Origin of the sequence: Sorangium sp. So ce124, assembly GCF_051525235.1 — a bacterium.
Taxonomy (GTDB): domain Bacteria; phylum Myxococcota_A; class Polyangia; order Polyangiales; family Polyangiaceae; genus Sorangium; species Sorangium atrum.
This window is the reverse complement of record NZ_CP150312.1, coordinates 3,645,687-3,702,151: the sequence shown is the minus strand read 5'-3', so window position 1 is coordinate 3,702,151 and position 56,465 is coordinate 3,645,687. Positions and strand designations below refer to the sequence as shown.

At 71.7% G+C, this 56,465-nt stretch carries 50 protein-coding genes (2 of these 50 cut by a window edge); 29 read left to right on the top strand and 21 right to left on the bottom strand.

What is annotated here, in order from left to right; translation table 11 throughout:
• The 6 genes from WMF19_RS14130 to WMF19_RS14105 form a co-directional block, all read left to right on the top strand.
• Window positions 1-1,423: the 3' portion of an amino acid adenylation domain-containing protein gene (locus WMF19_RS14130; protein ID WP_437899601.1), read on the top strand. 11,123 nt of this gene lie to the left of the window's left edge; the window shows 1,423 of its 12,546 coding nt (coding positions 11,124-12,546); its start codon lies off the left edge, out of view; its stop codon occupies window positions 1,421-1,423.
• A gap of 106 nt (window positions 1,424-1,529) precedes the next feature.
• Window positions 1,530-2,120, top strand: a complete 591-nt coding sequence (locus WMF19_RS14125; RefSeq protein WP_437329113.1) for a cysteine hydrolase family protein — start codon at window positions 1,530-1,532, stop codon at window positions 2,118-2,120.
• An 88-nt stretch (window positions 2,121-2,208) separates the two neighbouring features.
• Window positions 2,209-3,237 carry a hydrogenase expression/formation protein HypE gene (gene hypE, locus WMF19_RS14120; RefSeq protein ID WP_437899600.1) on the top strand — a complete coding sequence of 343 codons (1,029 nt, stop codon included), beginning with the start codon at window positions 2,209-2,211 and terminating at the stop codon, window positions 3,235-3,237.
• Window positions 3,209-5,590 carry a carbamoyltransferase HypF gene (gene hypF / locus WMF19_RS14115; protein WP_437899599.1) on the top strand — a complete coding sequence of 794 codons (2,382 nt, stop codon included), beginning with the start codon at window positions 3,209-3,211 and terminating at the stop codon, window positions 5,588-5,590. Before hypE ends, hypF begins: the two co-directional genes overlap by 29 nt.
• On the top strand, window positions 5,587-7,230 hold the full coding sequence (locus WMF19_RS14110; protein WP_437899598.1) for a cyclic peptide export ABC transporter: 1,644 nt from the start codon (window positions 5,587-5,589) through the stop codon (window positions 7,228-7,230). Before hypF ends, WMF19_RS14110 begins: the two co-directional genes overlap by 4 nt.
• Window positions 7,231-7,280: 50 nt before the next feature.
• Window positions 7,281-7,919 carry a glutathione S-transferase family protein gene (locus WMF19_RS14105; protein WP_437899596.1) on the top strand — a complete coding sequence of 213 codons (639 nt, stop codon included), beginning with the start codon at window positions 7,281-7,283 and terminating at the stop codon, window positions 7,917-7,919.
• Between the two features lie 65 nt (window positions 7,920-7,984).
• On the opposite strand, the gene WMF19_RS14100 is transcribed toward WMF19_RS14105, so the two are convergent.
• Window positions 7,985-8,545 (bottom strand): dihydrofolate reductase family protein, encoded by a 561-nt coding sequence (locus WMF19_RS14100; protein ID WP_437899595.1) that lies wholly within the window; start codon window positions 8,543-8,545, stop codon window positions 7,985-7,987.
• A 98-nt stretch (window positions 8,546-8,643) separates the two neighbouring features.
• Here WMF19_RS14100 and WMF19_RS14095 point away from each other — a divergent pair, with 98 nt between their 5' ends.
• On the top strand, window positions 8,644-9,294 hold the full coding sequence (locus WMF19_RS14095; RefSeq protein ID WP_437899593.1) for a winged helix-turn-helix transcriptional regulator: 651 nt from the start codon (window positions 8,644-8,646) through the stop codon (window positions 9,292-9,294).
• Between the two features lie 84 nt (window positions 9,295-9,378).
• Here WMF19_RS14095 and WMF19_RS14090 read toward each other — a convergent pair whose 3' ends face one another.
• Together WMF19_RS14090 and glgX are read right to left on the bottom strand one after the other, a co-directional pair.
• A complete protein-coding gene (locus WMF19_RS14090) occupies window positions 9,379-10,944 on the bottom strand; it encodes a protein kinase domain-containing protein (RefSeq protein WP_437899592.1) in 1,566 nt (521 codons plus the stop codon).
• 252 nt (window positions 10,945-11,196) lie between these two features.
• Window positions 11,197-13,530, bottom strand: a complete 2,334-nt coding sequence (gene glgX / locus WMF19_RS14085; protein ID WP_437899591.1) for a glycogen debranching protein GlgX — start codon at window positions 13,528-13,530, stop codon at window positions 11,197-11,199.
• A 289-nt stretch (window positions 13,531-13,819) separates the two neighbouring features.
• Here glgX and WMF19_RS14080 point away from each other — a divergent pair, with 289 nt between their 5' ends.
• Complete coding sequence (locus WMF19_RS14080; protein ID WP_437899590.1) at window positions 13,820-15,472, top strand: 4-alpha-glucanotransferase; 1,653 nt, start codon at window positions 13,820-13,822, stop codon at window positions 15,470-15,472.
• 230 nt (window positions 15,473-15,702) lie between these two features.
• A complete protein-coding gene (locus WMF19_RS14075; protein ID WP_437901628.1) occupies window positions 15,703-17,010 on the top strand; it encodes an ammonium transporter in 1,308 nt (435 codons plus the stop codon).
• Window positions 17,011-17,112: 102 nt separating this feature from the next.
• Here WMF19_RS14075 and WMF19_RS14070 read toward each other — a convergent pair whose 3' ends face one another.
• From WMF19_RS14070 to WMF19_RS14060, 3 genes are all read right to left on the bottom strand, one after another.
• Window positions 17,113-17,817: a hypothetical protein gene (locus WMF19_RS14070; RefSeq protein ID WP_437899589.1), complete on the bottom strand. Its 705-nt coding sequence runs from the start codon at window positions 17,815-17,817 to the stop codon at window positions 17,113-17,115.
• 122 nt (window positions 17,818-17,939) lie between these two features.
• Complete coding sequence (locus tag WMF19_RS14065) at window positions 17,940-21,842, bottom strand: protein kinase domain-containing protein (protein ID WP_437899587.1); 3,903 nt, start codon at window positions 21,840-21,842, stop codon at window positions 17,940-17,942.
• A 265-nt stretch (window positions 21,843-22,107) separates the two neighbouring features.
• Entirely contained in the window at window positions 22,108-24,288 is a 2,181-nt protein-coding gene (locus WMF19_RS14060; protein WP_437899586.1) for a substrate-binding domain-containing protein, read from the bottom strand.
• 229 nt (window positions 24,289-24,517) lie between these two features.
• On the opposite strand from WMF19_RS14060, the gene WMF19_RS14055 reads away from it, so the two are divergent.
• The 7 genes from WMF19_RS14055 (at window position 24,518) to WMF19_RS14025 (ending at window position 32,201) form a co-directional block, all read left to right on the top strand.
• The gene (locus WMF19_RS14055; RefSeq protein WP_437899585.1) at window positions 24,518-25,600 is read left to right on the top strand and encodes a hypothetical protein; all 1,083 of its coding nucleotides are present in this window, start codon (window positions 24,518-24,520) and stop codon (window positions 25,598-25,600) included.
• 35 nt (window positions 25,601-25,635) lie between these two features.
• On the top strand, window positions 25,636-26,205 hold the full coding sequence (locus WMF19_RS14050; RefSeq protein WP_437899584.1) for an RNA polymerase sigma factor: 570 nt from the start codon (window positions 25,636-25,638) through the stop codon (window positions 26,203-26,205).
• A complete protein-coding gene (locus WMF19_RS14045; RefSeq protein ID WP_437899582.1) occupies window positions 26,202-26,963 on the top strand; it encodes a hypothetical protein in 762 nt (253 codons plus the stop codon). The genes WMF19_RS14050 and WMF19_RS14045 overlap by 4 nt, the downstream gene beginning before the upstream one ends.
• A gap of 496 nt (window positions 26,964-27,459) precedes the next feature.
• Window positions 27,460-29,487, top strand: a complete 2,028-nt coding sequence (locus WMF19_RS14040) for a hypothetical protein (RefSeq protein ID WP_437899580.1) — start codon at window positions 27,460-27,462, stop codon at window positions 29,485-29,487.
• Between the two features lie 225 nt (window positions 29,488-29,712).
• A complete protein-coding gene (ssuE, locus tag WMF19_RS14035) occupies window positions 29,713-30,279 on the top strand; it encodes an NADPH-dependent FMN reductase (protein ID WP_437899578.1) in 567 nt (188 codons plus the stop codon).
• An 11-nt stretch (window positions 30,280-30,290) separates the two neighbouring features.
• On the top strand, window positions 30,291-31,421 hold the full coding sequence (locus WMF19_RS14030; RefSeq protein WP_437899577.1) for a sigma 54-interacting transcriptional regulator: 1,131 nt from the start codon (window positions 30,291-30,293) through the stop codon (window positions 31,419-31,421).
• A 300-nt stretch (window positions 31,422-31,721) separates the two neighbouring features.
• Window positions 31,722-32,201: a hypothetical protein gene (locus tag WMF19_RS14025; RefSeq protein ID WP_437899576.1), complete on the top strand. Its 480-nt coding sequence runs from the start codon at window positions 31,722-31,724 to the stop codon at window positions 32,199-32,201.
• Window positions 32,202-32,250: 49 nt separating this feature from the next.
• Here the strand turns inward: WMF19_RS14025 and WMF19_RS14020 are convergent, their stop codons facing one another.
• On the bottom strand, window positions 32,251-32,760 hold the full coding sequence (locus tag WMF19_RS14020; protein WP_437329095.1) for a hypothetical protein: 510 nt from the start codon (window positions 32,758-32,760) through the stop codon (window positions 32,251-32,253).
• 260 nt (window positions 32,761-33,020) lie between these two features.
• Between WMF19_RS14020 and trxA the strand changes: the two genes are divergently transcribed.
• Complete coding sequence (gene trxA / locus WMF19_RS14015; RefSeq protein WP_272103178.1) at window positions 33,021-33,413, top strand: thioredoxin; 393 nt, start codon at window positions 33,021-33,023, stop codon at window positions 33,411-33,413.
• Here the strand turns inward: trxA and WMF19_RS14010 are convergent.
• The 5 genes from WMF19_RS14010 to WMF19_RS13990 form a co-directional block, all read right to left on the bottom strand.
• A complete protein-coding gene (locus tag WMF19_RS14010; RefSeq protein ID WP_437899575.1) occupies window positions 33,410-33,826 on the bottom strand; it encodes a GFA family protein in 417 nt (138 codons plus the stop codon). The two genes, trxA and WMF19_RS14010, sit on opposite strands and share 4 nt — an antisense overlap.
• Before the next feature lie 96 nt (window positions 33,827-33,922).
• A complete protein-coding gene (locus WMF19_RS14005; protein WP_437899574.1) occupies window positions 33,923-34,315 on the bottom strand; it encodes a DUF2809 domain-containing protein in 393 nt (130 codons plus the stop codon).
• Window positions 34,316-34,607: 292 nt separating this feature from the next.
• Window positions 34,608-35,153, bottom strand: a complete 546-nt coding sequence (locus WMF19_RS14000) for a hypothetical protein (protein WP_437899573.1) — start codon at window positions 35,151-35,153, stop codon at window positions 34,608-34,610.
• A complete protein-coding gene (locus tag WMF19_RS13995; protein ID WP_437329091.1) occupies window positions 35,143-35,685 on the bottom strand; it encodes an RNA polymerase sigma factor in 543 nt (180 codons plus the stop codon). The genes WMF19_RS14000 and WMF19_RS13995 overlap by 11 nt, the downstream gene beginning before the upstream one ends.
• A gap of 13 nt (window positions 35,686-35,698) precedes the next feature.
• Window positions 35,699-35,830, bottom strand: coding sequence for a hypothetical protein (locus tag WMF19_RS13990; RefSeq protein WP_272103173.1), 132 nt, complete (start codon window positions 35,828-35,830; stop codon window positions 35,699-35,701).
• A 235-nt stretch (window positions 35,831-36,065) separates the two neighbouring features.
• Here WMF19_RS13990 and WMF19_RS13985 point away from each other — a divergent pair, with 235 nt between their 5' ends.
• Entirely contained in the window at window positions 36,066-37,556 is a 1,491-nt protein-coding gene (locus WMF19_RS13985; protein WP_437899572.1) for a L,D-transpeptidase, read from the top strand.
• Between the two features lie 49 nt (window positions 37,557-37,605).
• Here WMF19_RS13985 and WMF19_RS13980 read toward each other — a convergent pair whose 3' ends face one another.
• Window positions 37,606-38,481: an STAS domain-containing protein gene (locus tag WMF19_RS13980; protein WP_437899571.1), complete on the bottom strand. Its 876-nt coding sequence runs from the start codon at window positions 38,479-38,481 to the stop codon at window positions 37,606-37,608.
• Between the two features lie 154 nt (window positions 38,482-38,635).
• On the opposite strand from WMF19_RS13980, the gene WMF19_RS13975 reads away from it, so the two are divergent.
• The 5 genes from WMF19_RS13975 to WMF19_RS13955 all read left to right on the top strand — a co-directional run bounded on the left by WMF19_RS13975 (window position 38,636) and on the right by WMF19_RS13955 (window position 44,487).
• A complete protein-coding gene (locus WMF19_RS13975) occupies window positions 38,636-39,325 on the top strand; it encodes an NUDIX hydrolase (protein ID WP_272103170.1) in 690 nt (229 codons plus the stop codon).
• Window positions 39,326-39,600: 275 nt separating this feature from the next.
• Window positions 39,601-40,461 (top strand): protein phosphatase 2C domain-containing protein, encoded by an 861-nt coding sequence (locus WMF19_RS13970; RefSeq protein WP_437899570.1) that lies wholly within the window; start codon window positions 39,601-39,603, stop codon window positions 40,459-40,461.
• 143 nt (window positions 40,462-40,604) lie between these two features.
• Entirely contained in the window at window positions 40,605-42,545 is a 1,941-nt protein-coding gene (locus WMF19_RS13965; RefSeq protein WP_437899569.1) for a hypothetical protein, read from the top strand.
• A 56-nt stretch (window positions 42,546-42,601) separates the two neighbouring features.
• Window positions 42,602-43,648, top strand: coding sequence for a nicotinamidase (locus WMF19_RS13960; protein ID WP_272103169.1), 1,047 nt, complete (start codon window positions 42,602-42,604; stop codon window positions 43,646-43,648).
• A 14-nt stretch (window positions 43,649-43,662) separates the two neighbouring features.
• Window positions 43,663-44,487 carry a hypothetical protein gene (locus tag WMF19_RS13955; RefSeq protein WP_437899568.1) on the top strand — a complete coding sequence of 275 codons (825 nt, stop codon included), beginning with the start codon at window positions 43,663-43,665 and terminating at the stop codon, window positions 44,485-44,487.
• 84 nt (window positions 44,488-44,571) lie between these two features.
• Here the strand turns inward: WMF19_RS13955 and WMF19_RS13950 are convergent, their stop codons facing one another.
• A complete protein-coding gene (locus WMF19_RS13950; protein ID WP_437899567.1) occupies window positions 44,572-45,540 on the bottom strand; it encodes a hypothetical protein in 969 nt (322 codons plus the stop codon).
• A gap of 137 nt (window positions 45,541-45,677) precedes the next feature.
• Here WMF19_RS13950 and WMF19_RS13945 point away from each other — a divergent pair, with 137 nt between their 5' ends.
• The 3 genes from WMF19_RS13945 (at window position 45,678) to WMF19_RS13935 (ending at window position 49,047) form a co-directional block, all read left to right on the top strand.
• Window positions 45,678-47,297 carry a D-arabinono-1,4-lactone oxidase gene (locus WMF19_RS13945; protein ID WP_437901627.1) on the top strand — a complete coding sequence of 540 codons (1,620 nt, stop codon included), beginning with the start codon at window positions 45,678-45,680 and terminating at the stop codon, window positions 47,295-47,297.
• Window positions 47,298-47,465: 168 nt separating this feature from the next.
• Entirely contained in the window at window positions 47,466-48,011 is a 546-nt protein-coding gene (locus WMF19_RS13940) for an NUDIX hydrolase (protein WP_437899566.1), read from the top strand.
• 82 nt (window positions 48,012-48,093) lie between these two features.
• Entirely contained in the window at window positions 48,094-49,047 is a 954-nt protein-coding gene (locus WMF19_RS13935; RefSeq protein ID WP_437899565.1) for a Uma2 family endonuclease, read from the top strand.
• 54 nt (window positions 49,048-49,101) lie between these two features.
• Here the strand turns inward: WMF19_RS13935 and arfB are convergent, their stop codons facing one another.
• Window positions 49,102-49,533, bottom strand: coding sequence for an alternative ribosome rescue aminoacyl-tRNA hydrolase ArfB (gene arfB, locus WMF19_RS13930; RefSeq protein WP_272103163.1), 432 nt, complete (start codon window positions 49,531-49,533; stop codon window positions 49,102-49,104).
• Window positions 49,534-49,668: 135 nt separating this feature from the next.
• On the opposite strand from arfB, the gene WMF19_RS13925 reads away from it, so the two are divergent.
• A complete protein-coding gene (locus WMF19_RS13925) occupies window positions 49,669-51,228 on the top strand; it encodes an SLC13 family permease (RefSeq protein WP_437899564.1) in 1,560 nt (519 codons plus the stop codon).
• A gap of 84 nt (window positions 51,229-51,312) precedes the next feature.
• Here the strand turns inward: WMF19_RS13925 and WMF19_RS13920 are convergent, their stop codons facing one another.
• The 5 genes from WMF19_RS13920 to WMF19_RS13900 form a co-directional block, all read right to left on the bottom strand.
• Entirely contained in the window at window positions 51,313-51,717 is a 405-nt protein-coding gene (locus WMF19_RS13920; RefSeq protein WP_272103161.1) for a hypothetical protein, read from the bottom strand.
• A gap of 225 nt (window positions 51,718-51,942) precedes the next feature.
• Window positions 51,943-52,761, bottom strand: coding sequence for an SRPBCC family protein (locus WMF19_RS13915; RefSeq protein WP_437899563.1), 819 nt, complete (start codon window positions 52,759-52,761; stop codon window positions 51,943-51,945).
• Window positions 52,752-53,366: an ArsR/SmtB family transcription factor gene (locus WMF19_RS13910; RefSeq protein ID WP_437899561.1), complete on the bottom strand. Its 615-nt coding sequence runs from the start codon at window positions 53,364-53,366 to the stop codon at window positions 52,752-52,754. The genes WMF19_RS13915 and WMF19_RS13910 overlap by 10 nt, the downstream gene beginning before the upstream one ends.
• Window positions 53,367-53,478: 112 nt before the next feature.
• Window positions 53,479-54,303: an N-formylglutamate amidohydrolase gene (locus WMF19_RS13905; RefSeq protein ID WP_437899560.1), complete on the bottom strand. Its 825-nt coding sequence runs from the start codon at window positions 54,301-54,303 to the stop codon at window positions 53,479-53,481.
• 90 nt (window positions 54,304-54,393) lie between these two features.
• Window positions 54,394-54,930, bottom strand: coding sequence for an RNA polymerase sigma factor (locus WMF19_RS13900; protein ID WP_437899559.1), 537 nt, complete (start codon window positions 54,928-54,930; stop codon window positions 54,394-54,396).
• A 100-nt stretch (window positions 54,931-55,030) separates the two neighbouring features.
• On the opposite strand from WMF19_RS13900, the gene WMF19_RS13895 reads away from it, so the two are divergent.
• Entirely contained in the window at window positions 55,031-55,402 is a 372-nt protein-coding gene (locus WMF19_RS13895) for a thioredoxin family protein (RefSeq protein WP_437899558.1), read from the top strand.
• 89 nt (window positions 55,403-55,491) lie between these two features.
• Here WMF19_RS13895 and WMF19_RS13890 read toward each other — a convergent pair whose 3' ends face one another.
• A complete protein-coding gene (locus WMF19_RS13890) occupies window positions 55,492-55,902 on the bottom strand; it encodes a hypothetical protein (protein ID WP_437899557.1) in 411 nt (136 codons plus the stop codon).
• 271 nt (window positions 55,903-56,173) lie between these two features.
• Here WMF19_RS13890 and rarD point away from each other — a divergent pair, with 271 nt between their 5' ends.
• On the top strand, window positions 56,174-56,465 hold the 5' end (the start) of the coding sequence (gene rarD, locus WMF19_RS13885; RefSeq protein ID WP_437899556.1) for an EamA family transporter RarD. Its footprint extends 719 nt past the window's final position; the window shows 292 of its 1,011 coding nt (coding positions 1-292); the start codon lies at window positions 56,174-56,176; its stop codon lies beyond the right edge, outside the window.

Here is a 56,465-nt window from a genome sequence, read left to right as displayed (position 1 = left end):
CGACGAGCAGGTCAAGATCCGGGGCTTCCGCATCGAGCTCGGCGAGATCGAGGCGGTGCTCGCGTCGCACCCCGACGTGACCGAGGCGGCGGTGGTCACCCGGGAGCACGCCCCGGGCGACGTGCGGCTCGCGGCCTTCTTCATCCCGCGCGGCGGGCGCGCCGCGGCGAGCGACGCGCTGCGCGGGTACCTGTCCGATCGGCTGCCCGACTACATGGTCCCGCCGGTCATCGCGCCTGTCGAGCGGTGGCCGCAGACCCCGAGCGGCAAGATCGATCGCCGGGCGCTCGCCGCCTCCGTGCCCGCGGCGCTCGCCGCGCTCGCGGGCGGAGCGCGCGTCCCGCCGAGGACCGGGCTCGAGCTCGAGCTCTGCGCGCTGTTCGAGGAGCTCCTCGGCGAGGTCGGCGTCGGCGTGACCGACGACTTCTTCTCGCTCGGCGGGCACTCGCTGCTCGCGGTGCGGCTCATGGCCGAGATCCGCGGGCGCTTCGGCCGCGATCTGCCGCTCACCAGCCTGTTCCGCGCGCCGACCGTGGAGGGCCTCGCGGCGCTCCTGCGCGAGGATCGGGGAGCGCCGCGGGGCCGCGCCTCCGTCGTGGTCCCGCTCCACGAAGGGGGCGCCCGCGCGCCGCTCTTCTTCGTTCACCCCATCGGCGGCAACGTCCTCTGCTACGCGGATCTCGCGCGCGAGCTCGGGCGGGATCGTCCCTTCTACGGCATCCAGGCGTTCGGGCTGGAGACCCCCCCGCGTCCGCTCGCCAGCGTCGGTGAGATGGCCGAGGCGTACTGCGAGGAGCTCCGCCGCGTCCAGCCCGAGGGGCCGTACCTGCTCGGCGGCTGGTCGATGGGCGGCGTGGTGGCGTTCGAGATGGCGCGCGTCCTCGAGCGCGGCGGGCGCAGCGTGGCCGCCGTCGTCCTCGTGGACGCGTACCTCCCCCCGTTCGACGAGCCCGGCGACGACCTCCCGCCGATCGCTCAGTTCGCCGCGGATCTCGCGCGGATCGCGGGCGCGCCGGCCGCCGCGGCGCTCGCCGGGCCGGACGGCGGCGCGGCCGACGCCGCGTGGCTGCTAGCGCGCGCGCAGGAGCTCGGCGCGCTGCCCCGCGGGACGACGCTCGGCGAGCTGGATGCCCTGCTCGACGCGTTCCAGCGGAACGCGGCGCTGCTCGCGCGCTACGCCCCCGGCGAGGTCTCGGCCCGGGTCGAGCTCTTCCGCGCCGAGGCCTCGCCGCGCAGGGATCCGCGCCCCGCGTGGGCGAAGTGGGCCCCCGGCCTGCGGAGCCACGTCGCGGCCGGCGACCACTACACGCTGCTCCGAAAGCCGCACGTCGGCGCGCTCGCCGAGCGCATCCGGGCCGCGCTGCTCGAGGCGGACCCCGGCGCCCCGCGCGAAGGCGCCGGAGCCGCCCGGCCGCCGGGGTGATCGGCGCCCGCGCCGCCGCGCTTCGCCGCCCTGCCGCGCTCGTTGCCAGGCAAGGGCCTTTGACTGACTCGTCTCGAATCCATCAACCGAATCCAAGAGGATCATCATGCCCAACATCGCAGTGCTCACCAACGACCTTCAGTACGAGTTCATCGACAAGATGCCGGGAGGTCGCGAGCTCCTCTCCAGGGTGGCGCCGCAGTTCAACATGTTCCTCGGCGCCATCCGCGCCCTGGGGCACGTCGTCGTCCACCTCCAGCTCATCAACGATCCGGCCGATCCCCAGATCCAGCGCCGCTTCCGCGGGAAGGAGATCCCGGCGATCAAGGGCACTCCCAACGCCGAGCTGATCAAGGACTTCGTCCATCCGTCCGACATCGTGATGGTCAAGCACCGCGACAGCGGGTTCTACGAGACGCCGCTCGACGACAAGCTGAAGGAGCTCGGCGTCAAGACGATCCTCGTCACGGGCATCCAGACCCAGATCTGCGTGCAGACCACGGCGGCGGACGGCTTCTTCCGCGGGTACAAGGTGTGGGTCCCCGAGGATGGCGTGTTCTCCCTCAAGGAGGAGGACAAGAAGCGCTCCCTCGAGTGGATGGCGTCGTACTGCGCGGCGATCGCCCCCGGCGCGGAGATCATCAAGCGCCTGCGCCAGAGCGACGACCTGCCGAGCCGGGAAGAGCTGCTCGGCTGACACGGCACGACGAGGCCGCGGAGCCGGGCGGCCTCGTCTCTTTCTCGACCCTCACCGCAGCTCTGCGGTGCCAACGCTGGAGCCTCACATGACGAAAGAACACGCGAAAGAGAACGAAGAGGTCGTCCTCGACCACGGGACGGGCGCCCGCCTGAGCCGGGAGCTCGTCGAGCGGATCGCCGCGACGCTCGGCGACACGTACATCGGCGCGATGGAGGACAGCGCGATCCTGGAGGTGCCCACCAACCGGATCGCCGTCACCACGGACTCGTTCGTGGTCACGCCGCTGTTCTTCGGCAACGGCGATATCGGCAAGGTCGCCGTCTGCGGCACCGTCAACGATCTCGCGGTCAGCGGCGCGAGGCCCCTCTACCTGACCCTGGGCCTCATCATCGAGACGGGCTTCCCGATCCCCCTGCTCGTCCGAGCCCTCGAGTCGGCGCGCGACGCGGCCAGGGAGGCCGGCGTGAAGATCGTCGCCGGCGACACCAAGGTCGTCGGCAAGGGCGAGGCAGACCGGCTCTTCATGAACACGACCGGCGTGGGCGTCTTCGAGCGCCCGCCGCTCGTGAGCCGCGCCGTGCGGCCGGGGCACAAGATCATCGTGAGCGGGTATCTCGGCAACCACTCGATCCACCTGCTCTCCGTGCGCGAGGGGCTCGGCTTCGAGAAGCGGGTGCAGAGCGACTGCGCGCCGCTCAACGGGCTCATCGACGCGGTCCTCAAGGGCGTGCCCCAGGGCGCCGTGGCGGCCATCCGCGACGTGACGCGCGGCGGCCTGTGCGCCGTCCTCCACGAGTTCGCCCGCGCGTCGGGCGCCGAGCTCTCCTTCGCGCGCGCGGCGCTGCCCGTGCTGCCGGAGGCCGTCATGGCGGCCGACATGCTCGGCATCAACCTCATCCACCTCGCCAACGAGGGGTGCCTCTGCCTGTTCGTCGAGGCGGACAAGGCGGGTGACGTGCTCGGGATCCTCCGCGCGCACCCCTACGGCCGCAACGCGGCGGTCATCGGGGAGGTCAAGGCCGCGACGGAGCCCGTCGTGTCCATGACCGAGCCCGATGGGACTCAAACCCTGCTCGAGGAGCTTTATGGAGCCGAACTCCCCCGACTCTGCTGACGCGCGGCCGGTGATCGTGACCCGCCGATTCCGGGTCTCGGGCATCGTCCAGGGCGTCGGCTTCCGGCCCTTCGTGCACCGGCTCGCCCGCGCCGTCGGGGCGCGCGGCTGGGTCCTCAACGACTCCCGCGGCGTGCTGCTCGAGCTGCAGGCCGGCGACGAGGCGATCCAGGCGTTCCTGCGCGCGCTCGTCGAGTCGCCGCCGCCGCTCGCCCGGATCACGGGCGTCCGCGAGGAGGCGCTCGCCGAGCCCGCCCCTCGATACGACGACTTCCAGATCCGCGGCAGCGTGGATCTGCGCAGCACCGACACGCTCATCCCGCCCGACTCGGACGTCTGCGCCGAGTGCCTGCGTGAGCTCAGGGACCCTTCGAACCGCCGTCACCGCTACCCGTTCATCAACTGCACGCATTGCGGGCCGCGCTACTCGATCATCTGCGACATGCCGTACGACCGGCCGCAGACCACGATGAAGAGCTTCCCGATGTGCCCCGCCTGCGCGCACGAGTACGAGGACATCGAGGATCGGCGCTACCACGCGCAGCCGAACGCGTGCCCCGTATGCGGCCCCCGGCTCACGCTCACCGATCGGCTCGGCGCGCCGATCGAGGCGGACGATCCGGTGCGCTTCGCCATCGAGCGGCTCCGCGAGGGCGCGCTCTTCGCTGTGAAGAGCCTCGGCGGCTTCCACCTCGTCGCGGACGCGCGCAACGAGGCGGCGGTGCGGGAGCTCCGCCGGCGCAAGCGCCGCGACGCCAAGCCGTTCGCGATCATGGTGGCCGACGCCGAGGCGGCGAGCCGCCATGTCTCGCTCAGCGACCCGGAGCGGGCGCTGCTCGAGAGCCGGCAGCGCCCCATCGTGCTCCTGCGCAGGCGGCCAGGCGCCCTGTCCGAGGCGATCGCGCCGAGGAACCCGAGCTTCGGCGTCATGCTGCCCTCGACGCCGCTGCACTACCTCCTGCTCGAGGACCCGGCGCTCGACGTCCTCGTCATGACGAGCGGGAACCTCTCCGGACACCCCATCGCGTTCGACAACGACACGGCGCTCTCGCAGCTGCGCGACATCGCGGATTACTTCGTCCTGCACGACCGCGATATCCGCACCCGGGTCGACGACTCCGTCGTCCGGCTCACGGAGGCGGAGGGGCTCGACGCGCCGCTCGTCTCGTTCATCCGCCGCTCGCGCGGCTATGCGCCGTATCCGATCCACCTCCCGCAGGACGTCGGCGCGGTCGTCGCCCTCGGCGGCGAGCTGAAGACCACCGTCGCCGTCGGCAAGGACAACCAGGTCTTCATCAGCCAGCACATCGGCGATCTCAAGAACGACGCGACGTTCGGCGCGCACATCGACTGTTCGTCGCACGTCCAGCGGCTCCTGTCCGTGCAGACGGACACGGTCGCTTGCGATATGCACCCGGCGTTCCGCTCCACGCGGGCGGCGAAGCGCCAGGCCGGCGCGGAGGTCGCGACGGTGCAGCACCACCACGCCCACATGGCCGCTTGCATGGCCGAGAACGGGCTGAACGAGCGGGTGATCGGCGTCATCTTCGACGGCTCCGGCTACGGCCTCGACGACACCATCTGGGGCGGCGAGTTCCTGGTCGGCGACTACCGTGAATTCGTGCGCGCCGGCCACCTCCGGCCGATGTACCTCCTCGGCGGCGACAAAGCGGTCAAGGAGCCCATCCGCGTCGCGATCTCGCTGCTCGTGGAGACGTTCGGGGACGAGCTCGGCGGGATCCGCGTCCCGGCGTTCATGGATATCGCGGAGGAGCGCCGCGACGTCTTCGTGAAGATGGCGCAGCGGAGGCTGAACGCGACGGCCACGACGAGCATGGGCCGGCTGTTCGACGGCGTGTCCTCGCTCCTCCGCATCTGCCACGAGGTCGAGTACGAGGCGCAGGCCGCCATCGAGATGGAGGCGCTGCTCGACAGGGACTTCGGGACGGCGCCGCCGCTCCAGTACGGGATAGACGAGCGGGACGGCCGCCTCGTGGTCGACTACCGGCCTCTCGTCCGGGATCTCCTGCGCGCGCTCGACCAGCCGGACGCCACGCCCGCGCACCTCAGCCGCCGGTTCCACTCGACGATCGTGGACGTGATCGCCGCGGTGTGCCTGCGCCTGGCCGATAAGTTCGACGTGCGCCGCGTGGTCATGAGCGGCGGAGTCTTCATGAACGAGTTCATCCTGATCAACGCGCTCCGACGCCTGAAGAGCGAGGGGCTCACCCCGTATTGCCACCGGCTGGTCCCGCCGAACGACGGCGGGATATCGCTCGGCCAGATCCTTGTCGCGGCCGCCCGCGGCCCGTCGGCGCGAGGAGAGCGCCCCACCACCACCGAGCATCCATGAAGCTCCTCGCGTTCGTCGCCGGCTACTCCCGGCGGATCCTCGTCCTCGCGATCCTCGCGGGGGCGCTCTGCGGCGCCTGCAACACGGCGCTCCTCGTGCTGATCAACGAGGCGCTGCAGCGCAAGCGCGGCGCGGTGATGTGGAGCTTCGCCGCGGTGTGCCTGCTGCTCCCGTTCGCCCGCTACCACTCGGAGATCCTGCTCACGCGCCTCAGCCAGGGGGCGCTCTTCGATCTCCGGGTGAAGATCTGCCGGAAGATCCTCGGCGCGCCGCTCCGCCAGATCGAGGAGATCGGCCCGTCACGGGCGCTGACTGCGCTCACGGACGACGTCCCCGTGATCACCACGGCGCTGATGCAGATCCCCATCGTCTGCATCAACCTGGTCATCGTGGTCGGAGGCCTGCTCTACATGGGGTGGATGTCTCCTGTCATGCTGGCCTCGGTGCTGGCGCTCATCGTCCTTGGGATCGTCGGGTATCAGCTCCCGATGAGCCGGGCGACACGGCACTTCCGCCGCGCGCGCGAGGCGACCGAGGAGCTGATGAAGACCTTCCGCGCGCTCACGCGCGGCGTGAAGGAGCTGAAGCTCCACGCGCGGCGCCGCGAGGCGTTCCTCGCGACGTCGCTCGAGGGGGAGGCCGGCGTCGTCCAGGCGAGCAACCTGCGCGGCATGGTCGCGCTCACCGCCGCGAACGGGTGGGGACAGGGGATGGTGTTCACCATCATCGGCGTGACGCTCTTCGTCGTGCCGCTCTTCCAGGAGGCGAGCTCCGAGGCGTCGATCGGCTACGCCCTCGTCCTGCTCTACCTGATGACGCCCATGCAGGTCCTCATCGGCGCGCTCCCGGCCCTGAGCCGCGCGGGCATCGCCGTGCAGAAGGTCGAGGACCTCGGCGCGAGCCTCCGGGTCGAGGCGAGCGGGGCAGAGGCAGGGGCCCCGCTCCCCGAGCGGTGGAAACGGCTGGAGCTCGCCGGGGTCACGCACGCCTACAGATCCGAGGGAAAGGACGACACCTTCACGCTGGGCCCCATCCACCTCAGCGTGCGGCGCGGCGAGCTCATCTTCCTCGTCGGAGGCAACGGCAGCGGCAAGACGACCCTCGCGAAGCTGATCGCGGGCCTTTACGCGCCCGAGTCGGGCCAGATCCGGCTCGACGGCGAGCCGGTCACCGACAGGAACCGGCAGGCGTACCGGGAGCTCTTCTCGGTGGTGTTCTTCGACTTCCACCTGTTCGAGAGCCTGATCGGGCTCGACTCTCCCGAGCTCACCCAGCGCGCGCGGGGTTACCTCTCTCGCCTCCAGCTCGACCACAAGGTCTCTGTCGAGGGCGGCGTGCTCTCCACGACCTCGCTGTCGCAGGGGCAGAGAAAGCGCCTCGCGCTGCTCACGGCCTACCTGGAAGACCGGCCGGTCTACCTGTTCGACGAGTGGGCGGCGGACCAGGATCCGGTGTTCAAGGACGTCTTCTACCGCCAGATCCTCCCGGAGCTCAGGGCCAGCGGCAAGACGATCCTCGTCATCAGCCACGACGACAAGTACTTCGGGCTGGCGGATCGCGTCCTGAAGATGGACTTCGGTCAGCTCGTGGGCGACGCCCAGGTTACCGTGAGATCGGACGAGACATACGCCAGCGCCTGAGTTAGAAACCGGCGCGTTCGTCGTCCGACGGCGAGCCGACGGGAGGTGTCATGGAACCGCTGGTGCTGTATCTTGGTACGAAGACGTATTCGACCTGGTCGCTCCGCGCCTGGCTCGCGCTGAAGCACACCGGCGCTCCGTTCACGGAGGAGGTCATCGCCCTTTACCAGCCCGGGTCGCGCGAGGCGCTCCTCCGGCGCTCCCCCTCGGGGCGCGTGCCGGCGCTGCGGCACGGTGACCTTGTCCTCTGGGACTCCCTCGCGATCTGCGAGTATGTCGCCGAGCTCTTCCCCGAGGCGCGGCTCTGGCCGGGCGATCGTGCGGCGCGCGCGCTCGCCCGGTCGGTGTCGAGCGAGATGCACTCCGGGTTCACCGCGCTCCGCAACGCGATGTCCATGGATCTCCGCCGGGAGATCGCCCCGATCGCGCGCGACGCCGCGGTGGACGCGGACATCGACCGTGTGACGTCGATCTGGACCGAGTGCCGGCGGGCCCACGGCCAGAAGGGGGAGTACCTCTTCGGGCATTTCACGATCGCCGATGCCATGTTCGCGCCGGTGGTCACGCGCTTCCGCACGTACGCCGTCCCGCTCGCGGGCGCCGCGGCAGCGTACGCCGAGACGATGTGGCGGCACCCTGGCCTCGCGGAGTGGGTCGCAGCAGCGCAGACGGAGTCGCTGGCCGGCTAGCTGCTCCGCCCGGCTCAAGGACGGTGCCGGCTGGAGAGGCCGCAGCGCGCCTCCGTCAGGCCCTGTCACACAGTCGCTTCGTACCAGAGCACGACGTTCCCGTTGCTGAAGCTGCGCGTCTTCTTCAGCCGGAGGTCCGCCCTCTCCTTGACCCCCTCGAACAGCGTCCTTCCGCTGCCGAGGACGAGCGCGTTCACCACGATCTGGTACTCGTCGACCAGACGCGCGTCGGTCAGCTGGGAGACGATGCTTCCGCTCCCCATCACGACCATGTCCGGCCCGGGCTCCGCCTTCAGCTTGCGCACCTCTGCCGCGAGATCGCCCTTGATGAGCCGCGTGTTGTTCCACGACGCGCTGTCGAGGGTCCTGGAGAAGACCACCTTCGGCAGGCTGTTCATCCGCTCGGCGACGGCGGGGGCCGCCTCGAGCGCCGCGCGGGTGGGCCAGAAGCTCGCCATGAGCTCGTAGGTGACCCGCCCGAACACGAGCTCTCCTCCGCCGCGCGCGTTCTCCGCGGTGAACGCGCCCCACTCCGGGTCCGCTTTGTGTGCCCAGCTCATGTCGCCGTGGCCGTCCGAGAAATAACCGTCCAGCGAGATCTGATTGAAGACGGTGAGCTTGCGCATGCTGTTCCTCCTGCTGCCCGCGTCTGCGTTAGTCCTATTCTAGGACCATTTGGTCCTCTTTCGCAAGTGCTGCGCAAGTGCTGTAGGATGTGGCCGTCATGACCGGTCTGAGAAGCTACGGGGATCCCTGCGGCATCGCGCGAGCGCTCGATCTCGTCGGCGAGCGGTGGGCGCTCCTCATCGTGCGTGAGCTCCTGCTCGGTCCGAAGCGGTTCACGGACCTCCGCGACGGCCTGGCCGGCGCGAGCCCCAACGTGCTGTCGCAGCGGCTCCGCGAGCTCGAGGGCGGCGGCGTCGTGCGGCGGCACAAGGTCGGCGCGCCGACCTACGAGCTCACGGACTGGGGCCGCGAGCTCCATCCGCTGCTCGTGCAGCTCGGCCGCTGGGGCGCGCGATCGCCCGTCCGGCCCGCGGGCGCCCTGAGCGTCGATGCGCTGATGATCGCGCTCGAGGCGACGTTCATCGCGGGCGAGGCCGCCGATCTTCGCGCGACCTACGAGCTACGGCTCGGCGAAGAGCGGTTCTCGATCGAGGTCGATCGCGCGACCATCACCATCGCGCGAGGCGCTCCGCGCACGCCGGACGCCGTGATCGCGACCGACCCCGCCACGTTGCGGGCGGTCGTCTTCGGGGATCAGAAGCTCGCGGACGCGCCGGTCGAGCTCCAGGGCGACAGGCGCATCGCTCGAACGTTCTTCCGCCTCTTCGCTCGGCCGCGCTCGACCTCTGGCAGCACGCCCGCTGGATGACGGGCCGGCCCGACGATCACGGCGCGGCCGAGGCCCCCGCGGGGATTCACCAGGTGGCGCCGAGGCGCCCTTCGCTGTCGACGCTCAGAAGATCGCGCTCTTCCCCGTGCCTGCGTCGGTCGTCCGCTTTCGTGAGGGCGCCTTGACGGTGCTCACCGGCGCGCCGGACGCGCGTCCGGGGCGCGCCGCGGTCGGCCGCGGCGCGGGCACAGGAGGTGCCGAGACGGGGCGCGCCGCGGCTGACCGCGACGTGGACGCCGGAGACATCGAGACGGGGCGCGCCGCGGCTGGAAGCGGTGCAGGCTCCGGAGACGCGGGCACGGGCGACGCTGTCGCGGGCACGGCCGCGGGAACCGTCGAGGTCGTGCCCGCCCGGGGCGCCGCGGGCGCCTGCGCCACGAGAGCGCCGCGGCTGGCGGCGAGCATCTCGCCGCTCATCGCCCGCAGCCCGGCAGCGGCTTCCAGGCGCTGCGAGGGCATCGCGGTGGTGAGCGAGAGCCCCAGCCCGAGCGCCACGACGACGCCAGCTGCGGCGAGGTGCAGCCGGGTCCGCCGCGCCGGCGCGGCGGGCGCGGGCGCGGTCGCCGCCTCCGAAGCGCCGACCGCGGCAACGAAGGCGGAGATCATCGGCGAGATCGAGGGGAATCGCTCCGCCGGATCGAGCGCGAAGGCGCGCGCGAACCACGTCTCCAGCTCCGGGGGCGCGCCGGGGCACAGCGTCGACAGCGGGGGGCGCGCGCCCTCGAGGATGGAGGCGAGCACATCGGCGATGGTGCGGCCGGCGAACGGCTGCTGGCCGGTGAGCGCCACGTGCGCGACCACCGCCAGGGCCCACATGTCGAGCTGCGGGTCCGCGTGCCCGTCGCACGTGTGCTCCGGGCTGAGGTAGCCCGGCGTGCCCAGCACAACGCCCTCCGCGGTCTGGCGCGGGAAATCGGCCGCCAGATCCTGGCGGATCCACTTGGCGATCCCGAAGTCGGCGACCTTGGCCCGCAGGCGCCCGTCGCGCCCCTCGCGGAGCAGGATGTTCGACGGCTTGATGTCGCGGTGCACGATCCCGAGGCCGTGCGCCACCGAGAGCGCCTCTCCGATCTGACGGAGGAGCGCGGCCAGCTCGGCCGCGGGCACCGGCCCGCGCTCGTGGATCAGCTGCCGGAGGGACCGGCCGCGCACGTACTCCATGACGAGGTACGGGCCTGCCTCGGCGTCCTCACCGGCGTCGTGCACGGTGACGATGAAGTCGGTCTTCCGCCCGAGCTGGGCCGCGACCTGCGCCTCGAAGCGGAAGCGCTCCATCGCGTCGATGGCCAGGTTCTGGCGCGGGAGCACCAGGAACTTGAGCGCGACATCGAAGCGCCGGACGCTGTCGTGCGCGCACCACACCTCGCCCATCGCGCCCTGGCCGAGCGGATGCACGAGCCGGTACCGCCCCGCCACGACGCGGCCCGGAAGGAGCGCGGCGCGCGCCTCGTCCCGCCCTGCGCCGCCCGGAGCAGGAGGACCGAGCGGCGCAGGCTGCCCGCCCAGCGTCGTGGCGTCGCGCGCGACGTCTCTCGCCGAGGAATCGGGCGGTCGACCGAGGGAGGGCGGCTGCAGCACGCCGGTGATCTTCGTGCCGCCACCGTTTCCCGGACCGGTCGATGCGTCCATGGGACAACGACCTGAGGAGAGGGGCGACGACATGCCCTCAGCGTATCGCGAATGCGGATGCCTTTGAACGGCGAAGACCCCGCCCTCCTCGCGCACGTGCGCCTGTTGGCCCACGCGGCAGCGTCGCGAGGCGCAGCGCTGCTGTACTTGTTGATGGTTGGCGCCGAGGGTACGCAAAGAGGTCCAGGGTAAGCCTCGCGAGCTTGTACGCCTGCTCGTCCGAGCTCAGCCAGCCGCACAGCGTCGGGACGACTATGCCCGCTGCGCCTTCACCCGCTTGACCTTCTTCTTCTCCTTGCGCTCCAGGAGCCGCAGCACCGCCACGGACCGGTCGACGAGCAGGTAGCGCTCTCCCCCTGCCCTCGCGGGCACCGTGCGCGCCGGCTCCCCGGCGGTGCGGGTGTCGATGAGCACCTCCCACCGCTCGCCGAACTCGATCGCGGGCAGCACGAACTCCAGCGGCGAGTGGTTCGCGTTGATGAGCACGAGCAGCGTATCGCCGGAGATCGGCTCGCCGCGCGTCCCGAGCGCCGAGAGGGCGTCGCCCCCGAGCAGGTAGCCGATCGCCCGCGCGTTCGGGTGGGTCCAGTCCTCAGGCGTCATCTCGGCGCCGTCGGGGCGGAACCACACGATGTCCTTGAGACCGCTCCCGTGCACGTAACCGCCCGAGAAGAACATCCGCCGGCGCAGCACAGGCTGGCTCCGGCGCAGGGCGATGAGGCGGCAGGTGAACTCGAAGAGCTGCTTCCGCCGCTCATCGAGGTCCCAGTCGTGCCAGGAGAGCTCGTTGTCCTGGCAGTAGGCGTTGTTGTTGCCGAGCTGCGTCTTTCCGATCTCGTCGCCGGCGTTGATCATCGGCACCCCCTGCGAGAGGAGGAGCGTCGCGAGGAGATTGCGCTTCTGGCGCTCGCGCAGCTCGACGACAGCGGGGTCGCTGGAGGGGCCCTCGACGCCGTGGTTGTAGCTGTGGTTGTTGTTCGTGCCGTCCCGGTTGCCCTCGCCGTTCGCCTCGTTGTGCTTCTCGTTGTACGAGACGAGATCGTTCAGCGTGAAGCCGTCGTGCGCCGTCACGAAATTGATGCTCGCGTAAGGGCGGCGCCCGCTCGACGCATACAGATCGCTCGACCCGGTGAGCCGATACCCGAGGTCGGCCGCCAGCAGATCCCCCTTCCAGAAGCGGCGCACCGAGTCGCGGTAACGGTCGTTCCACTCCGTCCAGAGGACCGGGAAGTTGGCGACCTGATAGCCGCCCTCGCCCACGTCCCACGGCTCCGCGATGAGCTTCGTGCGCGAGAGGACCGGATCCTGGTGGATGATGTCGAAGAACGAGCTCAGGCGATCGAAGTCATGGTGACCGCGGGCGAGCGCCGACGCGAGATCGAAGCGGAAGCCGTCGACGTGCATCTCGGTCACCCAGTACCGCAGGCTGTCCATCACCAGCTGGAGCGTCTGGTAATGACGCGTGTTCACCGTGTTCCCGCAGCCCGTGAAGTCCATGTAGTAGCGCGGGTTGTGCGGCACGAGCCGGTAGTAGGTCCAGTTGTCGATCCCCTTCAGCGAGAGCGTCGGGCCGAGGTGATTCCCCTCCGCGGTGTGGTTGTACACGACGTCGAGGATCACCTCGATGCCGGCGGCGTGGAGCGCCTTCACCATCGCCTTGAACTCGGTCACCTGCTGGCCGAGCCGCCCGCTCGACGAGTAGCGGCCCGCGGGCGCGAGGTACGCGAGCGTGTTGTAACCCCAGTAGTTGACGAGCCCGCGCTCCCAGATCTCGCGCTCGCTCGCCATCTCGTGCACGGGGAGCAGCTCGAGCGCCGTCACGCCGAGCTTCTTGAAGTGGGCGATCGCCGCCTCGGAGGCGAGCCCGGCGTAGGTGCCGCGCAGGTTCGCCGGGATGCCCGGGTGCCGCTGGGTGAAGCCCTTGACGTGGACCTCGTAGAGGATCGTGTCCTGCCAGCGCGTCGCCGGCGGCCGGTCGCCGTCCCACGCGAAGCGGTGGTCGACGACGACGGACTTCGGCGCGCCCCAGGCGCTGTCGCGGTGGCAGATCTCCAGGTCGTCGAGCGGGGCCGGCGGGGGCGGCGGCGTGGAGTCCTTCCCGCGCGCCTCGGCGGCGCGGCGATCGCTCGCCGTCTTGCGCCCGCCCTCGCCCTTCTCGGCCGCCGCGCCGTCCCGGCCTGCCTCCTTGGGCCGGCCGGCGCCGCCCTCGCCGCGCTCGGGGTGCCCCCCGCGGTCGTAGGCGAAGAGCGGCGCCTTCCAGTTCGGCTCGCTGGCGAGCGCGTACGCGTACGGATCGACGAGGAGCTTCGCCGGGTTGAAGCGCTGCCCGGAGCGCGGGTCGTAAGGCCCGTGCACGCGGTAGCCGTAGAGCTGGCCGGGCTTGAGCCCCGGCACGTAGCCATGGAAGACGTGGGCCGTCCGCTCGGGGAGCTCGATGCGCTCGCGCTCCACGACATCGTCGACGGCCTCGAAGAGGCAGAGCTCGACCTTGGTGGCGGACTGGGAGAACAGCGTGAAGTTGACGCCCTCGCCGTCAAAGACGGCGCCGAGTGGGGTGGGCGTGCCGGGCCATATGCGTCTGGTCATCTGAAAAACCTGTGAAGCCGCCCTATTCGCGAGATCGGCGCCGCTGTCGAGACACAAGCGCGCGCGGCCCGATTTTTCGGCCGCCGCCCCCGGGGATCGCCCGGTGCCTGGCCGCTCGGGGGGCCCGCCCTCGCGCCGTGCGCGATGTCGCGGCCCCCTGTGCGAGCTCGGCAGCGGCCGCGGCGGCGGCGCGACGGCGCTACCGCACGGTCGCAGAAGGAGCATCCAGGGCGGCGCGACCCGCGATAGACTCCGCCCCTGAACGCCTGGAGCCAAGCGAAAAACGCCCATGTCTTCCCCCTCTGCTGAAAATCAGTCCCAGAGCACGCCGTCCCCTTCCGGTCCCGCTTCCGGCGCGCGCCGCCGCACCGCCGGCGTGACGGTGCCGCTCTTCTCCCTGCGCAGCGATCGCTCGTGGGGCATCGGTGAAATCGGCGATCTCCCCGAGTTCGCCGCGTGGATGCGCACCGCGGGCCTGCGCCTCGTGCAGCTCTTGCCGCTCGGCGAGGTGTCGGGGGGCGAGACGTCGCCGTACATGGCGCTCTCCGCGTTCGGGATCGATCCGATGTTCATCTCGCTGTCCGCCGTCCCCGAGCTTCCCGAGGAGCGGCTCGGCGAGGCGCTCGGCGACGACCTCGGGGCGCTCGATCGGGCGCGGAGCAGCGCGCGCGTCGACTACGATCTCGTCCGCCGCGTGAAGCGGCGGGCGCTGCGCTTCGCCTTCGACGTGTTCGAGCGCGAGCACCACGCGAAGCAGACGCCGCGCGCGGCCGAGCTGGCCGAGTTCGTGAAGCGGCAGTCGGACTGGCTGCCCGACTACGCGCAGTTCCGCGCGTTCAAGGACGCCTTCGAAGGCGTCGCGTGGTGGGACTGGCCCGAGGCGATCCGCGAGCGCAGGCCGGAGGCGCTCGAGGCGCTGCGGCGCGAGCGCGCGCGGGACATCCTCTATTACGAGTACGTCCAGTGGCTCGCGCACGCGCAGTGGGAGGCGGCGCGCGCGGATCTCCGCGGCAAGGGCGTCGAGATCATGGGGGATCTCCCGTTCATGGTGGCGCGCGACAGCGCCGACGTGTGGGCGCACCAGGGCGAGTTCCGGCACGACATGACGGTCGGCGCGCCGCCCGACCAGTTCGACACGGAGGGGCAGCGGTGGGGGCTCCCGCCGTACTTCTGGGCCCGGATGCGCGAGAACGACTTCGCGTGGCTCCGGCGGCGCTGCCGCTACACCGGGCTGCTCTACGACCGGTTCCGCATCGATCACCTGGTCGGCTTCTACCGGACGTACATCTTCCCGGAGCAAGGGCAGACGGCCCCGGAGGGCGAGCGGCCCAGGGCGACCTTCGATCCCGCGGAGGAGCCGGAGCAGCGCGAGCACGGCGATCGGGTCGTGCGGGCGATGCTGGCGGGGGCGGCGGAGACCGGGGCGCAGCTCGTGGCGGAGGATCTCGGCGCGGTGCCGGGGTGGGTCCGGGAGTCGCTCTCGGAGCTCGGGGTGCCCGGCTACAAGGTGCTGATCTGGGAGAAAGACGACGTCGTGTTCCGCAATCCGGCGGAGTATCCGGCGCTCTCGGTGGCCTGCTTCGGGACGCACGACACCGACTCGGTGGTGGTGTGGTGGGAGTCGCGGGACGACCGGGAGCGCGCCGGGGTCCTCGAGCTGCCGCAGCTCGCGCCGCGCCGGCAAGAGCTCGGCCCGCAGTTCACGAAGGAGACCCACCGCGCGCTGCTCGACCTGATCCTCGGCTCGAAGAGCGAGCTCGTGCTGCTGCTCCTCCAGGACGTCCTCGCCACGCGCGATCGGATCAACGTCCCGGGGACCGTGGGGCCGCAGAACTGGTCGCTCCGGCTGCCGGCGCCGCCGTCTGCGCTCGATCGGGATCCCGAGGTGCGGGCCGCGCTCGATCGGGTGCGCGAGAGCGTCGAGGCCAGCGGGCGCGGATAACGCGTCATCTCCCGCCGTCTCACGCCCTCTCGGGCCCACCGGCGATATAGTCTCACCAAAAATCCGTCGATCCGCTGTAAGAGCGAGTCGGCCAGCGCGCTGACGGCGGAGGCGCCCACGCGCTGACTCGCTGCGTCGTCGGGGTATGTTTCGTGCAGTCGCGAAGTATATCCCGACGAAACATTCTGGAAAACTGCCTTCTCTTACTGTCGCGGTCGAGGAGGCCACCAGTGAACGAAATCAACGCCTCGGACACCACCTGGCTCCTGGTCTCGTCGGCAATGGTTCTGCTGATGACGCCAGCGCTGGCCCTGTTTTACGGGGGCATGGTCCGAACGAAGAACACGCTCAGCACATTCATGCACAGCTTTTTCGCCATGGGGATCGTGACCCTGGCGTGGGTAACGCTCGGGTACTCGATGGCGTTCGCCGAATCCAAGGGCGGGTTCATTGGCGGCTTCGACTACGCGTTCCTGAACGGCGTTGGCACCGAGCCGCGCGTCGGGACGACGGTGCCTCACCTCCTGTTCATGGCGTTCCAGATGATGTTTGCCATCATCACGCCGGCGCTGATCTCGGGCGCCTATGCGGAGCGCATCAAGTTCTCGTCGTATGTGGTGTTCACGCTGCTCTGGTCGCTCCTCGTCTACAGCCCGATCTGCCACTGGGTCTGGAACCCGGGCGGGTGGCTCCTCGCGCGCGGCGCGCTCGACTTCGCCGGCGGCACCGTCGTTCACCTCGCCTCGGGCGCGAGCGCGCTCGTGATCGCGATCGTGATCGGCAAGCGCAAGGGGTACCCGACGCGCAAGATCGTGCCGCACAACCTCACCATGACGCTGCTCGGCGCCGGCCTCCTGTGGTTCGGCTGGTTCGGCTTCAACGGCGGCTCCTCGCTCGCGGCGAACGGGCTCGCCTCCGTGGCGTTCGTGAACACGCACATCGCCGCGGCGATCGCCGCGCTCGCGTGGGCCCTCATCGAGGCCGTGCGCTTCGGCAAGCCGTCGCTCCTCGGCGTGGCGTCGGGGCTCGTCGCGGGCCTCGTCGCCATCACCCCGGCGGCTGGCTTCGTCGGGCCGATGGCGTCCGTCGCGATCGGGCTCGCCGCGGGCGCTGTGTGCTATGGCGCCGTGATGCTGAAGGGCAAGCTGGGTTATGACGACAGCCTGGACGCGTTCGGCATCCACGGCGTGGGCGGGCTGCTCGGCGCGCTGCTCACCGGCGTGTTCGCCTCCAAGGTGTGGAATTCGGCCGGCCAGGATGGCCTCATCAAGGGCAACTCGGCGCTGCTCACCGAGCAGGCGATCGCGGCCGCGGTCGCGGCGGCTTACGCTGGGGTGGTCACCTTCGTGCTCGTGAAGGGGATCAGCGCGGTGATGGGCTTCCGGGTCGACGAGGAGACGGAAGACGAGGGCCTCGACGGCGTCCTCCACGGCGAGGAGGCCTATTCGCTCGGCGAGGGTGGCGCTCATGCGGTCGAGAGCGAGCCCCCGGTCGCCAGGCCGGCGCCGGCTCCTGTCCTCGCGCGCGAAAGCGCCTGATCCAGCGCAGCGGAGGCTCGCTCGCGGAGGCCGCCTGGCGGGTGCCAGGCGGCCTTCGTTGTTTTGTCCCCTTGGCCCCCTGCCCTTCCCGGCAGGGAGCGGTCACCTGCAACTGAAGGCGGGCTCGCCGGTCTCCTCGCAGCCGTGGTCGCACGTGACCTTGGCGCACCCGCAGCGGCGCAGCCTTCCGCGGTCGCCGTCGGCGCTGTGATCGCAGTCGTCGCTCAACGTGCGGCACTCGTCCTGGCAACGCTCCTTCTGCGCGGGCGACGGCGCGCAATCGACGACCGCCGCGCCGCCGGAGGAGCCCGCGTCGCTGCACAGCTCGACGGACGCGACCTGCTCGAGCAGCGGGATGATCCCCCCGATCATGCATTGAGCGTGCGGCTCGCAGACGTGGTCCCGCAGCACCGCCACCACGCGGACGCGCTGCCCGGTCAGCTCGCGCCAGTCCGGACCGAGCCAGCGCTCGGCGTCCTCGCGCGACAGGATCCTCCCGGCGATGAGGGGCTGCGAGCCCTTCGTCAGCGTCATCGTACCGACCCAGCGCTCACGCGCCGGCGCGTCGCCAGGGCGCTCACCCTCCGTCGGCGGCGACGCCGGCGGCGTGCCGGCGGGCGCGGCGCTCACGGCGGGCGCCGGCGCAGCGACCCGCGCAGCGGGAGCGACCCGCGCCAGCGGCGCCGTCGAGGGGGGCGCGCCCTCCGCGCAGCCCATCGCCCCGGCGCAGCACGCGCCGGCCAGCGCCCGGCGAAGCCATCGCCGCAATCCCGCGACGGGGAGCCGCGGGGCACGCACCGAGTTCATGGAAGGCACGGGTCACCTTACCACGCGCCAACGTGGACACGCGCCAGGGCGCGCCGGCTGCGGCCGAGCGCCGGTGCGGAATCAGCTCGCGGCGCGCAGCCACTGCCGGGAGAGATCGAGCGTCAGCTCGCGGCGCGCAGCCACTGCCGGGAGAGATCGAGCACGCGCGCGTTCTCGGGGATGTCGAGGAAGCTCGGGCGGTGCGCCGCGGGCAGCGCCTCTGCCCGCACGAGCAGCCGCTCGCGCGCGCCGGCGATGACCGCGGACGCGCGCTCGCGGTCGCCCGCCGCGTGCAGCGCCTCTGCATGGACCAGATCCGCCAGCGTGCTCTTGTACCCCGGCGCGCTCCAGCGCTCGTGGGCCGACGCGGCCTCCCGCGCCGTGGAGAGCGCGTCCGCGGCGCGGCCCGCGGCGAGCTGGATCGAGGAAAGGAGCGCCTTCGCCCCCACCTGCTCGAGCGGGAACGACGCGAGGAGCTCGATCGCGGCCAGCGCTTCGCGCTCCGCGGCCTCGAGGTCCCCCTCGCGGCGGAGCAGGCTCGCGAGCGCCCAGCGCGCGAACCCTTGCTGCAGCGGGGTGCGCCGCTCGATCCCGACCCCCAGCATCCTCGCCGTCTCGGCGCGCGCTCGGTCGAGCGCGCCGAGGTCGATCAGCACCTCGATGCACAGGAACGTCCGGAGCCACGAGACCGGCCCCAGCTCTTCCCCCGCGGGCATCGTCTCGCCGAGCTCGCGCTCCGCCCGCCGGAGATCGCCGAGCAGCCGGGCGATCATCCCGATCGCCACCTGCCCGACGATCGAGCCGCGCCAGTACCCCGCCTGCACGAAGCTCGCGCGCGCCGCCTCGGCCATGCACAGGCCCGTCCACAGGTCTCCGTCCCTCCACGCCTCGTGGAACGCGAGCGCGATCTGCAGCCACCCGCGCGCGACGGGGTCCCGCTCCGCGACCGGCTCGGTCACCTCGCGCACCCGCCTGGTCAGCGCGTCGGCGAGCCTGAACTCGCCGAGCTGCGCCGCGTAGTAGCTCCCGGCGGCGAGCGCGAACGCCGCCGAGCCGATCCCCTCCGGGGCGAGCTCGACCGCCTGCAGCGTGCGCACCGTCGCCATGAGCTCGTCGAGCCTGCCGAGGTGGATGTCCGCGGTGATCTTGGCGGGCACCGTCCTCACCCAGGGCATGCTCCCGGGCGTCAGGAGGCGCTGCGCCTCGTCGAGGTACAGGAAGGCGTGGTCCCACTCGCTGCGCCACGCGTGGACCTCCGAGAGCACGCCGAGCAAGCTGAGGTGCACGGCGTCCGGCGCGCCGCACTCGAGCCCCCGCCGGGCGCGCGCGATCGCCGCGTCCGGATCGCTCCCCCGCAGCGCCTGCTCCGCGGCGCGCAGGTAGAAGCTCCCGGCGCGCGCGAGGTCCAGCCCGCGCTCGAGGTGCTCGGCGAGCATCGCGGGATCGCTCGCGCCTCGCTCCTCCAGGAAGGCGGCCGCGAGCCGGTGCCCGAGGACGCGATCCGTCTCCGTGAGCATCTCGTAGGCCCCTTCCCGCAGGAGCGCGTGCCGGAACATGAACTCCTCGTCCCCTGGAAACCGGCTCTCCTCGCGGCGGACGATCACCTCCCCGTCGACCAGCTCCGCGAGCACGTCGTGCGGCGAGACCCGCGGCGCCGCGCTCCCGAGGAGCGCGCCGATGCCGGCGCGCCAGAAGACGTCGCCGAAAACGCTCGCCGCGCGCAGCACCTTGCGCGCCTCGCCGTCCAGCGCCGCGAGCCGCGCCTGGACCATCGCCAGCACCGTCTCCGGCAGCGCGTCGCCCATCCCCTCGGCCACGGCGCGGATCAGCTCCTCGAGGTAGAAAGCGTGGCCGTCCGCGTGGGCCACGAGGCGCGCCACGGTCTCCGCGTCCACGCCGTCGCCGAGCGCGTGGCGGACGAGGCGCTCGCAGGCCTTCCGCGGCAGCCGGGTCAGGTGGATCACGTTGAGCGCGCGCCCGCCCCAGAGCGCCGGGAACATCTCGTGGACCTCGGGGCGCGCGAGCCCGAGCACCAGGAACGGCCGCTCGCCGAGCGAGCCGAGCGCCGCGTCGACGAAGCGCACGGTCGGCAGATCGCCCCAGTGCAGGTCCTCGAGCACGAGCACGACGGGGTGCGCCGACGTCTCGGCGGCGAGGAAGTCCTCCCAGGCGCGGCGCATCTGCCGCCCCATGGTCTCCGTGTCCGCGCGGGCCGCAGAGAGCAGCGCGCTCTCCTCGCCCTCGAGCTCGACGCCGGCGATCTCCCCGAGGAACACCGCCACGCGCTCGCGGTCGGGGCCGGGGACGTGCCGCGCCACGCGCGCCGCGAGCTTCTGCTTGCGGACCGCGGCGGCCTCGCCGTCCTGGATGCGGCACGCGCACCGGATCGCCTGCCCGAGCAGGCCGAACGCGGAGCCCACGCGCAGCGGATCGCCGCACGCGGTCCAGATCTCGACGTGCTCGTCGTGCGCGCGGAGCGCGCGCGTGAACTCGTGGGCGATCCTGGATTTGCCGATGCCGGCGGGCGCCGTCACGAGGACGGCGCGGGCGATCGGCGCCTCGGCGCACTCGGTGAAGAGCGTCGTCAGCGTGAGCAGCTCGCGCTCCCGCCCGACGAACGCGCTCGCCTTGCCGAGCAGCGTCCCGGCGCTCCCCGCGGCGTCGCGCTCGCCGTGCAGCTCCCTCCGCTCGCCTTCGCCGGACACCTCGAACCGCGCGCCGAGCAGCCGCGCGGTCACGTCGTCGATCGCGATGGGCGGCCCGCGCGGGTCGGGCTGCCGCTCGTGGGCCCGCCTCGCCTCGCACGCGTCGAGCAGCCGCGCGGCCCTGTCGATCGCCTCCCCCATCGGCAGCTGCCTCGCCAGCTGCGCCCGGCCCGTCGAGAGCGCCATCGGCCGGGTCGGGGCCACCTTCCGGAGCGCCAGCGCGCAGCGCGCCGCCTGCGACGCCTGGTCGGTCGCGTCCCTGCCCGCGACGATGGCGACCACGGCGGAGCCGTCGGCGAGCGCTTCCATGTGCCCTCCATGCGCCGCCACGACCTTCCGCAGCTGCGCCCCCACGGTCACCTCGAGCGTCTGATCGAGCGGCGCAGTGTCGGCCGTCGCCGGCGTGGCCTCCCGCCCCACGAGCAGCACGGAGAGCAGCCGCCGCTCGCTCGCGGTGAGCGCCTCGGGGCGCTCGATCGCGGCCCCGCGCGCCGAGGCCCCGGCGGCGCGCAGCGTGCTCAGGATCACGGCGGCGGTCGCGCCGTCGCCGATGCGCTCCTCCGGGTCCTTCGCGAGCATCAGGTGGACGACCGCGTCGAGCTGGGCGGGGACCTCGGGGCGGAGCGAGCGGATCGAGGGGACCTCGCCGAACAGGATCTTCGCGAGGATCGCGGGGATGTTCTCGCCGACGAACACGGGGGCGCCCACGAGGCACTCGAAGAGCACGCAGCCGAGGGCGAACACGTCGGCGCGCGGCGTGAGTGCGCTGTACCCGACGCGCGCCTGCTCCGGGGCCATGTAGGCTGGCGTCCCGAGGGCGACCCCGGTCAGCGTCATCGGCGTCGCGTCGAGCCGCCGCGCGATCCCGAAGTCCAGGATCTTCACCTGCTCAATCTGCCCGTCCACGAGGAACAGGTTGCTCGGCTTGAGATCGCGGTGGACGATCTCGCGGGCGTGCGCCTCCGCCAGCGCCTCGGCGGCCTTCACGCCGAGCGTCAGCGTCTCTTCGACGGTGAGGCGGCCGCGCAGGAGGCGCCGCGAGAGGTCCTCTCCTTCGAGCCATTCCATGGCGAGATAGGACCTCCCCGAGGAGGTTTTCCCGTGGGCCACGTGCCGCACGATCCCAGGGTGCGAGAGCTCCGACAGGAACCTTGCCTCCCGGTCGAACCGCGCCTCGTGCGCGCCCGCCCCGAGCACCACCTTGAGAGCGACGGTGGCGCCTGTCACCCGATCGAGCGCCCGATAGACCTCCCCCATACCGCCGGAGCCGGCGAGCGCGAGCAGCTCGAACCGCTCCCCGACGACGTCGCCGACGCGCATGGATCGAGTATCGCCCGGCGGCGGATCTCCTGTCCAGCGCGCGTCGGGCCGGGGGAGACACGGCACGTCGTTCAGCATCTCGCGAGCTCTCGCGATACCTCGCGACGCCTCGCAATGTCCCGCACAATGTTGCGTGCTCGACAAGCACCGTGGGAGACGACATGCACGTTCGAGACGTGCTCAGCGCCAGACGAGACCGCGCCGGCGGCGCGCCGAGGGTGGGGGCCACAGCGCTGCGCGCGCGCTCAGCGCGGCGCGCGCAGCGTCACTCCGATCCTCCGCGACGCCTCCTATCCGAGATCGCGTTGCGCGACGACCGCAGCGGCGCTTCAGCCACGTCATTCCGTCTCGTGCGGAGCGAGGGGACCTCGGTCGACGCGAGGTCCTCGAGCGCCGACGCCAGCGACTGGTGGCTGGACAGATCGCCCAGCTGGATATCGATGGCGACGAGGCGCATCGCGAGCTCGGGGCGCACGCCGACGAGGCGGACGCGGGCGCCGAGCAGCGAGGCCGCGCGCTGCGTCTGCCCGAGCGCGTGGGCCACCTGGGCGTCGATGCTCGGGACGCCCGTGATGTCGAGCAGCACGCAGCGCGCCCCGTGTCGGCTCACCCCATCGACCACCCGCTCGAGCATCTGCCGGGCGCGATCTCCATCGAGCTCGCCGACGAGCGGGACGAGCAGCACGCCGGGCATGAGCGGGATGAGCGGGCAGCCGAGCTCGCGCACCGCGGCCGAGAGGGTGCGCTCGCGCTGATAGGCCTCCTGGAGGCTCGCGTGCTGCTCGGAGAGCGACTGCACGAGCGCGTCCCGCTCGAGGGCAGCGCCGAGGAGCGCCCCCCAGATGGAGATGGTGCCCTCGTCGCCGGCGACCTCGATCGAGCTCGGGCCGACGATCGCGAGGACCCCCCAGTCGTGGTGGAGCGTGCGGATCGGCAGGAGCGTCACCATGAACGGGCCGCCGGCGGTCGAGGGCGGCAAGTGCTCTGCGAGCGGGAACTCCTCCCGCGCGCAGAGGGCGCCGAGCGGGGGAGTCGGGCTGCCATCGCGGCTGTAGGCGCCTGCGATGACGAGGCGCGCGCGGGTGGTCGGGTCTTCCCAGAGCGCGAGACAGCCCCAGACGGCGGCGGTCGAGTCGAGCCAGGAGAGCGAGCGCGACTCTTCCTGGGTGCCGCCGAGCAGCGCGAGGCTCACCTCGTGATCGGACCGCGTGAGCGCCCCGAGCTCGTCGACGAACTGCCGCTCGGTCTCGACGCGAGCCAGCATGAGCGAGAGGCGCAGCCGCTCCTGGAACTCCTCGGCTCGCTCCTCCGCGGACTCCGCTGCTTCCCTGTCCAGGCGCGCGCGACGTCGCTTTCCGGACCGGCCGAGGAGGCGGACGACCCCCATGAGGCTCTCCACGTCAGGCGTGAGGCGGACGGCCTGCTGACAGGCCTCGTCGATCTCGGCCGCGGGCGGTGGCGCGGCGCCCTCGAGCGCCGCGGTATATCCCGCGATCACGGCGGCGACGCCGGGCCAAACGGCCGTCGGGGGCGTCTCGGGTGGGAGCGGCAGGCGGAGGAGCAGCTCGACCATCTGCCGCTCGAGGTCGTCGTCCGGCGCCGCGCGCTTCCCGTGGAGCACGCCATGGAGCGGGTCGCACCCGCACGTCCGCCGCCTGACGAACGTGGTCGGCGCGAGCACGGGCCCGGACGGGACGACCTGGCCTGCGACCTGCGCCAGCACGAGCTCGTACGCGAGCGCTCCGATGGCGTCGAAGCGCTGGCGCACGGTCGTCAGCGGAGGGGCCGACCACTGCGCATCGGTGATGTCGTCGAAGCCGATGATCGCCAGATCGTCGGGGATGCGGTATCCGGCGGCCTGGAGGGCCGACATCATCCCGAGCGCGTTCTTGTCCGTGGCGACGACCGCGGCCGTGAGATCTCCCCTGCGCGCGATGAGGGCCTCTGCGGCGCGCTGGCCGCCGGAGTGCCAGTTGTTGTCGGCGTCGAAGACGAGGCCGGGATCGAAGGGGATCCCGCTCTCGATGAGCATCTCCATGTAGCCGTCGAAGCGCGCGCGGATGTCGTCCTGATCGATGCAGCCGACGAACGCGATGCGCCGGTGTCCATGCTCGATCAGGTGGCGCACCGCGCTCCGGACGCCCTCGCGGTTGTCCGGCATGACGGTCGGACAGCCCGCCTCGGGGGCGCAGGAGCTGACCGTGACGAGCGGGACACGCGCCTGCGCGAGGAGCTCGATGCCATCCGTGGCGAGCACGACGATCCACCCGTCCACCTGGTCCCGGGCGAGCGAGGGCGCCTGGACGTACGCCGGCGTGCCGCGCACCACCAAGACACGATGGCCGCGCTGCTGCGCCTCCTGATGGATCCCCCTGAGGACCGAGGTGAAATAAAAGCCGTCGAGGAAGGGCGTGAGGACGCCGATGGTGGTCGGGCGGGAGTGCATGGGCTGCGGGCTCGCGAATGGATGAATACCGGATCTCCGTCTCGCTCACCGACGGCCATCACCGCCACCTGCCAGAAATTCCGGTGACTCGCGAATCGTCCGGGTGTACAGCATCGCCGATCCGTTTGGCCATCGATCGAAACATCCTCGTCGTCATGGCGCGCCCCCGTTACGAGCCCACGTCCTTCCCCGCAGAGGGATCGATCGGGCGAGAGGAAGGGAGCGGAGGGTGAGCGCGCCGGCCGTGCGTGCGCTCGTCTCGGCGCTCGGCGCCTGCGCAGCGCTCACGCCGGCCAGCGCGCGGGCGGAGTGCGATCGCGCGGCCGCGGACGTGTCGTGGGTGCGCCTCGCGGGCGCGGAGGGGCGGTGCCCGTCGGCGTCCCGGTTCCGCGCCGAGATCTCGCGGCGGCTCGGGCGGGAGCTCGTCACGACGGGCAAGGCCGCCTCGATCGAGGCCGTGGTGCAGGGGCACCCCGGGGCCTGGTCGGCCACGATCCGGACCGAGCTGTGCGACGGCTCCCCGCCGACGGTCCGCGAGCTCTCCGACCCCACCCAAAGCTGCGACGGCATCGTGGCCGCAGCGGCGGTGCACATCCTGCTCGCGATCGATCCAGAGGCCGGCCTCTCCCCCCCGACCGCCGAGGCGCCGCGCTCCCCGCAGGCCGCCGAGGCGCCGCGCCCTCCGGCCCCTCCTGCGCGCCCTCCGGCCGCGGAGCGGGCGCCGGAGCCGCCGTTCCCCTGGCCGGCGGAGGCCAAGACCACGCCGCCCCCGGCCGAAGGCCCGCCGCCCCCCGGGCTCTCGGTCACCTGGCGCGGGCTCGCTTCCATGGGCATCGTCCCCTCGCCGGGGTTCGGCGTCGCCTTGTCGGGCGAATGGTCGATCCTGCCGCGGTGGACGCTCGAGACGGGCGTGCTGTGGCTCCCGGAGCAGCACGCGGCCCAGCGGACGTTCGCCTTCGGGCTCACTGCGGGCTGGCTCGGCGCGTGCTTGGAGATGGTCCGGAGCCGCTCGGTCGCCCTCGGGCTCTGCGGCCGGGCGGTGGCGGGCGCCATCTACGCCGTCATCTACGGGGACGACGGCGTCCTCCCGACGATCCTGCCGACCGACGTCGGCTCGCGCGCGTGGCTCAGCCTCGGCGCCGGCACGCGGCTCGGCGTCCGCGTCCTCGGGCCGCTGCGGCTCGAGACCGGCATCGACCTCTTCGTCCCCGTGACGCGGTACGATTTCCAGCTCGAGGGCGGGCGGCCGACGGGCCTGGAGCAGGCCGCGCTCGCCGCCGCGGCGTTCGGGGGGGTCGGCCTCACGTTTTGATGAAGGATCCACGGGCTGCCGGCATTCAGTCTCCCGTGGAGCAGTGCTTACGAGCCGACGTCCTGCGCGACGCCAAGCAGCCGCCACGGAGCCTCGTCGCCCTGCACGCCGAGCACGGCAACTTCGTCTGGGCGACCCTCCAGCGGTTCGGCATCCAGCACCCTGACCTGGAGGATGCCTTCCAGGACGTCTTCGTCGTCGTCCAGCAGCGGCTCCCGTCCTTCGACTGGGCCTGCCCCATCACCACCTGGCTCTTCGCCATCTGCCGCCGCGTCGCCGCGTCGCACCGCCGCCGCGCCCACACGCGCCGCGAGCGGCTCGGCGAGGTGGTGGACGACGTGCCGGACCCCGCGCGCGGCCCGGAAGAGATCACCTCCCGCCGCGAGGCGCGGCTGCAGCTCGAGGGCATCCTCGCGGCCATGGATCTCGATCGACGGGCCGTGTTCGTCATGTTCGAGATCGAGGAGATGCCGTGCGACGAGATCGCGCGCCTGGTCGGCGTCCCGATCGGGACCGTCTACTCGCGGCTCCACGCGGCGCGGAAGGAGTTCGCGGCGCTCCTGAAGAAGTCCGAGGTCGAGCGCGCGCGCAGGGGGGCCAGATGAGCGATCCGAAGCGATGGAACCAGGAAGGAGGAGGCGCTCCGCCGGGCGCGCGCGAGCTGCTCCGCGCCGCCGCGCCCATCCGCCCGATGACGTCCGCCGAGCTCGCGCGCACCGCGGCCCGGGTGGCGCCGCTCGAGACGGCCGCGGGCGCGGCCGCCGGCGCCACGGTGCCGGCGTGGATCAAGGGGATCTTCCTCGCGGTGGGCATCGGGGCCGGCGGAGCAGGGCTCCACGCTGCCCTCGGCGAGGTCCCGAACGCCGCCGCGCCGATCGCGCCCCCTCCGGTGCTCACCGATCTGCCGCTGGAGCGGCTCCTCTCACGCGCGGGCGGCCGCGAGCCGGCCGGATCGCCGGCGGCCGGGCCGCCGGCTGCCGAAGCACCGGTGGCCGAGGCGCCGCGCCCGCCCCCGTCCGCCCTCCGCCGCGAGGCGCCGCGGAGCCCCCGGCCGGCCGCGCCGGCGCCGGAGGCGACCGCCTCGGCGGACGGCGACGACCTGGTCCGGGAGTCCAACCTGGTCGACGCGTCCAGAGCGGCGCTCGCGCAGGATCCGGAGGCCGCCCTCGCCGCGCTGGAGAGGCACCAGGCCGAGTTCCCGAAGGGGCGGCTGGCGGAAGAGCGGGAGTTCATCGCTATCCGCGCGCTGGTGCGCCTCGGGCGCGCCGACGAGGCGCGGGCGCGCGCGGCGGCGTTCTTCGCGCGGTATCCATCGAGCTCCTTCGCCGAGCCGCTGCGCCGCATCGTCGCCGCGGCTCGGTGATTGCTTCCACGACGACGGCTGCACCCGCGAACTTCACACGACGTTCGAGCAACCGAGCCGGATCGCCTCGCCAGTGCCAGCGGCGACGACATCGACGCTCGCACGGACCACAAGAAATCGACATGAAACCGACGCAGACACGGACCGCGAAAAATTAACGCGAGTACAAACACGAGCGTTCATATCGCTTGCCCGGTACCTAAACAGTATTAACATACGCCCCACGTTCACGGGCGGCCGCGCCGAGAGGCGCCGGCGCCCTGGCGTTTCGTCGGAGAACGGTGGATTCAGCGGCTCGATGAGGCCAGGCTGCCGTGGCAGCGCTGGCCGCGGCGAGGCACGCCGCCCATGCGGCGCGCGCCGAGCGTCGTCTCCTTGCGGACGACGCGCGCGCTCGCCGGCGGTCGTCCTCCTCGGGCCGCTCGTTCCATCCGCGAGCGCGCGTTCGCGCTCTCGCGCGGCTCCGCCGTTCTTCGTGGTCATTTCAGGAGGTTTCATGTCGTCGAAGCTGTCGAGTTCGAGCAGTCCGGTGCGCTCTCATTCTGATTCTGCCTCCCCCGGCGCGTGGCAGGGGGCGCGGCGCGCCGCGCTGGCCGCGCTCGCGATTCTGCCGATTTCTTGCGCGGATCTCGGGCCCACGGACGGCGCTCCTGCCGATCTCGCCGAGGGCGAGATCGCGGAGGCCGGCCAGGCGCTCTCGCTGACTTTCCCCATCAAGGAGCGGAGTTCGCTCGTCGTCACGAACACCGAGATCGTCGGCGCGTTCAAGCTGAAGGACGTGCTCCAGCAGCTCATCGATCAGGCGGGCGTCAGCCTGACGCCCCTCCAGCTCTTCCGGCAGTTCATGGACACGAACCGGAAGGCCGCAGACGGGATCGGCCTCGGCCCGCACTGCGACGACGTGCTGATCCCCGGCTCGGCCGGGTCCATCAACGGGTGGCCGATCGACTGCCCCCGCGTCGTGGGCCTGGAGGCCGACAGGGATCCTTTCGCCGATGAGGAAGCCCCGAACGCCTACGTCGCCACGACCCTGTCGAACCGCTTCGACCTCGCCCCGCCGGACGGCGCCAACTGCGGCGAGTACCGCGTCGTCTTCGCCAGGCGCTCCGGCATCCCGGAGGGGGCGTTCCAGATGCGCAACTTCATCATCTTCGAGGGCCGGCTGCCCAACCCGACCCCGAGCCTTGGCAGAGAAGGGTGCCGCCCGGTCGTCGACTTCTGGTACCACCTGTCGGATCCGGCGAAGAGCCTGGCGGAACGGAGGGACGAGCTGCTCTCCTTCTATTTCGATGGCCTGCCCGGGGGGTTCGAGCCCGTCTTCCACATCAATCATTACGGTCAGAACGCGGGGCCGTACGGCGGCCAGATCCGGACCAACGAGTTCCTCTTCGCCCCCGCGGTCGACAACACTGCGCCCGAGCCCTTCACGACGTGGAACCTCCGGGAGTTCAGGCTCCTTCACAGCGGCTCGGGGAGCAGCGGTACGCTGGTCGTCACGCCGTCGTTCGTGAAGGACACCCCGGCCGCGCCGCTCTTCGATCCCGCCTCGACCGACGCGCGCGCCGTCGCCTTCAGGAGCACGTCGTTCCCGGGCCTCGTGGAGCGGCTCGCCGCGGCGGACGACATCAACCGCTTCGCCTTCGAGCCGAGCTATCCGACGACGATGAACGCCGGAGAGAGCCAGATGATCGGCCTCCAGAACAACTACTTCGCGACGTTCGGCGCCGGGCCCTCGGCCCTCAGGACAAGCATCCAGAACAAGCTCACCGCGATGGGCAGCGCGCTCACCCCGGATCAGGTCGTGGGTCGCGCGTTCTCCCTGTCGTGCAGCGGGTGCCATGAGCCGATCGGCGACGCCACGGGCTCCCCGACCGTCGGGCTCGATCTCGGCACGACCGCGACGCTGGCGAAGCTGAGGCCGTTCACGCAGACCTCCGAGCAGCTGGAGGCCGATCCGGACGAGCCGGGCGGGCAGCGCTTCAAGATCTCGGAGGCCCTCACGGGCGTGTTCATCCCGTTCCGGAAGAACGTGATGGCGGACTTCCTCCTCAACAACCCGATCCTCGGGTTCGAGAAGCCGGGCGCGTGGACGTCGGCGCAGGCCCAGCTGTCGGTCCACACGGGCCGGGTTGTGGAGGGCATCTCGTCGCTCGAGGTGAAGACGCCCTCCGCGTTCAACGCGATCGTCAGCCCGAACTTCAGCTCGGCGAACCTCGCCCCGGTGGGCAACAAGATCACGCTCGATCTCTTCGTCTCTCCCGCCCAGCCGAACCCGAGCTGGGTCGGGAACATCGAAGTGCTGATCTCGATCCCTTCAGCCGGCATCTACAACCAGTGGGCCGGCAACGTCGCGCTCACCCCGCTCACCCGGGGCCAGTTCGTGAGGATCCAGTTCGCCCAGCTGCCGACGGCCACCAAGAACGCGCTGAACGCAGGGGCCACCGACGTGAAGCTGCAGTTCAACCTCAACGTGACCAGCAACTCCGGTCCGTACTACCTCGACAACGTGCGGTTCGAGAACTGACCGCGAGCGAGCGCTCGTGAGCGTGAGAGCGAGCGTTCGCTCATGAAGAGGGCGCCGGCCACCCACCGGAGCCCTCTTCTTCTCTTGCGCTCGGATACCGATCCTCCCACGCGCGCCCACACACGGCCCCTCCCCGGGGCCGACCCCCCAGCGGAACGATCCGTTCAGACGGATAATTCATCCGTTATAGTAGACACCGTTCTCGGGCCTTGGTATGCTGCGCTCATGTCAGGCATTGCCATCATCACCGGAAGTGTCTCTGCGCGCTCGAAGACCTCGGCGCTCGCGGCCCGCATCGCGGCGCGGCTCGTGCGCGAGGGGTTTCGCGTCACCACCATCCACGTCCGCGAGCTCCCGGCCGAGGATCTCCTGCACGGGCGCTTCGACTCCCCCGCCCTGGTGGACGCGGCGCGGGTCGTCGCGGAGGCGGCCGGGGTCGTCATCGCGACACCCATTTACAAGGCCTCGTACACGGGGGCGCTCAAGGCGTTCCTCGACCTCTTGCCGCAGTTCGGGCTCGCGGGGAAGGCAGCTCTCCCCCTCGCGACGGGCGGGACGCTCGCGCACGTGCTGGCGATCGATTATGCGCTCCGTCCGGTGCTCCAGTCGCTCGGTGCGCGGCACGTCGTCGCGGGGCTGTTCCTCCTCGACAAGGCGCTGCGGCTCGGGGAGGACGGGGTGCTCGACGTCGATGACGAGCTCGGGAGCAAGCTGGAAGAGATCGTGAGGCCCTTCATCGACAGCGTGATCCGGGAAGGCCTCCCGCTGCCGGCGCGCGAGGTGGCGGCCTGAGCGGTATACCCATGCGCTTGCTCACGCTCCCCACCCCCGAATCGACGGCGGCGCCGACAGAGCGCGCCAAGGCGCTCCTCTTCGAGGATCCCAGATCGCAGGAGCTGCTCCACCGCGCGAGGCAGGTCGCGGCGGGCGACGCGGCAGCGCTCATCACCGGCGAGATCGGCACCGGCAAGGAGATCATCGCGCGGCACGTGCACGAGCTCAGCGCGCGCCGCGGCCGGCCCTTCCTCGCCGTGAGCTGCGCGGCGCTGTCGCCCGCGCTCGCGGACAGCGAGCTCTTCGGCCACGAGCAGGGCGCGTCCCCGAAGGCGCTCACCATGAAGCACGGCCTGCTCGAGGCCGCCGAGGGCGGCACGCTCTACCTCGACGAGATCGGGGATCTCCCGCTCGGCGTGCAGGTCAAGCTGCTGCGCGCGCTGGAGGACCGCGAGGTCGTCCGGCTCGGCTCACGGACCCCGGTGCCTGTCGACGTGCGCATCATCGCGGCCACGAACGTCCCGCTGAACGACGTTGTCGCCGTCGGCGGGTTCCGTGAGGACCTGTTCTCCAGGCTGAATGGCGCCGCGATCCCTGTCCCCGCCCTGCGCGAGCGGCCGGGGGACATCCTGCCGCTAGCCCGCTATTTCCTTGGCACGTACGGGCGCCGCCTGGGGCCCACGCCGTGCGTGCTCACGTCGTCCGCGGTGGACCGGCTGCTCGCGCACTCGTGGCCGGGCAACATCCGCGAGCTCGAGAACGTCATTCACCAGGCGCTCCTCGTCTGCCGCGCAGGCCGCGTGACAGGGAAGGATCTGCGGTTCACGAGCCTCCGGCCGAAGGCGGCCGCGATCGAGCCGCCGGGCCGCGTCGACGGGCTGATGGCGACGCTCGAGAGCACGATCGCCGCCCTCTTCGACGCCAGCTTCCCGAACGTGCACGAGCGGGTCGAGGAGATCGTGATCCGCACCGCCTACCGCCGCTGCGACCGCAACCTGGGGCTGACGGCGGCGCGGCTCGGCGTCAGCCGCGATCTCGTGCGCGCGCGCCTCCTGCAATCCGGCGAGATCGCGCAGCCCTCCACGCCCGAGCCCCCAGCCGCGCCGAAGGCCGGCGACGCACGAGCGGCCGCGACAGCACTCCCGATCTCCCTGCCCTGATCGACGCCGCCGCGTCGCTCCTCCCCGCCAGGAAGCCCGCGCCTCGCGCCGGACCAGCAAAGGTGCGATATAGAGCGACAAGCCCCCCTACGCCCCGGTGCGAGCAATTCTCGCGGGCACGAGCCGATTGCGTGTCCTGAACAACAGATGCACCGATTGCGTGTCCTGCACAACAGGCGCGCACGTGATGCGTGCTCCGAGCCTCGCAGAGCGCGTCGGGTCGCTCTTTTCACGTTGGCGCGCGGCGTGCGAGCCTGGGGATCGTGCAGGGCCGGACGGCAAGGCGAGGAGGGTGTTTGTATGAGCTCAATCCATCCCGGTGCGGCAACGAATGTAGTCGCAGCGTCCCTGGCGCGTCCCGCGGCGAGCGCCGGCGCGACCGTTGATCCCGGCGCAGGGGCGCCGGAGCTCTCCGGAGGGGAGCTCGAGCCGCCACCCAGCGTGACGCGCGCGCTGGCCGCCACGGCGGAGTCGGAGGGCGCCGAGCGCGCCGCGTCCTGGGAGCTCTGTACCGCGATGCTCGCGATCGCCACCGGCTGGCTCGCGTGGACGCTGCCGGAGCCCAGCGCCCGCGACGTGCTGCTCGTCGCGCTCTGTCTGGCGCTCGTCACGATCGAGCGCCGCAGGGCAGGCGCGCACTTCAGGAAGGCGATCGCCGCGGCCGCGGGCGCGCGCGGCGCGACGGAGGGCGAGGCGTCGCGCGCGGCCTGGCGGCTGGACGCGGCCTTCTGCGCGGCGCGCGCCACGGGGCGAGGCGCGATGGGCAAACGGCGCCGCTGAGCGACCTCCCCCGCCGGAGAGGATCGGCGCGGCGGGGATCACCGGCACATCACGAGCACGTCTCCCCTGGCGCTGACCCGCGAGCGCCTCCGGGCTCTCCCTCGGCGTCGAGCGCCGGGCCGGGCTGCCCGCACCGCGAGCGCCATCCTCCACCCACGTCGCGCTCGCGGAACTCGGGGCGCAGCTCGCTGCGCGCGTCGGCCGCGAGCAGCTCGCACGGATCGAAGTAGTGCGACGTCCGCGCCTGCGCGGCGATGGGCGGCAGCTCGCCCGAGAACTCCGGCACGCCGGGGCAGCGATGATGCCAGAGGGCATAACGCTCCGGGACGTCGCCGAAGCAGAGCACTTCTTTTACGCCGCCGTTGCAGTTCGTGCTCACGACGAGCACCGGCGCCGGCAGCGGCGCGAAGCGGTGCACCCGGAGGACCACGTCGTGGTGGAACTCGCCCTGCTTCCAGTGGGCGAGGAGATCGAACTCGCCATGTCGATCCCGGATCTCCTGCAGCAGCGACCCGAGATCCATGGCATCGGCGAGGGATTGAACTGACGCATTGGTCATGGCGCGCTCTCCTTCGACGGTAAGCTGTGCCGATGGTGTAGCACGGCGCCCGCGCGGAGCCGGGACGCGGGGCCCTCCCTCGGTGGAGGAGCACGCTGGAGCGGTTCCGCCCGCGCCGCGACGTCGGGCGCGTACGCGTCGATCAGCTCCTCGTCGAGCCGATCGAGCCCATCCTCGCATGCAACGCGCCCTGAGCGCCGCCGGCGGCGCCTGGCCGCTCGCTCCACGACACGGGCGTGCCCCGGGGGTATGCTCCGCGGATGAGTACCATCGAGCTCAGCGCGGAGAATTTCGAGAAGACGGTCGAGTCGAACGGCATCGTGCTCGTCGACTGGTGGGCGCCCTGGTGCGGCCCGTGCCGGGTCTTCGGGCCCGTCTTCGAGAAGGCCTCCGAGAAGCACGCGGACATCGTGTTCGGGAAGATCAACACGGACGACCAGAAGGATCTGGCGCAGGCATTCAACATCCGCTCCATCCCGACGCTCTTCATCTTCCGCGAGAAGGTCCTCCTGTTCGCGGAGGCGGGCTCGCTGCCCGCATCGGCGCTCGATCAGGTGATCGAGAAGGTGCGCTCGCTCGACATGGACGAGGTGCGGGCGAAGATCGCCGAGGAGGAAGCGAAGGAGGCCGCCGGCGAAGACAGCGCCGGCTAGCTCTGGCTGCCGGCCTTGTCCCCGCGATAGTCCGTGGCCCCCTGGATGGGGGGCAGCCAGGGCACGCGGTGCACGGTCCAGAGCTGGAAGGACGGCGGCGGCACGTCGCCGGGCCTGTCCATCGTACCGAGGAAGATGTCGAGTTCCCGCGCCCCGTCGCGGCGCCAGAACAGCGACGAGCCGCAGGTCGCGCAGAACTGGCGGACGGCGAAGCTGGATGAGCGAAACGTCGCGGGCGCGCCGGAGAGCAGCTCGAACTGCTCGTCAGCGAAGGACGCGAAGGCCGGCATCGGCGCGCCGCTCTGGCGCCGGCACTGGCTGCAATAGCAAACATTGACGCTCACCGGCGCGCCGCGCGCGCGGTAGCGGATCGCGCCGCACAAACAGCCGCCGGTGTGGTGAGCCTCGGACATGGCCATCGCCTCCTGGTTCCTGGATCTCGCGATCGCCAGCCTGGCCCCTCACGGCACGCGCGGCAACCGGCGCGCGCGCTCGGCGCGGCGCTGCCTTCACGCGGGGGCCCGGAGCGGCCGGCAGAGCCCGTAACCCAGGACGCAGCCGAGGCCATACAGCGCGAAGTCCGCCGGATCGAAGCCGCCGTTCGCGCCGAGCAGGAGCCGCCCCGGGGTGGTGCTGCGCGCGGCCCACAGCCACGGCGCCTGGCTCAGCTGGAGCAGCTCGATCGCGCACGTCGCGGCGAGGACCGCGAGCGCCAACCGATGCGTGCGCGCGGAGATCCACACGATCTGCGCCGCGGCGATCCACACGACCTCATAGAGCACCGCGCCGGCGCTGTTGCGCAGCCAGACCGGGCCGCCGTGGAACCGGGCCATCAGGCCGACAGGGACGACCGCGACGATCAGGAGCGCCAGCGCGAGGCGCTTGCGAGCGACTTCCGGCATGCGCAGAGCCTACAGCGGTTTCCGCCCACCTCTGCACCATGCAGAGCAGAGCGGCGGTCACCCGCACAGGACACGGCAGAGCGGCGGTCACCCGCACAGGACACGGCAGAGCGGCGGTCACCCGCACAGGACACGGCAGAGCGGCGGTCACCCGCACAGGACACAGCAGAGCGGCGGTCACCCGCACAGGAGACGGGCCCAGATCGGCGTTTTCGGCGCGGAGGCGCACTCCGGTGCGCTGAGCACCGAAAACGCCGACGTGGGCCCGTATCCGAAGCGGGTGACCGTCGCTCTAGCGCGCAGGGCGGAGGGCGAGCGACGCGGTGCCGGTGAGCAGCCCCGCCGCGAGGGCGACAACGCCGCCGAAGCCGACGCAGGCGCAGCCGAGCGCGCCCGTCAGGGCGGCGACGCCGCACGCCGAGGCCCACGACGCCCCGAGCCGCTCCGAGCGGCGCAGCACCCGCGAGAGCAGCACGCCGGCGGCGACCCCGCCCGCCAGGCATGCGGGGACGCAGACGGATACGCACCCTTCCGGCGTGCACAGGTGACCGTAGACGCGCGCCGCGTGCGCCGCTGCGAAGGGTACGAGCCCCGCCGCGACACCCGGGAGCACGCCTCGCCCGAGGTGCTGCCCGCGCCACGAGAGCAGCGCCGCCGCGACGTAGAGCGCCGCGCCGAGGATCGCGGTGGTGACCGGACGGTCGCTCATCAGCGCCGCCACGAGCGCCACGGCGATCGTGGGTGTCGCTGCCCAGGCGGCCCTCCTCGCCCTCCCCCGCTCGTACGCGCGATAGGCCCTCTCCTTCAGGCTCAGGCCGGCGAGCGCCTCACGTTCCATAGATCCTCCTCCACGCCTCCCGCAGGCGAGCAAATGCGCGCTCGCGGCGCTTGCGGAGCGCCGCGCCCGACACCGAAGGATCGCGCTCGCCCTCCAGCAGGGTCGCCCTCAACGTCTCGCGATCCGCCTCGGCCAGCGTGCCGAGCACCTCGCGCGCAGCGTCGTCCAGATCCCTGGCGATCGCCGCGTCCTCCGGCGTCGGCGCGTCCGCCGCGATCGACGGGACATGCTCGTCCGGCGCCTCCCTCGACCGGGAACGCCGCCGCCGCGTCGTGCGGCACTCCCACGTCGCGATGGCGAGCGCCCAGGTCAGCGCGTCTCCGTCGGGATCGAACGAGCTGGCGCGGTCGAACACCTTCAAGAGCGCCTGCTGGGCCGCGTCCTCCGCGTCCGCTCCGCCCCCGAGCATGCGGCGGCAGAACGCGCCGATCGCCGGCCAGAGCGCGGCGTAGACAGGATCGAACGCCGCGCGATCGCCGTCGGCGAGGCGCCTCATCGACGCGTTGAGCAGCGATCGCGCGCGCGGTTCCAAGGGCGCTGGGTCCTCAGCCGCAGGGGCAGTCCGGACACGGGCAATCCGCGCACGGACAGCCGCCCTTGAGCTGCGTCCCAGCATAGGCCACCGCCGGGATTCCGAGGACGGCCGCGATCAGGGTCACCTTGAGCCAACGACGCATGGGATCTCTCCTTGTCTTCTCTGGCCGGCTGTCCTCGCCGACCTTCCTCGGCTCTAGGCGCGAGCGGGGCGAGCGTGACACCCGCAGCCATCGAAATCCGGCGCCCCGGTGCCATCGCCGCAGATCGCCGCACGAGCGACGACCTCCTCTCCGCTCGCGTCGCGGCGCGAGCGCCTTCGTCCAGCCTGGCACGTCGTTCCGACGGCCGGGCTCGACGTGCTAGGGTCTCGTGCCTATGCCTGGCCGCTCGTGGTTCGTTGCCCTCGGCGCCCTCTGGCTCGGGTGCACGCCGTCGCGGCAAGACGCCGGCTCGCGCGCCGACGCGGCCTCGAGCGCGGGCGTGGCGGTCGCGGAGCCCTCGCCCGCCCCGCGCCCCGCCGCGCCGGAGCCGCCGCCGGAGGCGCTGGCCGCCTCGACCTCGTCTTCGCCGGTCCTGGAGGTGGAGGCGGCGCGGGCGCGATCCGCGCGCGTGTACTCGAGGGGCCGCGAGGTGTGGATCCGGTCCGCGCCGCGGCCCAAGGCCCAGTGGATCGGCATGCTCTCGATCGGCGGCTCGGTCCGCCTGAAGAGCGTCGAGCCCATCCGCGGCGCCGACGGCTGCCCGGCGTTCTACGCCGTGGAGCCGCGCGGTTACGTGTGCGTCGACGGCGAGCGCGCCACCCTGGACACCGCCGATCCCGTACGCCAGGCGCTGATCCCCCATGCCCCGCTCGCCGATCGGCCGCTCCCGTACCGCTACGGCGAGTCGCTCGGCCTCAAGCGCCTCCTGCGCGTGGACGGCTTCGACGCGCCGGCGTGGCCCGAGGGGATCCACGATCTGCGGCACATGCAGGTCCGCCCGCGCTCGTCGGTCGCCTGGACCGAGGAGGTCGAGGCCGGCGGGACGACATGGCTCTGGGCCTCGGATCTGACGTTCGTACCGAAGGACAAGGTCAAGCCGTACGAGCCCACCACCTTCGAGGGGGTGTACCTCGGCGCCGAGGCGCGCCTGCCGATGGCCTTCTTTCGCCGCAAGGCGCGCCCGAAGCACCGCCTCACGGAGGGAGGCCAGCCCGCGAAGACGGACGCCGTGTGGGACCGCCTCGCCCGGGTCGGGCTGACGGGCCGATCGAAGCGGGTCGGCGAGCTGACGTACCTCGAGACCCGGGACGACGGGCACTGGGTGCTCGAGCGAGACGCGGTGGTCGTCCGGCCGCGGAGGGCGCGGAACCCGTGGGGCCGCCCGATCCAGCTCGGCGGCGAGCCGCCCTCGGCGCCGGCCGATGGCCCCAGGAACACGTGGGTCGAGATCGCCGCCCTCGACGGCTGGCTCATCGCCTACGAGGACGACCGCCCCGTGTTCGCGACCCTCATCTCGGCCGGGCGCAACGGGGCCGAGGAGCCGGAGAAGGTCGAGCCGTTCGTGCCGCCTTCCACGACCCCGCTCGGCCAGTACAGCATCGGCCGCAAATGGGTGACGAAGACGCTCATCACGCCTCACGTCGACGCGGACGACTGGATCGAGGCGGAGGTGCCGTGGAGCCAGCATTTCTTCAGCAAGTACCTCCTTCACGCGGCCTACTGGCACGACCGCTGGGGCGAAGGGCAGAGCGGCGGGTGCGTGAACCTCTCGCCGGGCGACGCGAAATGGCTCTTCCACTGGACCGAGCCCTCCGTGCCCGATGAGTGGTACGCGGTGCAGGCCACGCGCGACGACCCGTCCACGCGCGTCGTGATCCATCGCTGAGCCGCCGCCCGGCGCGGAGGCGCGCCTCGCGCGCGGCTGCCGGAGCCCGCTATTTCGCCGGCGCGCTGCCCGCCGCGGCTCGCTCGACCCCCTCGCCCGCCGCGGCCATGCGCCGCATGCAGAGCTTGAGTCCGGCGCGGAGGTTGCCGACGGTCGTGACGCCGGAGAGGTCGAGTCCGAGCGCGATCATCGTCTGCGCCACGTTCGCCCGGATCCCCGTGATGATCCCCTCCGCGCCGAGGAGCCGGATGGCCTTGATCATCTCGATGAGGTACCCGGCGGTCTGCGTGTCGACCGCGTCGACGCCGGTGAGATCGAGGATCGCGTACCGCGCGTCCTTGTTCACGATCGCCGAGAGCAGGTTGTCCATCGCCTCGGAGATCCTCAGGCTGTCCACCACGCCCACCATCGGGAGGGTCAGCACCTTGTCCCAGACCTCGATGATGGGCGTCGAGAGATCGCGGATGACCTCCTGCTGCGTCTCGATGAGCTCGATCTTCGCCCGGAGCTCCTGCTCACGCCGCTTCGCCGCGGAGCCGTCCAGGCTGAGGGTGATCATGCCGTCGGGCTCCCCGTTGCCGTCGCGCACGGGGACGTGCCATGACTCCCAGGAGGCGCCGTACGCGTCGTAGACGTTGTATGCGCCTTTGCCGGCGAGCGCCTGCCGGTTGGTCTCCAGGGTCGCCGGGTCGTTCGCGAAGAGCTCGAGCACGTTCGCTCCCAGGAACTGCCCCGGCTTCACGCCGACGGCCTCGAGCCCCTTGCCGTCGTGAAACGTGAAGACGCCCGCGCGGTCGTACCTGCACACGGTGATCGGAATGTGGTCGAGGATCGCGCGGAGGAGCAAATGCGCCTCACGGAGCTTCGCCTCGAGCTCCTCCCGCGTCTCCGCCCCCGCCGCGCTCGACTCCGCGTCCCCCTTCATGGGAGCCTTCTACCGCGCACGCGCGCTGGCCGTCGAGGGGCTGTCGGTCGGTCGATGACGTTTCCCCCGCGCCGAGGAGCCGAGCCCTGCGGCGCGGGTTGACATGGTGTCCGATTGACACCAACATTCATGTGCAAATTACACGGAGAGTTGAATGTCCGTCTCCTACGAGCACCCGCGGCCGGCGCTGACGGTGGATTGTGTCGTGTTCGGCCTCGATGAGGCGGATCTCAAGGTCCTCCTCATCCGGCGGGAGCTCGATCCGTTCCGCGGCAGGTGGGCGCTCCCGGGCGGGTTCGTGCGCGTCGAGGAGGCGCTCGACGACGCCGCGCGGCGGGAGCTCGCGGAGGAGACGGGGCTCTCCGGCGTGTTCCTGGAGCAGCTCTACACGTTCGGCGCCCTCGGGCGCGACCCGCGCGAGCGCGTGGTCTCGGTGGCGTACTACGCGCTGGTGAAGCTCGGGGATCACCGGGTCAAGGCAGCGACCGACGCGCGCGAGGCGGCGTGGTTCGCGGTGGACGACACCCCGGCGCTCGCCTTCGATCACGACGAGATCCTCGCGGTCGCGCTGGAGCGGCTCAAGGGCAAGGTGCGATACCGGCCGATCGGGTTCGAGCTCCTGCCGCCGAAGTTCACGCTGTCGCAGCTCCAGCGGCTCTACGAGGCGATCCTCGAGCGCCCCCTCGACAAGCGCAATTTCCGGAAGAAGGCGCTCGGCACCGGGCTGCTCGTGGAGCTCGACGAGGTCGAGCAGGACGTCGCGCACCGCGCGGCGCGGCTCTACCGGTTCGACCGCCGGAAGTACGAGCGGCTCGAGAAGGACGGCTTCAGCTTCGAGATCTGAAGCGGGCGCCGGCTCGCGTGTCGGCGACGCGCTCGAACGCCTCCGGAAGCGCGGCCGGAACGCCGGCGACCGGGTTGACAATGTGTACCACGAACACTAAGCTTGGTGTGCAAGATACACGAACGATCGGGCGCTCGCCTGGCGCGGGCGCTTACGGTCGGCGTTGACCGCCGAGCGGACGATGGAGCTCCGGCGCCGGGAGGACCGCGCGCCCCGGCCTCCGTCTGCCCGGGTCCGGCCGCAGCGCGCCCTCGCCGGGCGCAGAAGGGAACTCCATGCTACGGGACGTCGCTTTCTTGGCGGACATGGGAGGGGGCTCGGCCTTCGAGGTCGCCGGAGGGACGGTGACCGGGACCGATCACCTCGCCGTGGGGCGGCCCAACCAGGACGCCTACGCCTTCCGGGCCGAGGGCGGCTCTCTCGTCGCCGTGGTCTGCGACGGCTGCGGCAGCGGCGCCCGCAGCGAGGTGGGTGCGGCGCTCGGGGCGCGGATCGTGACCGAGCAGGTGCTCGGCGCGCTCCGGAGCGGCGGAGACCTCGAGTCGCCCGCGACGTGGGAAGACGTGCGGCGCGGGGCGCTCGCGCCGCTCCGCGCTGTGGCCGCCGGCATGGGCGGCAGCTTCGCCGAGGTCGTGTCGACCTTCTTCCTCTTCACCGTGGTCGGCCTCGCGATCTCCGGCGACAGGGCATGCGCGTTCTCGCTCGGCGACGGCCTCATCGCGCTCGGCGACGAGCTCCTGCGGCTCGGCCCCTTCCCGAGGGACGAGCCCCCCTACCTCGCGTATGGCCTGCTCGATCGGCCGCCCGGCGGCGAGGCGCCGCGCTTCACCGTGCACCGCGCCTTCCCGTCGAGCGCGCTCCAGACTGCCCTGCTCGGGACCGACGGCGCGATCGATCTGCCGGAGTCGTCGTCACGGCAGATCCCGGGGGGCGGCGAGGTCGGCCCGCTGTCGAGGTTCTGGGAGGACGACCGGTATTTCCGGAACCCCGACGCGGTGAGGCGGCGGCTCGCGCTCATCAACCGATCCGTGGCGCGGCCCGTATGGAAAGAAGAGCGGATGGAGCGCGAGGGCGGGCTGCTCCGCGACGACACGACGGTGATCGTCGTGCGGAGGGCGCAAGGCGCCCGCGATTGAGGCGCGGCCCTGCGCGGAGGCGCAGGAGTCGCGGAGGGAAACGACAGGGCGTCTGCGCTCGATTGCGCTCGATTGCGCTCGATTGCGCTCGATTGCGCTCGATTGCGCTTGATTGCGTTCGATTGCGTCCGGAGGAGGCAACGGTGGACGTGGTTCTCGGTTCAAAGCGGGTTCGGCTCGACCCTCGGTCCTCGATCGGCAAAGGCGGGGAGGCCGACGTGTTCGACCTCGGCGACGGCCGCGCGCTCAAGGTCTGGAAGACGCCCGATCACCCGGATTATGCCGGGCAGGACGCCGAGCAGCGCGCCGCCCAGGCCCGCATCGAGCGCCACCAGGACAAGCTGCGCGCGTTCCCGCCGGCCCTGCCCGATCAGGTGATCGCGCCCCTCGAGCTCGCGACCGACAGGAGCAGGAAGCGCATCGTGGGCTACGCCATGCGCCTCGTGCGCGGCGCCGAGCCGCTCCTGCGCTACGGCGAGCCGTCGATGCGCCACGGCGGGCTGTCGTCGGCCGCGGTCTCCGAGGTGCTCGCGCGGCTCCACCGGGCCGTCGCGGCGATCCACGACCGGGGCGTCGTGATCGGCGACTTCAACGATCTCAACGTGCTCGTCGCCGGCGGCGAGGTGTTCGTCATCGACGCCGACAGCTTCCAGTTCGGCCCGTACCTCTGCCAGGTGTTCACCGAGCGCTTCGTCGATCCGCTGCTCTGCGACCCTTCCCTCCCTCGGCCGCTCCTGTCGAGGCCGTATTCGCAGGAGTCCGACTGGTACGCGTTCGCCGTGATGGTCATGCAGAGCCTGCTCTGCGTGGGGCCTTATGGCGGCGTCTTCCGGCCGCGGTCCGCGTCGGCGCGGGTGCCCGAGAGCGCGAGGCCGCTCCGCCGCATCACCGTGTTCGACCGCGAGGTGCGGTATCCGAAGCCGGCCATCCCGTACCGCGTCCTGCCGGACGATCTCCTGGACGCGCTCTACCGCATCTTCGTCGAGGACCGGCGCGGCGTGTTCCCTCGCCGGCTGCTCGACGCCCTCGCCTGGACGAGGTGCCCTTCGTGCGGCGTCGAGCACGCGCGCCCGGCCTGCCCGGCCTGCGCCGGCGCCGCGCCGGCCGCCGTGAAGGAGTCGACGGTCGTCCACGGCGAGGTGCTGGCGACGCGGATCCTGAGCACGCGCGGGGTGATCCTGGCCGCGGCCCTCGGCCCGGGCGGGCTCTCGTATCTCGTGAACGAGGGCGGCCGCTTCCTGCGGGAGGATCGGTCCGTCGTGATGTCCGGCGCGCCGCACCCCGCGACGCGCTTCGCGGTGCACGGGAGAGCCACGTTGATCGGCCGGGGCGGCGATCTCGTGGTGCTCTCGCCGGGGGCCGCGCCCGAGCGGATCCAGGTGGACTGCGTCGGGACGAGGCCGATCTTCGACGTGAACGCGCGCGCCCGGTACTGGACGCGCGGCGGGCAGCTCCTGCGCAGCGGGAGGCCGGACGCCGCCGCGCTCTCGGGCGAGGCGGACGCCGTCCCGATGGGCGAGGTCCTCGCCGGGCAAACGCTGTTCTGGGTGGGCCAGAGCTTCGGGCTCGGCTTCTACCGCGCCGGGAACGTCTCGATAGCGTTCGTCTTCGACGCCGAGCGGCCCGGCCTCAAGGACACGGTCAAGCTGCCTTTCCCAGGCGGCAAGCTCACCGCGGCGACCTGCGTCTTCGACGCCGGCCCGAGCTCTCCGTCCCACGAGGGCCGCGGGCGCCCCCGCGCCGGGCGCGCATGGCTGTTCCTCGCCGCCGAGCAGGCCGGCCGGACCGTGCATCGGTGCGTCGTCGTGAGCGAGGACGGCGCGGTCGAGGCGGTCGCCGACGGCGACGGGGAAGGCGGCTCGTGGCTCGGCGCGCTGACCGGCAAGTGCGCGGCTTCCGGGTTCCTGCTCTCGGCGACCGACAGCGGCGTCGTCCGCGTCGAGGTCCGCGGGGGCGCGCTCGTCGAGACGCGGCAGTTCCCCGGCACCGAGCCGTTCGTCACCCAGGCTTCCCGGCTGCTCGTCGGGCCAGAGGGCCTGTTCGTCGTCGACGCACAGGCGATCACGTTGCTTCGCATCTCGTGAATCCACGCTGAGCTGACGGCCCGCGCTCGCGGGCCGATCGAGAGGAGAGAGAGACCATGAAATCGACAGAGCTCCCCCTGCCCGCCTTCTATGACGCCAAGAACGCCGAGCGGTGGGGCTACCACCCCAATGAAGAGGCGCTGCACGGCGCCGCCGCCGCGTGGCGGAAGGCGCATGGCGTGAAGCCGTCGGCCGCGGACGCGCAGAACGTCCACGTCCTGCTCATCGACGTCCAGAAGGACTTCTGCTTCCCGCAGGGCTCGCTCTACGTCGCCGGCAGGAGCGGCACGGGCGCGGTCGACGACAGCCGCCGCATCGCGGAGTTCATCTACAGGAACCTCGCGTCCATCACGAACATCACGGTCACGATGGACACCCACTTCGCTTACCAGATCTTCTTCCCGGCCTTCTGGGTGGATCGCGAGGACCGCCCGCTGACCGCGCACCGCGAGATCACGACGGCGCAGATCGACGCCGGGGAGGTGCGGCCGAACCCCGCGGTGGCGAAGTGGCTCTGCGGCGGGAGCTACCCGTGGCTCATGAAGCAGGTCCGGTATTACTGCGAGGAGCTCGAGAAGGCAGGGAAATACAAGCTCTACCTGTGGCCGCCGCACTGCATCCTCGGGAGCGACGGCCACGCGCTCGCGGGCGTCGTGCACGAGGCGCGGATGTTCCACGCGTTCGCGCGCGGGGTGCAGTCGTGGGTCGAGGTCAAGGGCGGCAACCCGCTCACCGAGAACTACTCGGTGATGCAGCCCGAGGTGCTGACGCGGCACGACGGCCAGCCGCTCGCGCAGCGGAGCACGGGCTTCCTGAGGACGCTGCTCCACGCCGACGCGGTGATCATCGCCGGCCAGGCCGCGAGCCACTGCGTCCGCAGCTCGATCGAGGACATCTTGACGGAGATCGCGCTCACCGACCGCGCGCTCGCCAAGAAGATCTACGTGATGACCGACTGCATGTCGCCGGTCACCGTGCCCGACGGCAAGGGGGGCTTCGCCGTCGATTTCACCGCCGAGGCGGACAAGGCGCTGGCCCGCTTCGCCGCCGCCGGGATGAACCTCGTGAAGAGCACCGACCCGATTCCGTGTCTGGGCGCATGACCGTGGAGGATCCGATGAGCAAGAACAAGGAGAACGACAGCGGAGCGAGCCAGGGTGGCTCGCTCGACATCGAGCAGCTCTTCGAGGCAGCGCGGGACGACGGCGCGCTCTCGCCCGAGGCGATGCAGGCGCTGCACATCACCGACCTGGGCGCGCAGATCCAGGCCGGGTTCGGCGTGCAGGTGGACGACGTCGCGTCGTCGGAGGTGGTGCTGGTCACGGTGATGCCCGACGACTCGGGCTCGATCAAATTCGCCGGCAACGCCCCGTCGGTGAGGGACGGGCACAACCTGGTCGTGGGCGCCCTCGCCGACTCCAGGCAGCGCGACTCCATTCTGGCGCACAACCGTTACCTGAACGGAGCGGTGCTGTATCCGTACTGCCCGATCGCCCAGGCCGTGAAGATGGACACGAAGAACTACGATCCCATGCTCGGCACGCCCCTCTACGATCAGACGGTGGTATTGCTCGGAACGGTGATCGCGAAGGCGCAGGAGTTCGCGCTGAGCGGCGTCCCGGCGCGCACCGTCACGCTGATCATCTCGGACGGCGCCGACGCGGGCTCGACGTGGGCCAAGGCCAAGGACGTGTGCGCCCTCGTCCGTGACATGCGGCGGGCCGAGGCCCACATCGTGGCGGCGATCGGCATCGACGACGGAAACACCGATTTCCGCGCCATCTTTCGCGACATGGGGATCGAGGACCGCTGGATCCTGACGCCGAAGAGCGACGCGGCGGACGTCCGCAAGGCGTTCGCGCTGTTCTCTCAGTCGGCGGTGCGCGCCAGCCAGGGCGGCGCGTCGTTCTCGAAGACGGCCGCCGGCGGCTTCGGAGGGTGAAGCGCGCACCCCGGGCTCGCCGCACGCCCCCTGCGCCGCGGCGAGCCCTCCACACCTCCCGGCGGATCCAGCGGAGGACCCGGATCAGGCCGCGGCCTCCCAGGGGACGACACCGTAACGGCGGCGCAGCTCGTCGAGATCCACCGCCATGTCGGCCCAGAAGTCCCAGTCGTCCATCAGGTCGACGCTCATCTTCGTTCCGCGAACGAACGATCGCACGAGCTCGTCGGCGAGCCCGGGCGTCGCGAGCATCCCCTGCTGCGACGGCGCCAGCACGGTGAGCTGGATGCCCTGCTGGAGCTGCACCAGCAGGAACACGAGGATACCGAACGGGTTCTCGCGGCGATACCCCGCCTGAAACGCGATCGTCATCGCCTCTCCGCGCAGGTCGGTGCCGTAACCGGCGAGGATGTGGCTCAGATCGTGGGTGAGCACGCCCTCGGGCACGCCGCGCTTCTCGCCGGGGAACGAGAAGCCGTTCTCTCGATAGAAGGTGAAGAGCGCCTTGCCGAGGGTGCCCTCTCTGTACGCCTCGAGCGAGCGGTAGCGCGCAGCGACTGGCTCGTTCTCCAGGACGCCCGCGAAGCTCGCGACGTTCCTTGCGAGCCCGTAGAGGCCGCCCTCATCGAGCATGCGCCGCATGTTCTTGCCGAGCAGCGAGCTCCGGCTGATGTCGATGCGCAGCAGGAGCAGCCGCCGCTCGTAGAGGTGGTGGAGCTGGCGGACCGCTTGCGGCCGCGCCCCGAGCGCCGCGGCGAAGCGCTCGACCTCGAGCAACTCGCGCTCCTCGACGCGCTCGCCGCACAGGGTCATGGCGCAGAGACCGTTGACGAGCTGCTCGCGCAGCGGAGGGTCCTCGACGGCGCGCGCGAGCTCCTCGGGCGCTATCGGGGCGAGCGCGTCGATGTCGAAGTCGGTGTGGAGGAGGTGCCGCTGCACCGCGCCCATCGCGTCGCGCCGCGACCCGTCGAGGGGGCCGGCCGAGGTAAGGACGACCTTGATGGCACGCAGGCCCGCGTGCGCCTGTTCTTGGCTCGGGATGAGGTAGGTCATGCCGGAGAGGATGATGCCGAGCGCGCGTCCCGTCCTTGACCGGCGACGCCAATGTCTTGACCGAGCGCGCCGCCTGGCCGAGGAGCGGGGTCCGCGGCGGCTCGACGCCGCGCGCGCTCGGCACGGAGCCACCTGCCATGCGCTGCGCGAACAGCGTCCGGGACATAGCTCATCTCGATCTCCGCTGTGCCCAAGGTTCTCGCTGGCCGGCCACTCACCATTCAACTATTTGCGGGTGGGTGAGCCCGAGGGCGTCTCGCGGAGGTCTCATGCAGCCGAGATTCGTTGAAGGACACCAGAAACGTCTCGAAAACATCAAGATTCCGAGCGCGATCACGCAGGGCATCAGAAGGTTCTTCGCAACGTCCAATGCGCTTCGTCCGGATGGAACCTGGCGGAACTGGGGAGCCAACCATCGGTGCAAACCCGAGAGCTTCCATGAGCCCGGGTCGATCGACGAGCTCGTGGCGATCGTCGACGGCGCGCGGGCCAGGTCGAAGAAGATCCGGATCGTCGGCGCGGGACATTCCTGGTCCGACATCGTGTGCACGGACGAATGGATGGTCAGCCTCGCGCGCATCAACAAGCTGATCGAGCTCGATCGGAAGAACAAGACCGTCACCGTCCAGGCAGGGATGCGCGTCGCGGACCTCATCGATCACCTCGACGCCGCCGGCCTCGCGCTCGTCAACCTGGGAGAGGTCGACGCGCAGCACATCGGAGGCGTCATCGCGACCGCGACGCACGGCTCCGGAAGCACCGGGTCGTTCTCCAGCGCCGTGCTCTCCGCGAAGCTCTTGCTGTCGTCTGGCAAGGTCATCGAGATATCCAGCGCGCGCAACGCACAGTACCTCGATGCGGTCAGGACCAACCTTGGCTGCCTCGGGATCGTGGTCGAGGCGACGATCGCGGTCCGCGAGTCGTTCAACGTGCTGAAGCACCAGAAGGTCTTCGAGACGAAGGCGGCGATCGCGAACGCCCCCCGCTTTCTCTCGCTCTCCGACCCGTACGCGATGAACAAGGTGTTCTTCTTCCCGTACGGCAGGCAGCACATCTACGCCGCGAAGGCGGAGGAGCTGTCGGAGCCGTCCCTCTGGGACAGGCTGCGCAACCCGGTCCTCGCCGTGGGCGACAGGCTCACGTTGAGCGTCTTGATGAACGCCGCGCGGCTGGTCCCGATCGACCTGAAGCCGCGCTTTTTGAAGGCGGCGCTGGCCGCGGTGAGCACGAGCTCCTACCAGGTCGGAAAATCGTACGATCTCCTGCTCTTCGCTCACGATCCTCGCTTCAAGGTCGTCGCTGGCCACATCGAGTCCGAGATCGCGATCCCGATCGAGGGCCTGGGGCCGGCGATCGCCTCGCTGTTCGAGCTCATGGAGCGGAGGACGTTCAAGATCAACGGGTACATCCTGGCGCGGACGGTCACCAAAGAGACGGCGTGGATGAGCCCCGCCTACGGTCGCGACTCGGTGTTCCTGACCTTCGCGCACTTCCCTTCCGAGGCGGAAGATTGGAAGGCGATCTTCGCCGAGGTCGAAGCCTTCATGATCGAGCGCCATCAAGGCCGGCCGCACTGGGGGAAGATCAATTTCACGAATCGAGAGTACGCAGAGAAGGCATATCCTCGGTACGCCGACTTCGCCGGCATCCGGAAGGAGCTGGACCCGATCGGCATGTTCGCAAACGACTTCATCCGGCGGCACTTCACCGTCGCGAGCGAGGCCGTTCCCATGAGCGCCCGGCCGGCCCCCCTCTGAGCGAGGGCGCCGGGGCCCCAGACGGGCTCATGCGACAGGGGCCCTCGCTCGCGCCCTCTTGATGTCGGCTGTCGCGCCTGGTAGCCGTGCTCGCCGTGCGGCCGTCCGCGCTCCTCGCCCCTCCGAGCGGCGGCGCCGGAGCGGTCGCGGCTCCGAGGTGGGTTGGTCATGACGGTCGTGCGGTGGAAGGCATTGGAGCGGCGCGTGGTCCAGCACTCGCCGTGGAGGAGGATCGAGGACGTCACCTTCGAGCTGCCGGACGGGCAGGTCCGCACGTTCTCGCTCAAGAAGGAGGGGCGAGTCGTCTGCGTCCTGGCCATCTCCCGCGAGAAGAGGGTGATCCTGGCGCGCCAGTACAGGCCGGGGCCCGATCGGATCCTCGACGAGCTCCCGGGCGGCGGCGTCGAGCCAGGCGAGGCCCCGGAGGAGGCGGCGGCGCGGGAGCTTCGCGAGGAGACAGGGTATGTCGCCGGGCGGCTCGTGCCGCTCGGCCGCCCGCTGGAGTGCGCTTACTCGACCATCGAACGACACGCGTTCCTGGCGGTCGATTGCGTGCGCGACGGGGCGCAAGCGCTGGATGAGACGGAGTTCATCGACGTGGTCGAGAAGCCGATCGAGGACTTCGTGCAGCAGCTCAGGGAGGGCGCCTGCACCGACCCGGAGGTCGGGTGGATGGGGCTTTACGAGCTGGGCTGTCTGAGGGCGAGCGCCTGAGCCTCGTCGCGGGGCTGCGGCGGAAGCGCGCACGCCGGCGCCGCGATGCCCGCCGGTCGCTGGCTGCGCTATGGTGGAGCTCATGCGCAGGCACGACCACGTCCTCCTCGCTCCCGGTGCCGGCGCCTCCGGTCGCACGGTCCACGCGCCTCCGGCCGGCAGGGCGCGCCCGCACGTGCCGCACGTGGACGACCGGCTGGCGCCGCCCGAGACGCGGGTGGAGTATCTCCACGGCGGCGAGGTCTACGCCGCCCCGGCCGATCCGCCGCACGCGACGCAGCATTTCGATCTGACCTACGTCCTCGGCGCCCATGTCGCCGAGGGCTACCGGGGCGCCGTGGACATGCTGACCCGGACCGACCTCGGCAGCGATTATGCGGCCGACGCCAGCATCTTCGCGCAGAAGCCCGACCGCGCGGGCCGCCGGCGGCTGGAGGAGCTGGCGTTCGAGGTCAGCGACAAGCAGGCCCTCGCCGTTCCGACCACCAAGGCGCGCCTGCTGATCGCCCGCGGCCTGCGGCGGGTGTTCTGCATCCTGGTGAAGCAGCGCCGGGTGATGGAGTGGTCGCGCGAGACCGACGGCTGGCGCCCGCTGCCCAAGGATGCGGTCATCGAGGATCCCTGCCTCGTGCGCCCGCTGCCGATCCAGGCGCTCCTCGAGGCCGCGTCCTCGGACGACGCCGTGGCCCGCGCGCTGCTCGACAAGCGCGTGCCCGCGCTCGAGGCAGCGCTCGCGGAGGGCGAGGCGCGCGGTGAAGCCCGCGGCGAGGCGCGCGGTGAAGCGCGTGGTGAAGCCCGCGGCGAGGCGCGCGGTGAAGCCCGCGGCGAGGCGCGCGGTGAAGCCCGCGGCGAGATCAGGATGGCGCAGGAGGCCATCCTCACGGTGCTGAAGTCGCGCGGGATCACCACGCCGGCCGAGATGGCCCGCGCGATCGCCGGCTGCGAGGATCTGAGCAAGCTGCGGCGATGGCTCACCCGCGCGGCGACCGCGACGACCGCCGCCGAGGTCGTCGCCGGCTCCCGGCGCAAGCGCTGAGCGAGGGCCGGCGCGGGCGCGCGCGCTGGGCGCCCTCCCCCGCGCCCCGCCCCGTCACTCGTGATCGCCCCCGCCACGGCGCACGTGCTTCTTCTCGCCCGTGCGCCGCTTCTCGTCGAGCCGCCGCGCCTTCGACGCGCGCGTCGGCCGCGTCGGCCTTCGCCGCACCGGCACCTCGAGCGCGCGCAGGATCAGCGCGCGCAGCTTCTCGCGCGCGTCGTCCAGGTTGCGCAGCTGGTCGCGGGTCAGCTGGCTCACGATGAACAGCCGCCCCTCGGCGTCGAGCCGGCCGCGCGCCAGCTCGCGCAGCCTCGCCTTGGCGTCATCGGCGAGCTCCGGCCACGCGCCAAAGTCGAAGCGCAGCTCCACCTTGGAGGCGACCTTGTTGACGTTCTGACCGCCGGGCCCCGACGCGCGCACGGCGCTCCAGCTGAGGAGCGCGGCCGGGGCGGTCAGCGCATCGTTGACGACGAGGGGATCGGACACGGCGGCTCTCCTGCCCTGCGGGCGGCGCGCGCGCCGTGCGGAGCGCCTGACGCCTAGCACGCGCGCGCCGCGCCCGCCGCGCTGCGCGCAGGGCGCGCTCTGCCGGGGAGGAGGCGCGTGTGCGATAGAGTCGCCATGCAGTGCCCCCCCGATCCCACCGCCGCGCCGCCGGGCGCCCCTCACCGAGGCCGACCGCCGCCTGCGCGGCTCAGCCTGCTGCGCTGCCTCGGCGTCGCTTCCGGTCCAGCCGCCGCCCTCGCGATCGCGCTCGTCCCGAGCGGGCTCCACGCCGTCCCCGGCTTTGGCCACCGCCCTGCGTACGCGGCCGCGGTCGCTGCGTGGATGGCGCTGTGGTGGCTCTTCGAGGTGCTGCCCGTCGCGCTCACCGCCTGCTTGCCCCTCGTGCTCTTCCCGCTGCTCGGCGTCTTCGGCCGCGGGCTCGCGGGCGACGCCGCCCGCGCCGCCGCGCCGTTCGTCGACGCGTACATCTTCCTCTTCCTCGGCGGCATGGCGATCGGCGCCGCCATGGAGCAGTGGAGCCTTCACCGCCGGGTGGCGCTCCACATCATGCGGGCGGTCGGCACGGACCCGAAGCGGCTCCTGCTCGGCATGCTGGTCGCGACGAGCGCCATCTCGCTCTGGATCTCCAACACCGCGACCGCCGTGATGATGGTCCCGATCGGGCTCGCCCTGCTCGCGCAGCTGGAGTCGGCCGCCGGGGGGCGCAGGCTCACGCACTACGGGACGGCGATCATGCTGGCGGTGGCCTATGCCTCCAACGTCGGCGGGATCGGCACGAAGATCGGCACCGGCACGAACTCCATCTTCTGCGGCTTCCTCGCCGACAAGCTGGGCCACGACCTCGGTTTTCTTCGGTACATGGCGATCGCCCTGCCGTTCGTGGTCCTCTTCGTCCCGCTGCTCTGGCTCGCCCTGTGGCGCGTGGGCAAGCGGGACGGGCTCGGCCCCGGCCACGCGCGCGACGCGCTCGACCGCGAGCTCGCGGCCATGGGCCCGATGAGCCGCGGCGAGAAGACCGTCGCCGCCATCTTCGCAGCGGCCAGCGCGCTCTGGATCCTCGGCGATCCGCTGCGCGCCGCGCTCGCGCCCCCTCTCCAGGCCGCGCTCAGGGGCCTCGGCGCCTCGCTCGGCTCGGGCGCCGCGGCCGGATTCAAGGTGCAGGGCAAGCACTACGAGGCGACCGTGGCCGTCCTGGCGGCGCTCGGCCTGCTCGCCCTGCGCGCCCTCTCCCTCGCCTCCCTGCGCCGGATGCCCTGGGGCACGCTCGCCTTGCTCGGCGGCAGCTTCGCGATGGCGGCCGGCATCGAGGGCGGCGGGCTCTCGGCGTGGATGGCCGCGAAGCTCGCGGTCGTCGCCGAGGCGCCGCTGCTCGCGCAGCTCGGGCTCGCCAGCGCCGGCACGATCGCCCTGTCGGCGCTGGCCTCCAACACCGCCACGGTGAACGTGGCGCTCAACGTGCTCCCGCAGGACCTCGGCGTGCTGTTCGCGGCCACGATCGCCGCGTCCTGCGACTTCATGCTGCCGGCGGGCACGCCGCCCAACGCCATCGTGTTCGGCAGCGGGTACGTGCGGCTCCCGGTGATGATCCGGACAGGCTTCCTGCTCGACGTGGCCGCCGCCGCGCTCATCACGGTCTACGTGTACGGCTACGCGCGGCACCTCATCGGCGGCTGAGCGCAGGGGCGCAGCGGCGTCCCGCGCGCCGTCGCCGGCCTGGTCGCTCCCGTCTCGCTGCCGGGGCCGGCGTCCGGGCGCGGCTCAGGAGACCTTGCGCCGCGCCGACTCCCACCCGCGCCGCACGGCGCTCTTGGCCTCGTCCCAGGTTCGCCCGCTCTTGAGGTCGTTCCACTCCTCCTTGAGCTTGCTCTCGACCCGATCGTCCCAGTCGGTGTGATCGCTGTAATGGCTCGCCGCGCCCCAGCCGTAGCGCAGCCCCGGCTCGACCTGGTTCCAGTCGGTGTTCGGCGCGTAGCGCGGCGGGATCGGCTGCTTGCCGAGCGCCTGCTTCACCGTATCGCCGACGTCCTGATTGAGCTCCTGCCCCTTGGTGTCGGTGAAGTCCGCCTTGGTCTGCTCCCAGTCGCGGCGCAGCGCCTCCTTCACGCGATCCCAGCCGGACGTCTTGTGATCATCCCACCACCTCGGATTGACTGCGTGGTTCATCGGTACCTCCATCGACTCCGTTGAACGAGCGCCGGCGCGAGGGCCGATCGCTGCGGTGAGCCTGGCGATACACGAACGGTGCCGCCCCGAGCATTTGCCGGAAACCGCCTTGAATCGGGCTGTTCGCAGCGACGTGTGCGGTCCCGGACTGACCCTCTCCGCCGCCCCAGGCGGAGGCTCGCCTGCGTCAGGCCGCCACACATGAGACAAGGTGCCTCGGAGGTGTCAGCCGGGCGGGCGCACCGGAAAGCGCTCGGCCATCCACGCCTGCCACGCGGGCTCGTCGCGCGCCGCCGCGGCGGGCGCCCTGTCGCCGTACAGGTACAGCCGGATCGGCAGGAAGATCTGCCCGGCCATGGGAAGGGCGAACAGGTGGGCGATGCCCGGCGCCGGCTCCTCGAGCCGGAGGAGCAGCTCCGGGTGCTCGCTCGGACCGACGCGCTCGACCACCCCGGCGAACGGCGGCGCGCCGGCGGCGGAGCTCACCCGCTGGCCCTCCGCGGCGCCGGCGAGCCCGAGCGGGCCGATCAGCGCGTCCCATGTCGCGGATCGAGGCTCGGATCCGGCGCCCATCAGCTGGAACGCCGCGCAGGGCTGGCCGCGGAAATGCGACAGATAGAGCCGAAGGATGCGGAAGAAGGCCGCCCAGCCGTGCATGTGGCCCTCGAACTGGTTGTCCCAGTCGTCCGTGCTCGCGAACCAGCTGTGCACCACGCGCACGACGCACGTCCCGCCGGACCGCGCCTCCACGATCCACTCCGTGGCCACCTTGGGGCCGCCTGGTCCCATGTCCTCCGGGGCCTCGGCGGAGAACCGGCGAGGCGGCTCCCAGGCCGTGATGGTCGCGACCGCATCCATGCTCGTGCCCGGGCCGAAGTGAGAGACGGTCGTGCCGCCTTCGCGCTCCTCGACCTCGCTCGGCACGAACCACGACGAGATCCCGGGCCCGGTCGCGATGGCGCTCCACACCTCTTCGGGGCTGCCGGGGACCTCGACTTCGGCCTCGACGCTGCGACGGCCGGACGCGTCTTTTCTCACGGGCATGATGACTCCTTTCGTGGTGCTTCGTTCGGTGCGGGGGTGGGGTGAGCGACGATCACCAGGCGGTGCGATCGCCCGCCTGGCGCCGAATCATCGTGGTAGCGCGCGACGAGCGCCGTCACCGCGCGGGTGAGCTCGCCGGTGAAGGCGGCGCGCTCCGCCGGGGAACGGAAGCGGACCTCGGCGTCGATCGACAGCGACGCGAGGCGCTTGTCGGCCTCCCGCGACCGCCGGAGGAGATCGCTGACCTCGCGCACGACGCGCGCGCCCACGGCGATGAGGTAGGTCGCGGAGAGGCGGTCCGAGGCGCGCTCCGGGTCTGCGGCGACAGGCCCGAGCGCGCCGGGCGACACGACGTAGGAAGCCGCGCTCGCGACCAGCAGGCGCTCCGTCAGCCCACCCCATTTGCGCGTCCCGGCCATGCGCACGAGCCCGTGCGCCTCGAGGGCGCGCAGGTGGTAGTTGATCTTCTGGCGCGCGATCCCGAGGCGCGTGGCCAGCGTCGCGGCGGAGGCGGGCGCCGAGAGCTCCGAGAGCAGCCGGCTCCTGACAGGCTCGAGCGCCGCCGCAGCCGCGGCCGGATCCTCGATGACGTCGACGTCGAGCACACCCCCGTGGGTATCATTGACAGTTTTTTTTGTCAATGACTGCAGGCCGTACTTTCCCCGCCACGGCGAGGGGCGCGATCCCCTCGCCGTCGGGCGCCGAGCCCCGCCTACGTCACCCGCCGGCGGCGGCGTCCGGGGGGAGAGCGTTCAGATCGCCACTTGCCTCGATGGCCCGGTAGATCGTCGCGAGGCGCTGCGCCCAGACCTCCACGCCCTCGTCGCTGATCAGGCCGTCCTGGCGGATCTCGAGGAGCACGCAGGGCAGGCCGCGGGCCTCGCCGTGCGTGGGGATCCCGTAGTCGCCGCCCTCGGTCACGCGGTAGGGCTCGTTGTCGCCGACGCAGAGCCCAGGCTCGCGCCGCAGCGCCTCGAGGAACGGCGCCGCGAGCCTGCGGTCGCGCCCGTAGAGGACGGCCGCGTGCCACGGCCGCTCCTGACCGGGCATCGCGGGCGTGAAGCTGTGGATGCTGAGGATCGCGGTGCGCTTCCGGCGTTCCCGCCGCGCGTCGAGGAGCGCGGTGATCGCATGGTGGTAGGGCCAGAAGCACGCGTCGGCGCGGGCGCCGGCCTCCGCGGCGTCGATGGCGTTGCCGGGGATGGGCACGCCGCAGCTGATCTCGGGGATGGACGTCGGCGAGCCCAGCGGCCGGTTGCAGTCGATGACGAGCCGCGAGTAGCCGGAGAGCACGAGCGGCGCGTCGAGGAGCGCGGACATGCGGCGCGAGAGGCGCGCCGCGCCGATGTCCCAGCCGGTGTGCTCGCGGAGCGCCTCGTGCTGCCTGCCCAGCTCGGGGAGGCTCCTCGGAACCGCGTTGGACGCGTGGTCGCAGAGCAGGACCGCGCTGGACGGGCCCTCGGGGTTCACCACCTCGAACGCGGGCGGCTCATCGGGCGCGAGGAGGCGCAGGGCTGGCGAAGCGGACGAAGAAGAGCTCATGACGTCTCGGCCAAGACATAGCAGACACCGGCGCGCCCGCGCCGCGCGCGCCCTCGCGAGGGCGCGCGGCGGCACGCGCGGCGCGCGGGCTCAGTGCGGCGACGTCATGCACGCGCGCAGCGCGAGCTTGGCCCGGTGCAGGAGCACCGCGACGTGGCCGGCCGAGATGCCCAGCGCGCGCGCCACGTCCTCTCCGGGTTGCTCCTCGAGCATGCGCAGCGTCACGACGGCCTTCTGGATCTCGCAGAGCTCCTCGACGCACGCGCGCAGACGGACGTGCTCCTCGGCCCGCGCGATCGCCTCGTCGGTCGCCGGCGCGTCCCCCACGGCCTCCGGGTGCGCGTCCACGTCGTCGTGCGGCCGGGCGCGGAAGTGACGGCGGCGCCGGTTGCGCGCGGCGTTCCGCACCGTCCCGGCGAGCACGCCCCCCCACGCGCCGACGTCCTCCGGGAGCGCGCCCCGCTGCGCGAGCGTGAGCAGCGTGCAGAGGCCCTCCTGCACGCAGTCGACAGCGTCTTCCGGCGTCACCCCCTCCGCGCGCGCCAGCGCCGCGAGCGCCGTACGCTCGGAACGCACAAGGTGCGACACATGGTTCAGGATGTCGTCCGCGTCCTTGATGGCGTCCATGGTCCAGGAGGTCAGGTGTCGAGCTGCGCCCACATTACAACGGGCGACGGCTGTAATGGATGCCGCCCTCGAGACCTGCCAGGGCATGGAGGTTCACGCCATGTCCACGAATCCTGTCCGCGAGATCGATGAGGCGAGCTTCGACGCCGAGGTGCTGGAGGCCGGGGTGCCCGTCCTCGTCGAGCTCACCGCGCAGTGGTGCCCCCCGTGCCGCGCCCTCGCGCCCATCCTGCACAAGCTGGCGGAGGAAGGCGCGGGGCGCCTGAAGGTGGTGGCGGTCGACGGCGATCGGTGCCCGGCGATCGCCCGCCGCCTCGGCATCCGCGCGTTTCCGACCGTCGTCGCGTTCGCCGGGGGCAAGGAGCTGGCCCGTCACGTGGGGCTGACCACGAAGGACAAGCTCCTCCGGCTGATCGAAGGGAGCGGGCTCCCCGGCGGGACGGGGAGGGACCGGGCGCCCTCGCCGCCCTGAGGGCGGCGCGATCGGGCTCCTCCGCCGGCGTGCGGCAGAGATCGGCGCGCGGAGCTCCTACGCGCGCCGATCTCGGGCTCGCCCGTGGCCTATCGTCGTGGCCTCTCGTGACGCCGGTGCGGTTCGCGCTGCCCCTCGGCCGGGAAGGTGACCTTGCGCGTCGTCGCCTCGGACGCGGAGACATCGAACGGCCCCACCGGCAGCGGCTCGCTGACCGCCTTACCGTTCTCATCGACGAGCGAGATCGTCCCGACATACTTGTCGGCGGCGACCTGCACGCTCGCGTCGAATCGATCGCACGGGACCACCTGCCGCGTGACCTCGTTGTTCTTCGTGTTGATGAGGACCAGCTCGACCGCTTGCGCGCCGCGCGCCTTGCACTGCGCGGCGTCGGTCTTGTCCCCGATGGACCACTGGACGGTGGCGAACCCCATGTCTTCAGGGTGCGCGCCTCCAGGCTCCGTCTCGCCGGTCGTATTTTGTGTGCACGCGACCATCATCACTGCACATAGCCCTGCCAGACCGTAGACACTTCGCATACCTACCTCGCTGTGCTCGGTGCGGACTCCAGCGCCGCGCCCCGCGTCCAGCAACGCGAATGCCATGCGGCCTCGCGGCGGGCCTGCGAGCCCGGCTCTCTCGGGCAGGGCTTGAAATGGCCGAGCAGGTTCGCCATGTTCGCCGTCCGATCGAACGCGAGCGGCGCCCCGCAGCGGCGGCGCCGGGCGACGGGCGGCGTCGAGCGACGCCCGCCGAGGAAGCACGACCCCGATGCGCACGCCCGAAGATCCTCGCGACAGCCCCCGGGAGGCCGCGTGGGGCGTCGCCTACGGGATCGCGGCCTACAGCTCCTGGGGCGTCGTCCCCGTCTTCTGGAAGCAGCTCCGTCACGTCGGCGCGGTCGAGCTCCTGGCCCATCGCACCGTGTGGAGCCTGCTCTCGTTCGTGGCGCTCACGCTGGCTGCAGGGCAGGGCCGCGCGCTCGGCGCGGCCCTGCGCGACCGGCGCGTCGTCGCGGCGATGGCGGTGACCGGCGCGCTCGTGTCGGCGAACTGGGTCCTCT

Bases quoted from the DNA above. Each gene is read 5' to 3' on its own strand.
- WMF19_RS14125 (WP_437329113.1), top strand. From the start codon at position 1,530: ATGCCCAACATCGCAGTGCTCACCAACGACCTTCAGTACGAGTTCATC.
- hypE (WP_437899600.1), top strand. From the start codon at position 2,209: ATGACGAAAGAACACGCGAAAGAGAACGAAGAGGTCGTCCTCGACCAC.
- hypF (WP_437899599.1), top strand. From the start codon at position 3,209: ATGGAGCCGAACTCCCCCGACTCTGCTGACGCGCGGCCGGTGATCGTG.
- WMF19_RS14110 (WP_437899598.1), top strand. From the start codon at position 5,587: ATGAAGCTCCTCGCGTTCGTCGCCGGCTACTCCCGGCGGATCCTCGTC.
- WMF19_RS14105 (WP_437899596.1), top strand. From the start codon at position 7,281: ATGGAACCGCTGGTGCTGTATCTTGGTACGAAGACGTATTCGACCTGG.
- WMF19_RS14100 (WP_437899595.1), bottom strand. From the start codon at position 8,545: ATGCGCAAGCTCACCGTCTTCAATCAGATCTCGCTGGACGGTTATTTC.
- WMF19_RS14095 (WP_437899593.1), top strand. From the start codon at position 8,644: ATGACCGGTCTGAGAAGCTACGGGGATCCCTGCGGCATCGCGCGAGCG.
- WMF19_RS14090 (WP_437899592.1), bottom strand. From the start codon at position 10,944: ATGGACGCATCGACCGGTCCGGGAAACGGTGGCGGCACGAAGATCACC.
- glgX (WP_437899591.1), bottom strand. From the start codon at position 13,530: ATGACCAGACGCATATGGCCCGGCACGCCCACCCCACTCGGCGCCGTC.
- WMF19_RS14080 (WP_437899590.1), top strand. From the start codon at position 13,820: ATGTCTTCCCCCTCTGCTGAAAATCAGTCCCAGAGCACGCCGTCCCCT.
- WMF19_RS14070 (WP_437899589.1), bottom strand. From the start codon at position 17,817: ATGAACTCGGTGCGTGCCCCGCGGCTCCCCGTCGCGGGATTGCGGCGA.
- WMF19_RS14065 (WP_437899587.1), bottom strand. From the start codon at position 21,842: ATGCGCGTCGGCGACGTCGTCGGGGAGCGGTTCGAGCTGCTCGCGCTC.
- WMF19_RS14060 (WP_437899586.1), bottom strand. From the start codon at position 24,288: ATGCACTCCCGCCCGACCACCATCGGCGTCCTCACGCCCTTCCTCGAC.
- WMF19_RS14045 (WP_437899582.1), top strand. From the start codon at position 26,202: ATGAGCGATCCGAAGCGATGGAACCAGGAAGGAGGAGGCGCTCCGCCG.
- WMF19_RS14040 (WP_437899580.1), top strand. From the start codon at position 27,460: ATGTCGTCGAAGCTGTCGAGTTCGAGCAGTCCGGTGCGCTCTCATTCT.
- ssuE (WP_437899578.1), top strand. From the start codon at position 29,713: ATGTCAGGCATTGCCATCATCACCGGAAGTGTCTCTGCGCGCTCGAAG.
- WMF19_RS14030 (WP_437899577.1), top strand. From the start codon at position 30,291: ATGCGCTTGCTCACGCTCCCCACCCCCGAATCGACGGCGGCGCCGACA.
- WMF19_RS14025 (WP_437899576.1), top strand. From the start codon at position 31,722: ATGAGCTCAATCCATCCCGGTGCGGCAACGAATGTAGTCGCAGCGTCC.
- WMF19_RS14020 (WP_437329095.1), bottom strand. From the start codon at position 32,760: ATGACCAATGCGTCAGTTCAATCCCTCGCCGATGCCATGGATCTCGGG.
- trxA (WP_272103178.1), top strand. From the start codon at position 33,021: ATGAGTACCATCGAGCTCAGCGCGGAGAATTTCGAGAAGACGGTCGAG.
- WMF19_RS14010 (WP_437899575.1), bottom strand. From the start codon at position 33,826: ATGTCCGAGGCTCACCACACCGGCGGCTGTTTGTGCGGCGCGATCCGC.
- WMF19_RS14005 (WP_437899574.1), bottom strand. From the start codon at position 34,315: ATGCCGGAAGTCGCTCGCAAGCGCCTCGCGCTGGCGCTCCTGATCGTC.
- WMF19_RS14000 (WP_437899573.1), bottom strand. From the start codon at position 35,153: ATGGAACGTGAGGCGCTCGCCGGCCTGAGCCTGAAGGAGAGGGCCTAT.
- WMF19_RS13990 (WP_272103173.1), bottom strand. From the start codon at position 35,830: ATGCGTCGTTGGCTCAAGGTGACCCTGATCGCGGCCGTCCTCGGAATC.
- WMF19_RS13985 (WP_437899572.1), top strand. From the start codon at position 36,066: ATGCCTGGCCGCTCGTGGTTCGTTGCCCTCGGCGCCCTCTGGCTCGGG.
- WMF19_RS13980 (WP_437899571.1), bottom strand. From the start codon at position 38,481: ATGAAGGGGGACGCGGAGTCGAGCGCGGCGGGGGCGGAGACGCGGGAG.
- WMF19_RS13975 (WP_272103170.1), top strand. From the start codon at position 38,636: ATGTCCGTCTCCTACGAGCACCCGCGGCCGGCGCTGACGGTGGATTGT.
- WMF19_RS13970 (WP_437899570.1), top strand. From the start codon at position 39,601: ATGCTACGGGACGTCGCTTTCTTGGCGGACATGGGAGGGGGCTCGGCC.
- WMF19_RS13960 (WP_272103169.1), top strand. From the start codon at position 42,602: ATGAAATCGACAGAGCTCCCCCTGCCCGCCTTCTATGACGCCAAGAAC.
- WMF19_RS13955 (WP_437899568.1), top strand. From the start codon at position 43,663: ATGAGCAAGAACAAGGAGAACGACAGCGGAGCGAGCCAGGGTGGCTCG.
- WMF19_RS13950 (WP_437899567.1), bottom strand. From the start codon at position 45,540: ATGACCTACCTCATCCCGAGCCAAGAACAGGCGCACGCGGGCCTGCGT.
- WMF19_RS13945 (WP_437901627.1), top strand. From the start codon at position 45,678: ATGCGCTGCGCGAACAGCGTCCGGGACATAGCTCATCTCGATCTCCGC.
- WMF19_RS13940 (WP_437899566.1), top strand. From the start codon at position 47,466: ATGACGGTCGTGCGGTGGAAGGCATTGGAGCGGCGCGTGGTCCAGCAC.
- WMF19_RS13935 (WP_437899565.1), top strand. From the start codon at position 48,094: ATGCGCAGGCACGACCACGTCCTCCTCGCTCCCGGTGCCGGCGCCTCC.
- WMF19_RS13925 (WP_437899564.1), top strand. From the start codon at position 49,669: ATGCAGTGCCCCCCCGATCCCACCGCCGCGCCGCCGGGCGCCCCTCAC.
- WMF19_RS13920 (WP_272103161.1), bottom strand. From the start codon at position 51,717: ATGAACCACGCAGTCAATCCGAGGTGGTGGGATGATCACAAGACGTCC.
- WMF19_RS13915 (WP_437899563.1), bottom strand. From the start codon at position 52,761: ATGCCCGTGAGAAAAGACGCGTCCGGCCGTCGCAGCGTCGAGGCCGAA.
- WMF19_RS13905 (WP_437899560.1), bottom strand. From the start codon at position 54,303: ATGAGCTCTTCTTCGTCCGCTTCGCCAGCCCTGCGCCTCCTCGCGCCC.
- WMF19_RS13900 (WP_437899559.1), bottom strand. From the start codon at position 54,930: ATGGACGCCATCAAGGACGCGGACGACATCCTGAACCATGTGTCGCAC.
- WMF19_RS13895 (WP_437899558.1), top strand. From the start codon at position 55,031: ATGTCCACGAATCCTGTCCGCGAGATCGATGAGGCGAGCTTCGACGCC.
- WMF19_RS13890 (WP_437899557.1), bottom strand. From the start codon at position 55,902: ATGATGGTCGCGTGCACACAAAATACGACCGGCGAGACGGAGCCTGGA.